The sequence below is a fragment of the Microcoleus sp. B3-D7 genome, assembly GCF_036705305.1.
GTDB lineage: Bacteria > Cyanobacteriota > Cyanobacteriia > Cyanobacteriales > Microcoleaceae > Microcoleus.
Genome location: NZ_JAUBUE010000006.1, coordinates 1 through 57,671, shown reverse-complemented (window position 1 = coordinate 57,671; position 57,671 = coordinate 1). Strand labels below are relative to the sequence as shown.

General features: G+C 45.4%; 45 protein-coding genes (1 of these 45 running past the window's edge). 23 read left to right on the top strand and 22 right to left on the bottom strand.

Annotated features, from left to right (window positions below):
* Positions 1 to 182, bottom strand: the 5' portion of a protein-coding gene (locus tag QUB25_RS06735) for a hypothetical protein (protein ID WP_333182473.1). It extends 556 nt beyond the left edge of the window; the window shows 182 of its 738 coding nt (coding positions 1-182); the start codon lies at positions 180 to 182; its stop codon lies beyond the left edge, outside the window.
* The gene (locus tag QUB25_RS06730; RefSeq protein WP_333182472.1) at positions 179 to 505 is read right to left on the bottom strand and encodes an MgPME-cyclase complex family protein; all 327 of its coding nucleotides are present in this window, start codon (positions 503 to 505) and stop codon (positions 179 to 181) included. The genes QUB25_RS06735 and QUB25_RS06730 overlap by 4 nt, the downstream gene beginning before the upstream one ends.
* Before the next feature lie 114 nt (positions 506 to 619).
* Here QUB25_RS06730 and QUB25_RS06725 point away from each other — a divergent pair, with 114 nt between their 5' ends.
* Both QUB25_RS06725 and QUB25_RS06720 read left to right on the top strand, forming a co-directional pair.
* A complete protein-coding gene (locus QUB25_RS06725; RefSeq protein ID WP_333182471.1) occupies positions 620 to 826 on the top strand; it encodes a hypothetical protein in 207 nt (68 codons plus the stop codon).
* Between the two features lie 384 nt (positions 827 to 1,210).
* Complete coding sequence (locus QUB25_RS06720; RefSeq protein ID WP_333182470.1) at positions 1,211 to 2,425, top strand: glycosyltransferase; 1,215 nt, start codon at positions 1,211 to 1,213, stop codon at positions 2,423 to 2,425.
* Positions 2,426 to 2,603: 178 nt separating this feature from the next.
* On the opposite strand, the gene QUB25_RS06715 is transcribed toward QUB25_RS06720, so the two are convergent.
* From QUB25_RS06715 to QUB25_RS06705, 3 genes are all read right to left on the bottom strand, one after another.
* Positions 2,604 to 3,512, bottom strand: a complete 909-nt coding sequence (locus tag QUB25_RS06715; protein WP_333182469.1) for a MoxR family ATPase — start codon at positions 3,510 to 3,512, stop codon at positions 2,604 to 2,606.
* 163 nt (positions 3,513 to 3,675) lie between these two features.
* Positions 3,676 to 4,893: a bifunctional riboflavin kinase/FAD synthetase gene (locus tag QUB25_RS06710; RefSeq protein ID WP_333182468.1), complete on the bottom strand. Its 1,218-nt coding sequence runs from the start codon at positions 4,891 to 4,893 to the stop codon at positions 3,676 to 3,678.
* A 235-nt stretch (positions 4,894 to 5,128) separates the two neighbouring features.
* Positions 5,129 to 6,031: an MBL fold metallo-hydrolase gene (locus QUB25_RS06705; RefSeq protein ID WP_333058823.1), complete on the bottom strand. Its 903-nt coding sequence runs from the start codon at positions 6,029 to 6,031 to the stop codon at positions 5,129 to 5,131.
* Between the two features lie 909 nt (positions 6,032 to 6,940).
* On the opposite strand from QUB25_RS06705, the gene QUB25_RS06700 reads away from it, so the two are divergent.
* Positions 6,941 to 7,873, top strand: a complete 933-nt coding sequence (locus QUB25_RS06700; RefSeq protein WP_333182467.1) for a hypothetical protein — start codon at positions 6,941 to 6,943, stop codon at positions 7,871 to 7,873.
* Here QUB25_RS06700 and QUB25_RS06695 read toward each other — a convergent pair.
* Entirely contained in the window at positions 7,841 to 8,455 is a 615-nt protein-coding gene (locus QUB25_RS06695) for a hypothetical protein (RefSeq protein WP_333042455.1), read from the bottom strand. The genes QUB25_RS06700 and QUB25_RS06695 overlap by 33 nt on opposite strands.
* A 529-nt stretch (positions 8,456 to 8,984) precedes the next feature.
* Between QUB25_RS06695 and QUB25_RS06690 the strand changes: the two genes are divergently transcribed.
* Complete coding sequence (locus tag QUB25_RS06690; RefSeq protein ID WP_333058820.1) at positions 8,985 to 9,890, top strand: alpha/beta hydrolase; 906 nt, start codon at positions 8,985 to 8,987, stop codon at positions 9,888 to 9,890.
* Positions 9,891 to 9,970: 80 nt separating this feature from the next.
* Here QUB25_RS06690 and QUB25_RS06685 read toward each other — a convergent pair whose 3' ends face one another.
* Positions 9,971 to 10,495 carry a DUF4330 domain-containing protein gene (locus QUB25_RS06685; RefSeq protein ID WP_333042459.1) on the bottom strand — a complete coding sequence of 175 codons (525 nt, stop codon included), beginning with the start codon at positions 10,493 to 10,495 and terminating at the stop codon, positions 9,971 to 9,973.
* Positions 10,496 to 10,865: 370 nt separating this feature from the next.
* Here QUB25_RS06685 and QUB25_RS06680 point away from each other — a divergent pair, with 370 nt between their 5' ends.
* Positions 10,866 to 11,717 carry a M48 family metallopeptidase gene (locus QUB25_RS06680; RefSeq protein ID WP_333058817.1) on the top strand — a complete coding sequence of 284 codons (852 nt, stop codon included), beginning with the start codon at positions 10,866 to 10,868 and terminating at the stop codon, positions 11,715 to 11,717.
* A gap of 177 nt (positions 11,718 to 11,894) precedes the next feature.
* Here QUB25_RS06680 and QUB25_RS06675 read toward each other — a convergent pair whose 3' ends face one another.
* The 5 genes from QUB25_RS06675 to rfbF all read right to left on the bottom strand — a co-directional run bounded on the left by QUB25_RS06675 (position 11,895) and on the right by rfbF (position 16,780).
* Entirely contained in the window at positions 11,895 to 12,665 is a 771-nt protein-coding gene (locus QUB25_RS06675; RefSeq protein ID WP_333182466.1) for a metallophosphoesterase family protein, read from the bottom strand.
* Between the two features lie 329 nt (positions 12,666 to 12,994).
* Entirely contained in the window at positions 12,995 to 13,741 is a 747-nt protein-coding gene (locus QUB25_RS06670; RefSeq protein WP_333058815.1) for a DUF1995 family protein, read from the bottom strand.
* Between the two features lie 176 nt (positions 13,742 to 13,917).
* Positions 13,918 to 14,649 (bottom strand): cyclase family protein, encoded by a 732-nt coding sequence (locus QUB25_RS06665; protein ID WP_333182465.1) that lies wholly within the window; start codon positions 14,647 to 14,649, stop codon positions 13,918 to 13,920.
* Positions 14,650 to 14,733: 84 nt separating this feature from the next.
* Positions 14,734 to 15,798 (bottom strand): acyl-CoA dehydrogenase family protein, encoded by a 1,065-nt coding sequence (locus tag QUB25_RS06660; RefSeq protein ID WP_333182464.1) that lies wholly within the window; start codon positions 15,796 to 15,798, stop codon positions 14,734 to 14,736.
* Positions 15,799 to 16,003: 205 nt separating this feature from the next.
* Positions 16,004 to 16,780: a glucose-1-phosphate cytidylyltransferase gene (gene rfbF, locus QUB25_RS06655; RefSeq protein ID WP_333073204.1), complete on the bottom strand. Its 777-nt coding sequence runs from the start codon at positions 16,778 to 16,780 to the stop codon at positions 16,004 to 16,006.
* A gap of 316 nt (positions 16,781 to 17,096) precedes the next feature.
* Here rfbF and QUB25_RS06650 point away from each other — a divergent pair, with 316 nt between their 5' ends.
* A complete protein-coding gene (locus tag QUB25_RS06650) occupies positions 17,097 to 17,636 on the top strand; it encodes an RNase A-like domain-containing protein (RefSeq protein ID WP_333182463.1) in 540 nt (179 codons plus the stop codon).
* Positions 17,633 to 17,932, top strand: coding sequence for a contact-dependent growth inhibition system immunity protein (locus QUB25_RS06645; protein ID WP_333182462.1), 300 nt, complete (start codon positions 17,633 to 17,635; stop codon positions 17,930 to 17,932). Before QUB25_RS06650 ends, QUB25_RS06645 begins: the two co-directional genes overlap by 4 nt.
* A 73-nt stretch (positions 17,933 to 18,005) precedes the next feature.
* On the opposite strand, the gene QUB25_RS06640 is transcribed toward QUB25_RS06645, so the two are convergent.
* The 3 genes from QUB25_RS06640 to QUB25_RS06630 form a co-directional block, all read right to left on the bottom strand.
* Positions 18,006 to 19,334, bottom strand: a complete 1,329-nt coding sequence (locus QUB25_RS06640) for a GH39 family glycosyl hydrolase (protein ID WP_333182461.1) — start codon at positions 19,332 to 19,334, stop codon at positions 18,006 to 18,008.
* A gap of 71 nt (positions 19,335 to 19,405) precedes the next feature.
* Positions 19,406 to 22,912 carry a glycosyltransferase gene (locus QUB25_RS06635; RefSeq protein WP_333182460.1) on the bottom strand — a complete coding sequence of 1,169 codons (3,507 nt, stop codon included), beginning with the start codon at positions 22,910 to 22,912 and terminating at the stop codon, positions 19,406 to 19,408.
* A gap of 143 nt (positions 22,913 to 23,055) precedes the next feature.
* The gene (locus QUB25_RS06630) at positions 23,056 to 25,623 is read right to left on the bottom strand and encodes a glycosyltransferase (RefSeq protein ID WP_333182459.1); all 2,568 of its coding nucleotides are present in this window, start codon (positions 25,621 to 25,623) and stop codon (positions 23,056 to 23,058) included.
* A gap of 160 nt (positions 25,624 to 25,783) precedes the next feature.
* Between QUB25_RS06630 and QUB25_RS06625 the strand changes: the two genes are divergently transcribed.
* From QUB25_RS06625 to QUB25_RS06610, 4 genes are all read left to right on the top strand, one after another.
* The gene (locus QUB25_RS06625) at positions 25,784 to 28,102 is read left to right on the top strand and encodes a tetratricopeptide repeat protein (RefSeq protein ID WP_333182458.1); all 2,319 of its coding nucleotides are present in this window, start codon (positions 25,784 to 25,786) and stop codon (positions 28,100 to 28,102) included.
* A gap of 181 nt (positions 28,103 to 28,283) precedes the next feature.
* Positions 28,284 to 29,576: an ATP-binding protein gene (locus QUB25_RS06620; RefSeq protein ID WP_333058801.1), complete on the top strand. Its 1,293-nt coding sequence runs from the start codon at positions 28,284 to 28,286 to the stop codon at positions 29,574 to 29,576.
* A 402-nt stretch (positions 29,577 to 29,978) separates the two neighbouring features.
* Positions 29,979 to 35,174 carry a PAS domain S-box protein gene (locus tag QUB25_RS06615; RefSeq protein WP_333182457.1) on the top strand — a complete coding sequence of 1,732 codons (5,196 nt, stop codon included), beginning with the start codon at positions 29,979 to 29,981 and terminating at the stop codon, positions 35,172 to 35,174.
* A gap of 524 nt (positions 35,175 to 35,698) precedes the next feature.
* Positions 35,699 to 37,084, top strand: a complete 1,386-nt coding sequence (locus QUB25_RS06610; RefSeq protein WP_333182456.1) for a lipid-A-disaccharide synthase-related protein — start codon at positions 35,699 to 35,701, stop codon at positions 37,082 to 37,084.
* Between the two features lie 136 nt (positions 37,085 to 37,220).
* Here the strand turns inward: QUB25_RS06610 and QUB25_RS06605 are convergent, their stop codons facing one another.
* Complete coding sequence (locus tag QUB25_RS06605; protein WP_333182455.1) at positions 37,221 to 38,012, bottom strand: 2-phosphosulfolactate phosphatase family protein; 792 nt, start codon at positions 38,010 to 38,012, stop codon at positions 37,221 to 37,223.
* 89 nt (positions 38,013 to 38,101) lie between these two features.
* Between QUB25_RS06605 and QUB25_RS06600 the strand changes: the two genes are divergently transcribed.
* Positions 38,102 to 38,995, top strand: coding sequence for an EI24 domain-containing protein (locus QUB25_RS06600; protein ID WP_333038212.1), 894 nt, complete (start codon positions 38,102 to 38,104; stop codon positions 38,993 to 38,995).
* Between the two features lie 3 nt (positions 38,996 to 38,998).
* On the opposite strand, the gene QUB25_RS06595 is transcribed toward QUB25_RS06600, so the two are convergent.
* On the bottom strand, positions 38,999 to 39,253 hold the full coding sequence (locus QUB25_RS06595) for a hypothetical protein (protein WP_333058797.1): 255 nt from the start codon (positions 39,251 to 39,253) through the stop codon (positions 38,999 to 39,001).
* 307 nt (positions 39,254 to 39,560) lie between these two features.
* On the opposite strand from QUB25_RS06595, the gene QUB25_RS06590 reads away from it, so the two are divergent.
* The 4 genes from QUB25_RS06590 (at position 39,561) to QUB25_RS06575 (ending at position 44,326) form a co-directional block, all read left to right on the top strand.
* Positions 39,561 to 41,066: an MBOAT family O-acyltransferase gene (locus QUB25_RS06590; RefSeq protein WP_333182454.1), complete on the top strand. Its 1,506-nt coding sequence runs from the start codon at positions 39,561 to 39,563 to the stop codon at positions 41,064 to 41,066.
* 70 nt (positions 41,067 to 41,136) lie between these two features.
* On the top strand, positions 41,137 to 42,030 hold the full coding sequence (locus QUB25_RS06585) for a hypothetical protein (protein ID WP_333182453.1): 894 nt from the start codon (positions 41,137 to 41,139) through the stop codon (positions 42,028 to 42,030).
* Positions 42,031 to 42,201: 171 nt separating this feature from the next.
* Positions 42,202 to 42,933 carry a DUF7873 family protein gene (locus QUB25_RS06580; RefSeq protein WP_190732936.1) on the top strand — a complete coding sequence of 244 codons (732 nt, stop codon included), beginning with the start codon at positions 42,202 to 42,204 and terminating at the stop codon, positions 42,931 to 42,933.
* A 445-nt stretch (positions 42,934 to 43,378) separates the two neighbouring features.
* A complete protein-coding gene (locus QUB25_RS06575; protein ID WP_333182452.1) occupies positions 43,379 to 44,326 on the top strand; it encodes a serine/threonine-protein kinase in 948 nt (315 codons plus the stop codon).
* Here QUB25_RS06575 and QUB25_RS06570 read toward each other — a convergent pair.
* The 3 genes from QUB25_RS06570 to QUB25_RS06560 form a co-directional block, all read right to left on the bottom strand.
* Positions 44,320 to 44,946, bottom strand: coding sequence for a J domain-containing protein (locus QUB25_RS06570; protein WP_333182451.1), 627 nt, complete (start codon positions 44,944 to 44,946; stop codon positions 44,320 to 44,322). The genes QUB25_RS06575 and QUB25_RS06570 overlap by 7 nt on opposite strands.
* A gap of 130 nt (positions 44,947 to 45,076) precedes the next feature.
* Positions 45,077 to 45,670 (bottom strand): ATP-dependent Clp protease proteolytic subunit, encoded by a 594-nt coding sequence (locus QUB25_RS06565; protein ID WP_190741966.1) that lies wholly within the window; start codon positions 45,668 to 45,670, stop codon positions 45,077 to 45,079.
* A gap of 161 nt (positions 45,671 to 45,831) precedes the next feature.
* Positions 45,832 to 46,491, bottom strand: coding sequence for an ATP-dependent Clp protease proteolytic subunit (locus tag QUB25_RS06560; protein WP_333038231.1), 660 nt, complete (start codon positions 46,489 to 46,491; stop codon positions 45,832 to 45,834).
* A 72-nt stretch (positions 46,492 to 46,563) separates the two neighbouring features.
* Here QUB25_RS06560 and QUB25_RS06555 point away from each other — a divergent pair, with 72 nt between their 5' ends.
* The 5 genes from QUB25_RS06555 (at position 46,564) to thrB (ending at position 50,738) form a co-directional block, all read left to right on the top strand.
* Positions 46,564 to 47,799, top strand: coding sequence for a VWA domain-containing protein (locus QUB25_RS06555; RefSeq protein WP_333182450.1), 1,236 nt, complete (start codon positions 46,564 to 46,566; stop codon positions 47,797 to 47,799).
* Positions 47,800 to 48,021: 222 nt separating this feature from the next.
* Positions 48,022 to 48,588, top strand: coding sequence for a Uma2 family endonuclease (locus QUB25_RS06550; protein WP_333182449.1), 567 nt, complete (start codon positions 48,022 to 48,024; stop codon positions 48,586 to 48,588).
* Positions 48,589 to 48,592: 4 nt separating this feature from the next.
* The gene (locus QUB25_RS06545) at positions 48,593 to 49,069 is read left to right on the top strand and encodes a tetratricopeptide repeat protein (protein ID WP_333182448.1); all 477 of its coding nucleotides are present in this window, start codon (positions 48,593 to 48,595) and stop codon (positions 49,067 to 49,069) included.
* 58 nt (positions 49,070 to 49,127) lie between these two features.
* Complete coding sequence (locus QUB25_RS06540) at positions 49,128 to 49,697, top strand: Uma2 family endonuclease (RefSeq protein ID WP_333084911.1); 570 nt, start codon at positions 49,128 to 49,130, stop codon at positions 49,695 to 49,697.
* Positions 49,698 to 49,784: 87 nt separating this feature from the next.
* Positions 49,785 to 50,738, top strand: a complete 954-nt coding sequence (gene thrB / locus QUB25_RS06535) for a homoserine kinase (protein WP_333182447.1) — start codon at positions 49,785 to 49,787, stop codon at positions 50,736 to 50,738.
* Between the two features lie 284 nt (positions 50,739 to 51,022).
* Here thrB and QUB25_RS06530 read toward each other — a convergent pair whose 3' ends face one another.
* Entirely contained in the window at positions 51,023 to 52,294 is a 1,272-nt protein-coding gene (locus tag QUB25_RS06530; protein ID WP_333182446.1) for an ATP-binding protein, read from the bottom strand.
* 466 nt (positions 52,295 to 52,760) lie between these two features.
* On the opposite strand from QUB25_RS06530, the gene QUB25_RS06525 reads away from it, so the two are divergent.
* Positions 52,761 to 55,457, top strand: coding sequence for an endonuclease MutS2 (locus tag QUB25_RS06525; protein ID WP_333182558.1), 2,697 nt, complete (start codon positions 52,761 to 52,763; stop codon positions 55,455 to 55,457).
* A gap of 260 nt (positions 55,458 to 55,717) precedes the next feature.
* Complete coding sequence (locus QUB25_RS06520; RefSeq protein WP_333182445.1) at positions 55,718 to 56,659, top strand: site-specific DNA-methyltransferase; 942 nt, start codon at positions 55,718 to 55,720, stop codon at positions 56,657 to 56,659.
* 483 nt (positions 56,660 to 57,142) lie between these two features.
* On the opposite strand, the gene QUB25_RS29740 is transcribed toward QUB25_RS06520, so the two are convergent.
* Positions 57,143 to 57,514 carry a transposase gene (locus QUB25_RS29740; protein ID WP_445251933.1) on the bottom strand — a complete coding sequence of 124 codons (372 nt, stop codon included), beginning with the start codon at positions 57,512 to 57,514 and terminating at the stop codon, positions 57,143 to 57,145.
* Between the last annotated feature and the right edge of the window lie 157 nt (positions 57,515 to 57,671).

The following is a 57,671-nucleotide window of genomic DNA, read 5'->3' as shown; positions in this document are numbered from 1 at the left end:
AGATATTCATCGGGCTGAGGCGGTTGGCAGCTCGATTGAGCTTTAACAGAACTAGATAAAATTGTCAATCCCAAAACTGCGATTGAAGTAGCAGAAAATAGGGGGAGAGACAAAATAAATTTGTACAATTTACCCCTAATTGTTGTTAGTTTTTTTGTCGGATATTTTGCTATTTTAGTCATGCTGTCTGTAGGGATGCGAGGGCATCGGGAATAGTTGCTGACGGTGCTTGAAATTCACCTGTCAGTACATATTCTAATCGCAGTTTCAACCAGGTGATGAAGACTGGATCGGTAGAAATAATAGCGGCGGCTGGCTGAGGGCATTTTGCTTTAACTTGTGCCATTGTCGGTGCTTCTAGGAAAGCGGGCTGTTTGACTAGCCAGAAGTCTATTTGTTTTTCTTGTTCGTTGTAGTTGCGAGTTCTTTCTTTAAACACTTCATCTAGGGCTTCTTCTTCTAGCAAAAAGCGTTGGCTGGCTAAAACGTAGTAGTAGGTTTGCATTTTTCTGGGTTGTTAGGGGTTGACGGTTAGCGGTTAATGCCGCCTGTACTGGCGAGTTTTGCTGGTCAGGGGCGGGTTTGCCGAGTTGCGGTCGTTGGAGAGTTCTAGACTCTTGTGCCGTTTACTTTACCTTATTTGCTGTCATCTTGGGTAGATGGAGAGCAAGTCGCCTCAGAAAAATCTTTGGTGGTGAGAGTTGGGGGAGTTGTGAGAGTTGCGAGAGTGGCTGGTTTTTTGGGGATTTGGGCGATTATTTTTCGGGCTGGTGATTTTCGGGAAAATTTAGGTGACAATAGGAAATTAGATGGAATTGCAGGTTGAATAATTACTAATTATTGAGGTAAACAGGGTGCTGTTAAACCGGATTGGGAGTGGTTTGCATATGAAAATACTTCAGACAGTTTTTGATTGGGAACCCTAAAAAAAGGCTTTGATGGTTATCAATGTGATCGCGGGAAAATCAAGGGTTTGTGACTACTACCTAAAAAAAGTCCTAACTATTGTATTAAAAATGTAAAATGTGTGGATTGATTTCCTCTCGCCGGAATAGCGATCGCCCCGCTGTCACTTCCGCCATCCCACCAAAAGCGATCGCCCTTCGCCCCTGCTCAAATAAGCTCAACAAATCAGCTAAATTTTTTGCCCACGTACTGCAACCAAAGGCTAAACTAATCTAAGTTTTACCGTAAAATTTTCTCCCCGTTCATGAATATCGCTTATTTAGTCAACCAATATCCCAAAGTCAGCCACAGCTTTGTCCGCAGAGAAGTCCTAGCGGTAGAAAATTGCGGCATGAAAGTCGCACGTTTTTCGATCCGATCCTGCGAGTCAGAACTCGTTGATGGGGCCGACAAACTAGAGCAAGAATTGACTAAAGTAATCTTAGGAGTTGGTGTACAGGGGTTAGCGTGGGGTTTGCTTCGCGTTGCCACCACTAGACCAATTCGATTCATCGAAGCTGTGCGGTTAATGTTTAAAGTTGGCTGGCACTCGGAACGGGGGATTTTGCTGCATCTAGCTTATTTAGCAGAAGCTTGCATTCTTTTAAATTGGTTTGCAGAGTCCGGTACAGCACACGTTCACGCTCACTTCGGGACAAATTCCACAACAGTCGCAATGCTGTGCCGCGTGCTTGGCGGCCCCACTTACAGTTTCACCGTTCACGGCCCTGAAGAATTCGATAAAGCGACACTTCTTTCCTTAGACGAAAAAATTAAGCGATCGACCTTTGTAGCAGCAGTTAGTTCCTTCGGTAAAAGTCAGCTTTTTCGGTGGTGCGATCGCACTTTTTGGTCAAAAATTCACGTCATACACTGCGGCGTAGATGCTGCATTTTTAGCTGCACCCTACGTCCCCATACCCGCAGCACCCCGCTTAGCTTGCGTTGGGCGGCTCAGCGAACAAAAAGGTCATTTGTTATTGCTAGAAGCTGCTCACTTGCTAGCTGTTCAAGGCTTAGAGTTTAAGTTGGTACTGGTAGGAGACGGGCCGCTGCGATCGGATATTGAAAAGCAGATTCTGCAACTCTGCCTGCAAAATCATATAGAAATTACCGGCTGGGCCAGTGGCGATCGAGTTCAGCAAGAGATTTTAGCTTCACGGGCAATGGTATTGCCGAGTTTTGCTGAAGGTTTGCCCGTCGTAATTATGGAAGCCCTCGCTCTCAATCGGCCTGTAATTAGCACTTATGTTGCTGGCATCCCGGAGTTGGTAGAACCCGGTGTTTGCGGTTGGTTAGTACCTCCCGGTTCCGCAGAAGCATTAGCGGTAGCGATGCGCGCGGTATTAGAAGCACCTTTAGAAAAGCTAGAACAAATGGGGAAAACAGGAGCAGAACGGGTGGCTCAACAACACAATGTAGATTTAGAGGCAAAAAAATTAGTGGCGCTGTTTGAGAATGGTGCAAAACCTATTTATTAACTGACATCTTGCACCATTATTAATAAGTCTTTCAAGGGCGGGCAGGATGCCCACCCCACAGGAAAATTAATTGTTTGTGGAACAGGTATCTTGCCTGTTCCTTTAATTAAGCTGTAATTCTTTGTGGAACAGGCAAGATGCCTGTTTCTTTAATTAGAGCAACCTATTTACAAACTTTTTAAGGAATAGGAACTGATCGCAACAACTTGTCAACAATTGTCTTAGCCCTCCTTCCCCCCGCCGGAATCAACCGATGAGAAAGTACGTGCGGCGCCAAATCCTTCACATCATCCGGGGTCGCAAAATCCCGCCCCGAAATAAACGCCAATGCCTGGGACGCCCGGTGCAAAGCCACCGCACCCCGGGGACTCACCCCCAAAGTAATCTCCTCATCCTCCCGCGTCGATCGCACCAAATCTACAATATACTGTTTCAAAGAGCCTTCCACCTTCACCGCAGCGCACAAACGGCGCAATTCCTGCACTTCTTCCAAAGAAATACAAGGCTGCAAATCTTCCACTGCAAAACTATCAGAAAGCCGTTCCAACATTTGCAACTCTTCCAACGCAGCGGGATAGCCCAAAGTCAGAGACAAAGTAAACCGATCCATCTGGGCTTCCGGTAGCGGAAAAGTGCCTTGATATTCGATCGGGTTCTGAGTCGCAATCACAAAAAACGGCGCCGGAACATTTCGAGAAACTCCATCTACTGTCACCTGCTTTTCTTCCATCACTTCCAGCAAAGCTGACTGAGTTCGCGGCGTCGCCCGATTGATTTCATCGGCAAGCAAAACATTAGCAAAAACTGGCCCGGGCAAAAACTCAAACTCTCCGCTGCGCGGATTCCAAATATTAGTACCCGTGATATCCGTCGGTAACAAATCGGGAGTGCACTGAATCCGCTGAAACTTCCCATCGATCGATCGCGCCAAAGACTTCGCCAGCAGTGTTTTTCCCACACCCGGCACGTCTTCCAGCAGCGCGTGGCCGCCCGAAAGCACCGCTACCAGAACCAAGCGAATAGCATCCGCTTTGCCGACCATAGTTTTGCTTAGATTTTGTTTGAGCCGCTCAATATGTTGTCTCATATCCCTGATTGCTAATTGCTAATTGCTAATTGTGGATCAAACATCAAATTGCCAAAATCTTGAGTCTTTGCCTTGCGGACTGCGGATTTGTACAACTAGAATTTAGTCTGACTCATCTTGCACCATTTTTTAAACCGATCGCCCGTTCTAGATCACATAATTATTAGACTTTAGCAGTTAAGAGGCTTCTAGCAATATCGCAATCTGCCTGAATTTGAGTTTTGAGAGCATCCAGAGAAGCGAATTTTTGTTCGGGTCGCAAAAACTCTACCAAACTCGCGCTCAAGGTTTGACCGTACAAATCCCCAGACCAATCTAACAGGTGAACTTCCACAGTGGGTTGCAGCCCGTCTACTGTCGGGCGGCAGCCAACATTCATCACCCCATTGACAAAAGATAAATTGGATGCTGTACCCGGAATTAGAGATTTGGGATTTTCCCGCTGATAGGAAGAACTTTCCTCTTTCATCTTTTCCCATCCATGCTTCAGCCAGACTCGCACCGCATACACGCCAAAACGTGGCAAAAATTTTTCCGGCGGCAGTTCGATATTAGCAGTAGGAAATCCGATCGTCCTGCCCAGCCGCTGTCCCCCAACCACAGTCCCAACTAAACTGTAGGGTCGCCCCAGCAACTGATTCGCTCTTGGGAGGTCGCCGGATGCCAGACCTTCGCGGATTGCAGAACTGCTGATCCGATCGCCCTCACCGCAATTGTGGAGGGGTACAAGAGCAACATCAATACCGTAACCCGAGGCGATCGACTGCAAATCCACAGCCGTCCCAGCGCGTCCCCGTCCAAACCGAAAATCCACCCCCACACTAATTCGACTCGCTTGCAGTTGTCGCACCAGAATTTCCTCGACAAACTCAGAAGCAGTCAAGGCCGCCAATTCTCGATCGAACGGCAGCAGCACAAGTTGCTCGACGCCCATTGCTGCGAGCAATTCTACCTTTTCTGCCAGAGGCGTCAGCAGTTTTTTCGGTTGACCCGTAAAAAATTCTTGCGGGTGGGGATCGAATGTCACCACAGTGCCGTAAAGCCGATCAACTCCATCAGAATCGCGACCCGAGAGGCTGTTCCCCTCTGCCTTCGTCTGGCCTATCAAACCATCATAATTACGGCCGCTGTCGGCTCCATCGGGTGGTGCTGCTGAGTCGTTGTAGCAGGTCGCCGGAGGTTCGCTTTCCCAATTTTGATCTGTGCCAGCGTTTGAACGCAAGTTTTCTGCCGACGCAAAAACCGTCGCAGAATTTGGCCCCGGCGATCGATTTAAAATTGGCTGCACGACTTGTTGATGCCCTAGGTGCAAACCATCAAAGTTTCCCAAGGCAACAGAAGTTGGAGTCAGAGCAGCGGTACAAGAAGAAGTTACCCACACGCTTAAAATTTTGACATACTTAGCCAGATTGCGATCGCCCGTCGATGTTAGATGTTAGATATTAGATTTTTGATTGACTCCACAGATGCAATCTGGGAGATTGAACTTTGGTCTAAACTTTTTGGTTTTCCACGAGAGGAGTCGGGGGCTTGTATCCGCCTTTGAGGTCAGCCCTAACTTAAATTTGAGATTTCCCACCTCAAGATTTCAGAACCATCGGGCAATCTCAAATCCATCAGACATGAACTTGAGGCGCTTGCACCGACGCTTCAGACAAATCGTTATCAGGAGGCAACAATTGTAACGACAAACCTTCCCGCGCCATCAAACTGTTCGGGAACCTTTGAGCCACTTGTTCTCCCACCCTGTCTAAAAACTCGTCATTGTGCAGGGGGTCGTGGTGAAAAATCACCAACTTTTTGACATTAGCAGCCTTTGCCACCTTCACCGCTTCCTGCCAAGTCGAATGTCCCCAGCCGACCTTGCTGCTCTTCTCCGCATAATACTCCTCATCGGTATAAGTAGCGTCGTAGATCAGCACCTCAGCATCCTGAGCCAAAGACAGCACATTTTCGTCTAAACGATCGGGAAAATGTTCGGTATCAGTCACGTAAGCAGCCGCATACCCCCGCCAGTTGACGCGGTAGCCTATAGCTTCCCCAGGATGGTTCAGCAAAGCAGTTTCCACCTTAATCTCTCCGATTTCCAGCGGTTTGCCCACTTCTATATCGTTAAATTTCAGGTCTGCCCCCATAATTTGCAGGGGTACCGGAAAATTGGGGTGCAGCATCTGGTCGTGCAGGCGCTGCTGGATAGTAGCCTTATTAGGAGCAATAGCGCCATAGATGTGAAAGCAGTTCCCAGGAATAAAAGCTGGGACAAAAAATGGGAATCCCTGAATGTGATCCCAGTGAGAGTGAGTAAAAAACATATGAGCTTTTACGGGCATCTGGGACAGGAGAGTTTGTCCCAAAACCCGCAATCCAGTACCACCATCGAAAATTAGGCGACTGTCACCCACTCGCATTTCTACACAGGGCGTGTTGCCCCCGTAACGTACTGTTTCTGCCCCGGGAGACGCTATGCTACCTCTAACGCCCCAGAAGTGAACCGTGAATTGGTTGTGCATACTAGACATGGGTTTTCTTGCAAGATTGTTCCGGCGAGTTATCGATAAGGTGTTTACATATTACTAAGGGCTTTACCATCAAACCCAAGCTCTTTGACGGTCGAGTTCCCCACTTGTTGGAAGTGCCAAGAGTCTCGCTCATCGCGAGAATGCAAAACTGTTGGGCTTGACAACTGAGCAATAAATTACAAGGTAGACTAATGAAGTCTCGATCGTAACTATTCTTTTCCTCTCTTCACTAGCCTAACCTCCGCAGACACACTTTGGGGCAGCAGTTCTGTCTGAGTTTGGTCAAAAGCCGCTGTTTTTCCAGCCTCCGCAATTGCCGAACACGATCTATCGGTTGTTTGCCTTGCTGCTTGACCGGTTTGAACCCGGATGATGGGCTTCCTCAACTCCCATTAATTCAAAAATCTTAGCAGTTTAGGAATGCTCCTGCTAATTATCCAACAATACTGTCTGTGTCTGGATTCTCGGCCCGCCCGGAGGCTGCGGTTCGTCCCGCTGGTCAAGCTGAGCCCAGCCTCATCTGACACCGGGGTAGCAGCGAGAGTCCGGGCCTGCGGGCAAAAGGCTAAATTTTCGTTGTGCATTTCTTGGCGGACGAATTGAATCACTCAAAATTCCCCTATTTTTGGAAATAAAAAAATTTCGATTTTTGGCCATCATGCCAACTCCGATCGCCATTCTGTCTCAAGAGTGATGCAGAAATATTCGCTGTTAACCTATCGTGATTTTCTCAACCATCTTCAATTGCTCTATTTTTGGTAAGGATTTCTAGGAATTCAGCGCATTTGCGGTACTCGCCACGGGGTTGAATTTCCGGTATCATAGAAGCTTAGAGTCTTATTTGCCAAGAATCTAAATCAGTGCTAAAAAAGCCTGGATAACTTTAAGTTATTTTTCAAAAAAGTCAGTATGAATCAAGTTAAAAAAACTACAACCAAGCTGAATAGATCGCCTGTAAAAGTGTCCGATCGCACTTTGGAACTCGGTAATCTCCCCTTGAGCGACCTGTCTTTAGAAATAACTGATGGTCAAGCTTTGAGAGAATTTAGTTCGGACGATCGCCCGCCGGGAACCGCAACAGCCACAGGCCGGACTGCCGCAACAAGACGCTGGAGGCTAGATGGCAAGAGCGAGTGGGCCCGATCGCCTGTGGTTTCTACTGCGTTTCTCAAGTGGCTGCTAGAGAGTTTGACTCGATCAAAAGGTTGGCTGGCAGTTGTCACCCTGGCAGCAGTTTGGGGGTGGTGGAACAGTGAATTACTGTTTTCCACGGGCCTGGGGATAGCAGCGATGATGCTGGTTTACCGAGGGCAGTCGTGGGACTGGCAATTGCTGCGGGCAAAAGGCGAGCAATTTTGGGAGGGCCCGAACCGTCGGTTCGTTTTAGCCGTCGGCACCGGCGGCATTGCTACCTTGGGCGCTTACATGAGTTTGGCAATTTGGGCGGACTCCGAGAGCCCCTGGATGGCTTTGAGCCTAATTTTGCAGAATTTGGGTACGATCGCGATTGCAGGGCTGTTGCTGCGGCAAGGGTTGAGTCTGGGGGCAGCAAAAGATGAAGTGGCGCTCGATCGCATCTTGGCGGATTTGACTGATGCTGACCCCGTGAAGCGTTTGATTGCAGTGCGACAAATGACCGATTTGGTTAATCAGGGTGGGTTTGGTCCTGTGAGCTCTGTCAAAAGTTCGATCGCCCGTTCCCGCGCTGCCGAGTGCTTTCGCCTGATGCTGAGTCGGGAACCAGAAGCTTTAGTCCGCAATGCCCTTCTCGAAGGTTTGCAGACTTGGGACGCTACTTATGGCATGGCTTTAAAATCCAAAAATCAAGTCATCGACTATTAGCTGACCGTCAAAAGCGTAAAAAGTAATTTTATGAATATTCGGAGCTTTTACGCGCAGGGGAGCCCTAGGGGCGATCGGAGAATTAGACCCCACCAGATTGGGCGCCGGCATTTCATCCTGAACAATTGGGTTGCCGTCAATGTCACAAGCAGATAAAACAGTTCGTCGCGAACTGGTGACAAGTCCTGACACCCAGCGAACTGGATACTTAAAAGTTACTTCTATCAGTCCGCTTTTGGGTGCCCCCATTAACACTGTTGCTCCAGAACCCGTGAAAAACGCTGGGTTTGAAGGTTGGATGGCGACTGCATTGCTAAAAGTCACCCCCCAATGTGCAAACTGGTGTTCTACTACTTCAAAGCATTTCAAGTCTTCTAAAGCTACGCGGACGATTGCAGGTACCGTGGCGCGCGATCGCACCTCTGACCCTGCGCCTGAGCGTTCTGGAGTGGCGACAACAGACTTTTTGCCGTTTAAATCCATGCTTCGACAGGCTGTGTCAAATTCTGCTAACCCGTCAGATTGAAGACTTTTCGCATCAACCATAAAACCCTCGCGATCCCGTTTTCTGAGCAGTTGCATTTTAGTAGACCTCCCTGAGATTAGTTGTTTCTTCTGTTTTGGAATTGATAACGGCGAGGCCCGTGATTGCCAAACCTGCAATTAGGAATTGAAACCCCATCGCCCGCCCTCCAACAAAGACTTTCGACCTCAAAAGCCACTGCTCCGCAAAATATCGTGATTAATGATTTGTGATTGGCGAGCGTCGGCAAACCTGCCGCCTGCCTGAAAGCGAGTTCTAATAGTCCTCCTTTCCGAGCGCCTGCTTTCGGGGTTGGCGAACAGACTCTATTTTGTTGAGGGGTCTTACCCATCATTTTGCTATTATCTCCGATCGGCGGTAGTTTGCAAGGGTAAGGATAACTACACAGCCGAATTGCCCAAATCGCAAAACTTACTTGCTGTCTGTAGTTTCACGCTTCACCTGTACTAAAATAGATTTAAATCATTACTCAATCTTTACAAAAACGCCACCAGCTTTGCAAGTTTTTTAAACAGAGACGGGGCGACGGAAAAGAATCTAAAATATAACAGCGATTGAGGTTAGTTTATGCTTGTACCCCTCGGCTTCGGTCAGCGATCAATAGTTACTTCTCTCGGCAGAATGGTCTACTACACTGCTGAAAAAATGCCTTGGATGGGGTTGCCGACCTCAACTTCGGAAAATAAGCCGAACTTAGTATTTTTTCACGGTTTTGGCGGCGGGTCGAGTGCCTACGAATGGTCGAAAGTTTATCCGGCTTTTGCGGCAGAATATCGAATTTTAGCACCTGATTTAATCGGTTGGGGGCGATCGGAACATCCGGCAAGAAATTATCAGGTTGAAGATTATATCACAACGTTGATCGAATTTCTAGAAAAAACTTGCGGCAGTCCGACAGAGGTGATTGCTTCTTCGCTGACAGGGGCGATCGCGATTCGAGCTGCGATCGCACGGCCGGATCTCTTCAAATCCCTAATTTTGACCATACCCAGCGGTTTGTCGGACTTCGGACAAGATTACGGCAGCAGTTTCTTCGCTAAGCTAGTCAACACGCCGATTTTAGACAAATTGCTCTACAGCACCGGCATCGCCACAGACGGCGGCATCCGTAGCTTCCTAGAACAACGACAATTTGCCGATTCGCGTCGCGTTTACCAAGAAATTGTTGATGCTTACCTCGAATCTGCTTTGGAACCAAATGCAGAATATGCAGCCCTGTCTTTTGTGCGGGGAGATTTGTGCTTTGATTTGTCGCTGTACATCACTCAGCTAACAACGCCGACAGCGATTATTTGGGGAGAAAAATCGCAGTTTACCGGGCCCGATATCGGCCAGCGGTTGGCAAATCTCAACCCCGAAGCAATCAAAGTTTTTCAACCTCTGGAAAACGTAGGTTTGACTCCGCAGTTAGAAATTCCCGCTGTCACGATTGGCTTAATTAGGCAATACTTAAAATTGCTTTCGGAAGGGTGAAGAAGGAAGAAGGAAGAAGGAATATGAATTCCCTCTTCCCCATTAGCAATGACTACTGACTACTGACTACTGACTACTAATTATTCTTTTACTCGCACGTCGATAACGCTGGCGTTGAAAATGTACTTGTTGCCTTCAAGCTCTAGCGTAGTGCCAATTTTGACTTTCGTATTACCTAAAACCGGGCCATTTTCAGTAAGTTGACCTTTTCCCTCTAGGGTAAACATCATATTTTTGCTAAAGGCTTCTTCTTCTCTGGGATCTGGGAGAGCTTTCAGAGTGCCGTTGGGCTGAGGAACTGCTAGGGTTCTGGTGAGGGTTTTGACAGATTTGATGGTAATCTGACCGGAGGGTTGATTGCGGATCACCACATTGATTTTATCACCTGGTTTGAACAAATCTTGAACGTTTGTTCCTTTGAGACCGATCGCAATTGCATCAATCTCTACAGGTTTGACACTGGTGCCGACTTGGGCGACGGAACCGCCAGAAGTGCCGGGAAAGAAAAAGATTCCGACTGCAACTAGCAGTACGATCAGAGCGGCAGCTACGTCTAGAATGCTGAGTTTGCCGAACAGTCGGCCTTGAGAATCCAAAATTTTCATAATCGCCTATTATACTGATAGCGACAGGAGTATGTTTACAGCTCAGGACTTACACAGACATCGATGAAAAACAGATGCTGCTATTGCTGAGCTACCGCTGGCAATGACATACTTTATTGATGCGTAAGTCCTGAAGCTAAAAGATATTACCACAACGATCGCCCAAAATCCGCATGATTGGGGCACTTAACCCAGAAGGCAGTTGACGGGGGTTGGTTAGCCTTGGCTCGATCGCCCAGAAGCTGGTGGCAACGTTAAAAATTGACAAAAAGCTAGAATAGCAACTAAGCAGCCTCAAATTACGTCTGCCTATTTAGTGACTTTTCGAGTTTTTCCTACAATTTTATCTAACTTCTGGCACCTATCACTCATGTTAAAAAGTTTTTGGTTGACTTGCCGGCGTACTTGTGGCCGGGGGATTTATCTGTTTATGTCCCTGATTGTGGCTGCGGGTATTGGGATGGTTTCCCCGGAACCAACTCAAGCATTTTCTTTGCCTGAACTGATTTTTCGAGGCATTCAAGTTATTCAATTGTCCAATATGTCCGATCGACAAGAGGTGGCTATTGGCCAACAAATTAATCAGCAGTTAACGAACAGCGAGTTTAAGATTGACCGCGATCGGGATACTACAGAATATATCAACCGCATAGGTCAGCGGCTCGCTCAAGAAAGCACTCGCCCCGATATTCCTTATACTTTTCAAGTGATTGACGACGACAATATTAATGCTTTTGCGACAATGGGCGGTTTTGTTTATGTGAATAAAGGTTTGATGGCAGCGGCGGACAATGAGGCAGAATTGGCAAGTGTGATCGCCCACGAAATCGCTCACATTAATGCTCGCCACGCGCTTAAACAAATGCGTCAAATGGCCATAGCTTCAGGCGTAGCTTCGGCGACAGGGCTCGATCGATCTCAGGCGGTTCAGATTGGGGTGGAACTGGCTTTGCGCCGTCCCCATAGCCGCCAAGCTGAGTATGAAGCCGATCAGTTGGGATTGCAAACTATGGGGCGAGCAGGCTACGCTCAATCTGGGATGGTTGATTTTATGAAAAAGTTGCTAAACAAGCCTTCTCCTCCTAGCATTTTGAGCACTCACCCGGCAACTGGCGATCGTATTGCTGCTATTTCGCAGGCTATAGATCCGGATCTTGCTAGCGGTGAAGGTTTGAATAATGAGGATTACAGGCTAGAAATCCGCAGGCTTTTAGGTTCGTAGTAAACGTAAATCAGTCAGGCACTCTCTTCTTTTCTCTTCTCTTTTCTTACTTCGCGAGCTTCGCCTCTTCGCGGTTCCTTAAAAAACAAATCCAGTTACTAGGGTAAGTCAGCAGCAAGTTAATTTCGATTTAATAGATCGAACTTAAACTGACGTACCCTACAACTAAAACTTGATTTAACACTGCTGTTGAACAACAGGATCGATCGCAGGTTCCGGGGGTGCAATCGGCTGCGGCTTCAATTGCCTGACAACTTCGTCAAACGGCAAAATTCGGACTTGATGGTTAAATACATTTACTTGATAAACTCTGCGGTAGCTGAGGTCAAATCCTGTCAGCCAGCCGCTTTTGGGATGATAAGCACCCGTGTCAATATCCAACCACCCTTCGCCCCTGACTAATTCGCCCGGTCTGACCCCATGAAAGGTAAAGGTAATCGTGTGACCCGTGATAATTAATTTATTGGGAAAATAGGGTTTCGACATGGTGTGAAATTCCCTGCGAATCCAACACAGTTGTTCGATGGACTGTTCATCGAGGGACAGATGGGGGTCAACGCCGGCGTGAACCAGCCAGATGTCCCCTAAGTCCAGGTGCGTGGGGAGCGATCGCAGCCACTCTAGGTGTTTGTACGGCATCATCCCTGTATCTCTGTAGCTCGCTACTGTCGCATCGCCGCCACTGTAGAGCCAAGATTGCCACGCTCGCATATCCATCGGCGTCCCCGACAAAGCCTCCAGCATCAGTTGTTCGTGGTTGCCCAACAGAGTTTGGTAGGGGCTTTGCTGCACAAAATCTAATACCTGAGCGCTTTTGGGGCCACGATCGATTAAATCTCCCAAAAAATAGACGCGATCGTTCGAGCTGGGGGCAAGTGCCTCTAGCAGGGTCATTAAGCCGTCATAATGCCCGTGTACGTCCCCGATAACAATGCGCCGGTGCTCCATTGTGTTTATCCGCTTCCCTGACTCAAAAGCCCCATCTCTAGCTTATAGCATCTGATTTTGCTGTTATTTGCCTCCACTCTTTTACGGTGGAGGGGTGTCACCCATTATACTGCTTTTTATAAAGATTCTGTAAAGCTCACCAGTAGCTGTTTGCGTACCTACTGATAGAAACACAGGCAACCTCTTAATTGTGCTTCTGCAACTGCTGTTACTGAGGCAAAGCTTTGAATTATTTGACGCTTTAGGGTGCATCAGCGATTAGCCGACGGATTAAGTCGAAAATAATCCTAGCTGACACACCCTAAAATACGATCGAGCCTTAACGATTGTCACTGAGTCAAAGCTTTGAGGAATGTCTGGAGTTCTGCCAAAAAACCTTTCTTTTTTACAGGTTTGGCAGGTGTGGTGGAGTCAGGATCTGCGCTTGGGAGAGAAGCGGCTAAAATCCGCTCTAAATCGTCTCCTACTGGTTTTTGGGCGGTTTCAGAAATTAGTTCGTATTCGTCGTTTGTTTCCAGCCACACTTGCCACGATTGGGGGTAGCAGCGGAATAAAGCAGCAGTGTCTAGGGGTCTGATATAGTAGCAGGATTCAATTTTGCTGAGGAATCGATCGCGTAATTGGCGGCCGGCATAGCCTATACCTATGGTGGCAACATCTTCCAGGCGGGGGTTGAGTAGAATTACTGGGCGACCGGCCGCAGCTATGTAAATTTTTTCGACTTGGGCAACTTCTACGGCTGCTGGATTGATCAAAAGGAAAAGTTGATCTTCCGGTGCTATTTTATCTTCAACAGGGGTGCGACTGCTACCCAAATCAGTGACTTTAAAGGGTGTTTCTCCCCAGTCACGGCGCGCGAGGGCTGCCGCACCGGTGTCGGGAAAAAAGACTTTTACTCCGGGGTAGATTTCCTCAAATTCTGGGAGGAATTGTAAGGTGATAGACTGTGCTTGCAGGGCGATTTCTGGAAATACTAATTCGACTTGCAGTAGATTTTTGCCGTCCGAGAGGGCAGCGGCGGTGGCAATGCGGGATTGGGCGATCGCCTCGTTGAGATCTTTGGGCAGTTCTGTCATTAATCTTATTGTTTTTACTCGACTTCTCTCAATCTAATTTTACCTGAGATATTGCACCATTCTCAATTACCTATTTAGGAACAGGCATCTTGCCTGTTCCACAAGAAAATTCACTCTTTGTCGAACAGGCATCTTGCCTCTTCTTGAGAATAGTACAAGATGTAAGTTTAACCGCACTAAGCGACAAAAGCTAACACCGACACAGGCGAGCCGGAACCTCCCAAAAGACGCAATATTCCGATAACTAAAGTGATGTCAGCCGCAGGTAACAAGTCGAGATTTGCTAGATTTTCCAGCACTATTCGCTGCTTTTCCAATACCAATTTATTCACCACAAAACTTTCATCTCGCCCAGTATCGACTCCGTGGGTGTCGGTTCCAATGCCCGCGATAGAGCGTTCTTCTAGCAAAAATTGAGTTGCTGCTTTGCCAAATCCGGGAAAGTGGCAAATTCCGCGATCGTCTCGGTTAAAAAATGCTCCCTGATTATCCCATTTTTCTTGCCAGCCAGTATACAATAAAACTAGATTTCCCGGTTCTATAAGTTTGTGCTGCCGTTCCCAAGTCAATATATCATCAATTGTTAAAGTGTAGTCGGGATTGGCAAGACTTTGCTCTCGGATGTCGATCGCAATTGCCGACACAACGAGCGACTGCGGGGAATAATTATCAATGCTGGCGCCTCCTGCATAAAAGCTGTTGGGTGCGTTGATGTGAGTGCCGCTGTGTTCTCCCATTGAGAATTTTCGCAGGAAATACCCGTCTGTTTCTATTTGAGCTACTGGGGCAATTTCTGTGGCTGGATCTCCTGGCCAAATGGGAATATTTGGATGAATTGCATGGGTTAAGTCTATAATTTTGCTGTAGGCGATCGTTTTTAAGTTATTTGAGCTGAAGTTGTTTGTCATCAGGTTAAATATATCTATTATTTATTAAACACAGTTGAGTTTTTGACCTTTTGCAAGCTCAATATAAAATATAAAATCTAAAATCTAAAATTCGATTAGTCGATCGAGGGTTGCTTCCATCACATCCTTTGTTTGGCCGGAAACAGTATACACCAAAGCTTCTCGATAAACTCTACCGGCTGGGTGTAGCACACCGTTAGCAGCACCGCTAGAAACTGCAACCGCAGCGTGCCCGCAACGCACCGCTAAATCAATGGCTTGAGCTCGCAGCGCTAATTGTTCTGCTTTCGAGCTATGTTGAGATTGTTGGAAATTCTGTTTTAGCCGATCAAGCTTTTGCTCTAATTTTTCGGAAGCCGCCGCTATCAAAGGTGAATTCTTAACAGCAGCCGTTGTTACAATTACATCCAATCCCGCTCGAATACAGCCCAAAGTACCCGGAACAAAATTCAGTATATTTTTGCTGTCGTTTTCCGAAATCCAGCCGACAGGTTTAACTGAAATTATTTCCGATTCATGTAGCAACCAATTATCGAGAGTGGCTGTCACAGTATTAGTCGAAGTCATGGCGATTAACTGCATGATTTCGCTAAAAGCTATTTTCCCCGATTCGCATTCAATATTGGCAAAAGGCACTAAACCGAAAACAGAGCGTTCGTCAGAAAGTACCGCCGCTACAATAAACTTTTGAAACAAGCCAAAACCTGTTACCCAAGGAACTTTTCCTGACAGTAAATAGCCCGATTTTGTGGGAGTTGCGGTGACGGCAGGATTGCCCGATCGCCTCAAATGCGAAAACCCAATACCCAAACGTAGCTCTTTTTGGGCGATCGCGGGCAAGTATCTACTTTTTAGCATTTCATTGTCGCTGTTGGCAATCATCGCAGTTGCGCTGTGGTGCTGAGTTTGCAGGAAAGACAAAGCGCCGGAATATCGAGCCGTCAATTCCTGATATTTGTAAAAAATCTCCGGTGCAACTTCGACACCGCCCCATTGTTGGGGAACTCGCAATGCTAAGAGCGATCGATCTTCCAATCCCGCAACTGCTGTTTTTAGCGCTTCCGAGTCGCTGTCGATAATTTCCGCGTGGGGTGCAACGCACTTTTGTAGGTAAGTTTCTGTGCTGTTGAGAATTTCTTGCCAATCCATTTTTTATAATTATTTTATAGTGAGTTTTACCTTATTTGGAAAAGTTTCACTTTCCACGGATAGGGCTCTATAAAAACCCAGTTACTACGATTTTTGCGACAACTCACGAAAAATCTACGAAGCAACCGGATTTATGAGGTAATTTTATAGTAATTTTTAGTTAAACTTCTGTGGGGCGGAAATTAAATCTCGCCCCCAAACTAATTTATTTCCACACTTTCCAAGGAGCCTTCCCTTCATCCCAAAGTTCGTTTAAATACTTGTACTCTCGAAAAGTATCCATCGCAAAGAAGAAGCCCTCATGACGGTAAGCCATCAACTGTCCGTCTGCCGCCAAACGCTGCATCGGCTCTTGTTCTAAAATACAATCATCTCCCCCCAAATACTCAAATACCCGGCGGTTAAATATCATATATCCAACACTTATCCAGCCGTCGATTTGAGGTTTTTCAGTAAATTGAACTACGCGGCTATCGCTGTCTACCTCCAAAATTCCAAAGCGAGAAATCGGGCGAAATGTAGTGACAGTTGCCAGCTTCCCGTGAGATTTGTGAAAATCCATCAAGGCTTCAATATCGACATCAGCTACTCCATCGCCGTATGTCACCATGAAATTCTCGCGATCGATATATTTTTCTATCCGTTTTACCCGCCCTCCTGTCATACTTGCGGCGCCAGTTTCAGCTAGTGTCACTTTAAAATCTTGTTCGAGATGTTCCTCGTGATAAGTGATGGTATGTTGGCGTCCCAGACAGATAGTAAAGTCATTGTTCATGGCTTCATAATTTAGGAAATATTCTTTAATCATGTTGCCGCGATAGCCCAAGCACACAATAAAGTTTTGGAAACCGTAGTGTGCATAGATCTTCATGATGTGCCAAATAATTGGATGCCCCCCCACCTCAACTAAGGGTTTGGGACGAAATTCTGTTTCTTCTCTGAGACGAGTACCGAGACCGCCAGCTAGGATAACTACTTGCATTTTGTCACATTTTTAAAGATGATAAATTAATTTATCATCAATCATCAGGGATTTTGTCAAAGAATTATTAACATTTTCTCATAGTGAGTGAAGCTTTGTAAACCGCAGAAATCACGAACTCTTATAAATAATTCTAGGGTGCGCGCGACCGCACCGTGTATTTGAATGCTGCGCGCAATTTCTAACGAACAGTAGGGTGGGTACTGCGGACAGTATATTTGAATACAGCGCAATTTCTAACTTAGGAATGGTAGATTAGGAAATAGACAAAAAAAGCCAACACCTATACTAAATAGAAGGAAGAGATTCAACAGAAATGAAAAATCAACTCGATAGCCTAAAAAAGTTTTTAGGTATCCTGGGTGCGATCGCCTCAATAATTATATTATTCCAATCGGCTATACCTGGTGTTTACGCCACGGTTGTTCCACCGAAAATCTCAACCATACCACAAACCACCCTAGCTTTTGTTCCCAACATACCGGGCGGCGGATTAGACTTTCACGAATCAGCAGGAGGACACACTTTAGAGAGACACGTTGGTAAAACAGAAGCACAACTAGCACAGCGACTCGCCAGCGAAACGAGAATTTCTGCTGCATCTTCTTTTACTGACCGTTCCGTCGCTGAAGCGGCTATTGGAGAAGCAATGAACAGAAATCAAAGTGCGATCGACTCCTGGGTGAAAAGTCGAGGCAATCGTTATACGATCGACTACAACGCCAACAGAATAATTGGCATTACTCTACGTCGCCGCGCATCCAAAGCCAGTTCGGCATCTCGCCTGAGAATCGTCCTCCAGCGCAGCGCCAAATTACCTCCCGGATACTTTATCCTCACAGCTTATCCCCAATGATCAATCAATTTCCTCATTTAACGCAATTTTTCAGTTCCTACTTTCACCAAGACTGGCCATTAGAAGCTGACACTCCCAGAGATGTAGTGAACAACTACCGCAGCAGCGAACCGCCCGCAAGTGTTGAAGCTGCATCGCAAGAGCTCAGCCAACTGCTAGAAATGCCGATCGCCCCAGCCGATTTAGAAGCATTCATCCTCGATGAATTAGGGTGTTACTACGACCCACAATCCGAAAATCAAACAGTCCGAGAGTGGTTGGAATCGGTGCAAAAATCTTTGAATAATCCTAGATAAAACCTATATATTTGTAGGGACACGGCACAGCCGTGTCCCTACAAATTGTTCACAATTTAATAGGATAGGTAGCTCACTTGCTAACCGTCAATAAGTAGCCTTCGTGGACGTTGAAATTAGGGATAACATAAGCCAAGCTGCCGCTACCCACCGAAAAATTTTCTTCTTTAACTGTGACAAGCTGTGGCACGGCTCCTTCTTGATTGTTGGGAATCTTTTCTAACTTTATAGTTATTTTCTGACCCCTTTGAATACCTAGCTGATCCAAATTGCCGAGGGTTAATGTTACCGTTGTTGCTGAGGAAAAATTGGGGTCGAAATAACCTAAAAGTATCTGTGCTTTACCTTCAGGATTTGACTTGCTGGCTAAAGCGACAAGGCGATTGTTATTTGACCAACTCCGCACCCGCGAATTAACTCCGTCAGCATAAGCTTTGTAAGTCCACCAAGCGGCTCTCGGCTCAAAAGTATTAGGAGTGACCATCCCACTTAGCGTATTGTTGAAGCAATTGCTAACTTTATTTGGTCCTTTAGTATCCCAACAAGCTCTGCAAGCACCGTCAGCTTTTGCATACTCTAAGTTATACAAATAACCTAAGATTTCCCCCGGCTGGTACTGCGCTAAGTTCCCGACAATTTCGTTGACGTAAATTTTTTGCAAGTTCAGTTCCTTGTAAGAGGGGCTTTGCTGAAAATTGCGTTTAGCATCAATAACGTGATCGTCAACAAATAAGATCATGGTATCGTTGAGTTCGTGCCAAGCTAGGAAATTTACTTCCAGTTTGTTCGCTTTGCAGTAATCCAAAAAAGCGGCGAGATATCCTTTGTTGTAGTTGGTAATGCTCGGTCCGCCAATCATTGCTGACGGTCCCAATTCTTCTCGCAAAATTTTGTAAGCTCTTTTGTAGGTTTCAAAGAATTGTTCTCTGCTTCCATTCCAAAACGGATTTTTTAAATCGGGTTCATTCCATACATCCCAAATAATTTTCTTGCCTTTATTTTGCTGCGCTAACTGTCGGATGAATGCTTCCCACGCAGGGTAGTTTTGATAGGGCCAGCCATTGGGATTGCTACCGTAGCCCCACAAGTCGCTAACGAGTAACTGAAACTCGGCTCCGCTGGCGATTACTCGATCGTAAATATCGAGTCTCCCGGCCCGCCAAAGTTTGGGCTGCAAGGGTTTGATCGAGCTATCCGGCGGTTTGGCAGTGTCGATTCCGTGCAGGATGCCACTCATGGAAATTGTACCGGTGGCTGGCTGTCCAAAATCTACTGTAACGTTCGATCGCAGTTGGGCGATCGCTCTTGGCTGTCCCAAATAGGCTATCAACAGAACCGTGACAATAGCTAAACCAATTGGCAGCAGTTTATTAATACGTGGGAACTTGAATGTAAATTGCATATTTTTCTTTGGTTGATGTTTGGTGAAATGGGCATCTTGCCCGTTCCTAAGAATGCTGCAAGAGGTCATTTTTAACGAACAGATGACAACACTTCAAAACCCTGTATTGATTCTATCACTTGTTGCCAGGAGCGGGAGTTAATCAGCTCGTTGGTATCGAACGGAACTCCTTTTTCCGCAGCTAAAATACCAAAATTTTTCACCCAATCAAAGATAGTTTCTGTGGTAAAATAAGGTGTGCAAGCCCAAGCAGATTGCAAATTATTCACCATCTCGGACATATCTCCGTTATAGTAAGCATCCCCAGCTTTCAACACTAAATAATAGTATTTCAGCAGGCTCTCCACTTGCTGTAGCTGCTTTTTGAGTTTCGGACTAATAGAGAAGCTGTCGCTCTCACCGTCACTTACAAATGCCTGTTCAATTATTTCTCCATATTCCCGAAGCATCCGTTCTTCTTTGAATAGTTCTTGGGCTCGCGCTTTGCACGCTTGTCCTGCAAGTCTGCGCGATTCGGGATTTTCTGCCCATATTTCCACCGTTTCTACTAACTCTTTTACTGTTCCTTCTGGGTCGATTGTAGGATCGGGGAGCAACTTTCCCGTATCTCCCAATTCTTCTGGAATCCCGCTGACTGCTGTGGCAATTACGGGCAATCCTTTCGCCATTGCTTCCATAATTGCGAGCGGCATTCCTTCTGCTTGGGAAGATAAAATAAAGATGTCGCTGGCGTCGAGCCAATCGGCAATATCCCAGCGCTGTCCTAAGAATTTAACCTGTTTTTCTACTCCCAATTTGCTCACAGTTGCTCTTAATTCAGGTTCCAGATTGTCGTGAATAGTAGACCCAGGCCCGGCCCAAACAAAGTAAATTTGGGACCAAATTGGACAATTTTTCAATTGGGCGATCGCCTGCAATTGATACTGATATCCTTTAATTGGACTCAATCTCGCCGCCGTAAAACAAACGACAGCATTTTCGGGGATTCCTTGTTCTTGACGCAGGCGTTGGCGAGTTGACAGATTCGGCGGTTCAAAATAACTGTTCGGTCTCCCATAATAAATAACTTTGCCTCGTTTTAGAGGCACTTTAAAAATTCTTTTGAACAAGTTTAAATTTTCCTGGCACACTGCTACTACTGCTTTGGCTAAATCGTACTGATAGGAGACAGCCTCAAAATAGGGAATTTGATCGCCCCGATCGAAAGTTTCATAATTGCGACCGATATAACCGAGAGTAACTATGTACGGTATATTCTGCTTAATAGCAACTTGTTTCGCCGCAAAATTTGCCATCGGCGAGCCGTCGCTAAATATAATTAAATCCGGTTGAGCCTGCGCGTAAATTTTTTCAGCATCGCCTAAATTGTAAGCAACTTGCAAAAACTCTTTTATTGTGTCAAAATCCAGCCAAATATGTTCTATACCTAACTGTTTTTGTTCGCCAATTAAAGGGTGAGAAGCTTTAGTTTGAACGCTAATAACTTGGTATCCTTCGGCTACTAATTTACACATCAGCGAGTGGTTGAACTGAGCTAAACCTCCCACTCCGTGATCTTCGGCGTACAGTAGTATGCGGGGTTTTGGCGCTTTGCTAATCGAAATATGCGCAGGTTGAAATTGAGGAGTATTGTTAGCAGCAACCACTACGATATCTTGCCATTCTTTTAAATTTGTTAAGGCATAAGTATCAAATTCGATACCGTATTCTTGCGAAACTTGCGTAAAAGTTTCTAACCATTTAAATACTGTTTCCGTACCTGTAAAAGGAGTGTAATGAAGAGATTTCTCCAAACACTCGACCATCTCTGCCAAAGATCCATCACGGTACATCCGCCACGCTACCCATACTGAACACCTGTAACGTTCCGCGCGTTTCAAGTCGCGGATGTACTGAGGTAAGTCTAGCCGCTCGAAAAATTGCTCCATCACAATTTCCATATTTTTCATTACTTTGGAGCCGCTGGATATGAGATTACTGTCGTGGTGGCGATAGCAGGTTAATATCTCTTTTAACCAAACTAGATTGCAGCCTTTTAAAGCTAAACGTAAGACAAAATCTAAATCTTCAGCTAGCGAAAAGCGAGGATCAAAACCCCCCAAGCGTTCCCACCACTCTCGGCGCAGCATCAGGGCGCTGGAACGCACTGATTTGTATAAAACTAAGCTTTGTAAATCTAATTGGGGTGCTTCTTCCCAAGGCTTTACTCCATAGATGCCTTCGTCCTTTTTGTCAACTATCAGCCAACCTGTCTGCACCAAATCTAATGTGGGGTCAGCGTCAAAGCAAGCAATTTGTTTTTCGAGTTTTTCTGGGAGGAAGAAGTCGTCGCTGTCGAGAAAAGCTAAAAATTCGCCTTTGGCTAGTTCGCAGCCCCGATTACGAGCTATTGCTGCCCCTTGATTTTCTTGATAAACGTACTGAATTAAATCGTAGTAAGGCTCTAAGATTTGGCGAGTGTTGTCGGTCGAGCCGTCATCTACGACAATAATTTCCCAGTCTTGGTAAGTTTGGTCTATCACACTTTCTACTGCTCTAAGTATATAGCAATCGCAGTTAAATGTCGGGATAATTACGCTGACTCGTACTGCTTTTTTGGGAATTATATTAGACATTAAGTCTTGCCATTCTGGTAAGTTTCTTAATAATTGCATAGTTAGGGGAAATCCGTAAGCTTTAGCAATAGCACCCAGACGATTTATCCAATCTCTTACGGTTTTTTTAGCAGAGTAAGGAGTATAAGCGAAAGATTTTTGGTAATACTCAACCGCTGACGCCGGATAGCCGGTATAGTACAAGTGCCATGCCATCCATGTCAGTGCTTCGTAGAAAGCAGGATTTTCTAAGTCGCGGATGTGCTGTGGCAGATCGGGTTTATTGAATAAGTTTTGTTTTAATTTAATAAACAGATTTGCTTGTTCGATGGATTTTTTTATTGACACATTTTTGTCATGCTGGCGATAACATACGGCCACCTGGGGTAGCCAAGCAGATTCGCAGCCTAACAATGCTAAACGCAATACTAAATCGGCATCATCTACAGAATCAAACTCTGAGTTAAATCCCCCTACATTTTCTAACCACTTTCGCGAAAACATCATGGCGCTAGGAAGTACGGGCATCTGTACTATCCATGTTTTTAAGTTTAATGTGGGGAAATGTTCCCAACATTTGATATCCGAAATTGTCTCTCCTTGCTCGTTCACTAAACGCCAGCCACTATTGACAATTCCTAGTGAGGGCTGAGCGTCAAATAACGCAACTTGTCCAGCTAACTTATCGGACAAGAAAAAGTCATCTTGATCTAAAAAAGCAATTAATTCACCTCGGGATTCCTGAATTCCTCGGTTGCGGGCGGCAGCTACTCCTTGGTTTTCCTGATAAACATAGCGAATTTTTTCAACATAAGGCTGCAATACTTGGCGGGTGTCGTCGGTTGAGCCGTCGTCTACGACGATAATTTCCCAGTTTTTATAGGTTTGGCTGATGACGCTTTCTACCGCTTGCGCGATGTAGCGATCGGCATTATATGCTGGAATAATTACACTTACTCGCGGTGTCGGATTTGCCATTGACATGAGTTTTATCGGTGATAAGGAAGGAAGAAGGAAGTTCGGCAACGGGTTCTCTAACGGATGTAACGGAGGTGAGGCAGAAGGCAGAATAAAAATGCTATTTTACTGCTGGTAGCCATCCCAACTTTAAATTGTACTCGGCTATTTTAGCCTGCATAAAATACAGAATTAAGACCCTGGACGCCCTCGACCAATTGTTGCCATTCTGCTGATTTAGTGAGAGAATATGTATCTAAATGATGCCCTTTAGCTGAGGAAAAATTACAAAAAAATTCTATCCAGTTTAACAGCGTTTCTGTACTCAAAAAAGGCGTACACTGCAAAGATTCTTGAAGCCACTTCTGCATCCCGATGAGATCTTCTTGACAGTAAGCGTGCCACGCCTGCCACACTAAAAAGCTGTAGCGCACCCGGCTTTCTACCTTCGCCATCCACTCCTGCACCTGTTTTTGAGTAACAAATTGATCTTTTTCGGGTTCGGAAAGTAAAGCTTTTTCGATCGCCTCAACAGACTCTGCGAGCATCCGCTCCTCTTTGAACATTTTCTCGGCCCGCTGCTTGCAAGCTTGACCGATTTGGCGGCGCAATTCTGGATTCAACGCCCAAGCTTCTACAGTTTCCGCCAATTCCCTCGCTGTGCCTTCGGGATCGGTATTCGGATCGGGCAACAACTTCCCAGTATCGCCGAGTCCTTCTGGAATCCCGCCCGCTGCCGAAGCAACTACGGGCAATCCTTTAGCCATCGCTTCCATGACTGCAAAAGAAGGTGCTGCATCGCCGAGAGATGTCAAAATGAATATGTCGCTAGCATCCAGTAAATCTAGGATATCCCACCGCTGTCCGATCAACTTCACGCGATCGCTCACTCCTAACTCTCTAACAGCTTCCCTCAATTCTCTTTCTAGATCCCTATAGCTTCCCTCGCCATTTCCCGCCCAGACAAAATAAAGTTTAGACCACACCGGAGACTGCTTCAACTGTTTGATTGCTTCGAGCTGATATCGATGCCCTTTAACGGGTGCCAATCGAGCAGATGTGAAACAGACAATCGCATCTTCAGGAATTTCTAACTCTTGCCGCAGGCGTTGGCGAGCCGAAGGATTAGGAGGTGCAAAATATTTGGGAGAGCGCCCCAAGTAAATCACTTGTCCTCGCTCTTTTGGCAACTTGAAATGTTGACACAATAAATTCAAATGTTCGTAAGCCAAAACAATCACGGCTCTAGCTTGCAGGCACTGATACAGCACTCCCTCTCGATAAGGCACTACATCCCCGTAGGCAAAATTTGCGTGATCTGGCATGACTAACCCGATTAGCATCATGTATGGTATTCCCATCTGAATAACTACCTGTTTAACTGCAAAATTGGAATAGGGCCAGCCATCGCTAAAAATAATCAGATCGGGTTTATTAGTAGAAAAAATCTCTTGTCCATCCTCAGTATTTCTTAATACCCGCGCTAAATCTCTATGGCTGCTAAAATCCAGCCACAAGTGCTCTATACCTAACTCTCGTTCTCGCTCAACCAAGGGGCTAGAATGTTTGGTTTGCACGCAAGTGACTCGATAGCCTAATAGGGCTAACTGACAGAGAATGGCATGGTTGTACTGCGCTAATCCTCCCACGCCCGGATCGTCGGCGTTGTAGAGTAGAATGTGCGTTTCCCTAGGGGATAGCTTCGCTTCACGTGCTTTTGGAGGTGTAGAAATAGAACTCTGTTGGGATTCGGAGTGATGGGTCATAACCATCAAAATTATATCTTGCCATTCTCCTAACTGAATCAGTGAATAAGCATCAAAATTGTCACCGTATTCTTCAGAAAGGCTCTGAAAAGTTTCCAGCCAATTCAAGACTGTTTCCGTGGGCGAAAAAGGGGTATATTGCAATGACTTTTCCAAACACTTGGCCATCTCTGCTAGATGACCGCCGCGATACATCCGCCATGCCATCCACACCAAGCATTGATATCGTTCCTGGTTTTTTAACTGGCGGATTGACTGAGGCACATCAAGTCTAGCAAAGAATTTTTCCATCAGAATTTCTGTATTCTTCATTAGCGGAAAACCGCTTGACATGAGATTGGTATCGTGCTGGCGATAACAGGTAAGAATTTCTTCTAACCAAATAGCTTTGCACCCCTTTAAACCTAAACGCAAGGCAAAGTCTAAATCTTCCGTCGGCGGAAGCCCAGAATCGAAACCCCCCAAGTATGCCCACCACTTACGCCGCAGCAGCATCGCGCTTGGACGCACACATTTATATAAAATAAAGCTTTCTAAATCTAATTTGGGCGCTTGCTGCCAAGGCTTGACAGCAGAAATCTCTCGCCCGGTTCCATCGACCATTAGCCAACCTGTTTGCACCATATCTAATGTGGGGTCAGCGTCAAAGCAAGCTACCTGTTTCTCTAGCTTGGATGGTAGGAAATAGTCATCAGCATCTAGAAAAGCTAAAAACTCGCCTTTGGCTAGCTGGCAAGCATGATTTCGAGCTATTGCTGCTCCTTGATTTTCCTGATATATGTAGCGAATTCTGTCAAAATAAGGCTGCAATACTTGCTGCGTGCGATCTGTCGAACCATCGTCTACAACTATAATCTCCAAATTAGTAAAACTTTGACCTAGGGCGCTTTCAACCGCTTGCACGATGTAGCGATCGCCATTATATACAGGTATAATTACGCTGATTAGCGGTGTTGGATTGACTGTTGACATTATTTAGCTCGCTGTTAACCTATTACTGTCTAGTTTATATTAATCTGGCGGAAATTCAGAACTCTTCTCAGCTCGCTAGCTCTACTTACAGAAACTTGAAGTTTGGGAAATTGTAGCATATAATCTTACAGGGAATGATTAGTCAAAAGGAAAATAAAAAATGAATTCGGAAACAGCGCAGGTGAATTTTCAGCAACAGGCAGAGCTTTATTTAGCTACAGGCAACTTCGATCGGGCGATCGCACTTTGCCAACAAGTTTTGGCATCTGAACCCAACTCTGCAGAGACTTGCAAGACCTTGGGAAAGGCGCTGCAAGCTCAGGGTAAACTAGAAGACGCAAGGTATTGGTATAAAGTTGCGATCGCCCTGCAACCGGATTTTGCCGAAGCTTTTGCTAACCTCGGGACTCTCTGCGCTACATTGGAACAGTGGCAAGAGGCGATCGCCTGTTACCAAAAAGCCATCTCCCTCCAACCGCACTTTGCAGGATTTTATCGAAATTTGAGCCGGATATTTACCCAAGTCGGTCAGGCTGAGGAAGCAGCAGACTGTTGGTATCAAGCACTCATCTTAGAGCCAATAGAAATAGCGGAAGAATATTTAGATTTGGGTAATACATTGTTTGCCCAAAATAAGCCCGAAAAAGCGCTAGTTTGTTACCACCGCACCATTTTTTTAAACCCGAGTTGTTGCGAAGCTTACTGCAAAATAGCAGAAGCTGCTAGCGAGCTGAAACAGTGGGACGAAGCTATTGTTCACTACCGCAAAGCTATTCAACTCCAGCCGGACATTTCGGAGTTTCATTACAAATTAGGCAATGTTTTGCAAGCCAAGGAACTCTGGCGCGAAGCGGAGGCTGCCTACAGACAAAGTATTGATTTAAATCCCAATTCTTTTTGGTCATACTACAACTTAGGCAGCGTTATGCTCAAGTTAGAAAAATGGCAAGAAGCCGCGAGATGTTATCGCACAAGTGTTGAAATAAATCCGAATTTTTCTGGCTCTTACTACAGCATTGGTGCAGCTTGCGATCGATTAGAACTATGGTCAGAATCCGTCGCAGCTTACCAGCGCGCTACTGAATTAGATCAGAATTTTTTCTCGGCTTTTCATCAGCTAGGGGATGCTCTTGTTAAACTAGAAAAATGGTCGGAAGCTGAGGCTGCATACCAACGGGCGATCGCACTTAATTCAGATTTATTTTGGTCTTATTATAACTTAGCTTTGACTTTAGTTAAACTTCAGAAATTTTCCCCAGCAACATTCGCTTATCGGCGGGCGATCGCACTCAATCCAGAATTCTCTTGGACTTACCACAATTTAGGAGAAGTGCTGTTGAAAACTCAACAGTGGAAAGCCGCAGCTACCGCTTACCAACGTGCTATTGAACTTAATCCCCGTATTTCTTGGTCTTATTACAATTTAGGCGATGCTTTGAGTGAAAGTCACGAATGGAACGATGCTGTTTCCGCCTACCTTTGTGCGCTTAAAATCGAGCCGTCTCTACCGGAAATTTACATGAAGTTAGGTAAGGCTCTCATTAAAAGAACTCTGGTTGATTCAGATGTAGCAACTAGCTACTATCACCACCAAATGCAGCCGCTGCACGCTCCTGAATTTTACTGCGAAATCGCCCAAAACTTTGCTGAGAGCGATCGGCGTAACGAAGCCATAATGTTGTACTTGATGGCATTAGAAATTAGACCCAAAGATCCAGAAATCTCCCAAAAATTAGAGGAGATTTTAGAAAAACAGCGTCAAACAGGGGAATCTACTCTATTATTAGAGTTAGAAGCTAAGGATATTCGCGATCGTTACATTGCCCGAGTCGCCAAAGGCAAGACTTTTGCAGAAGTCGGTGGCTTGTGGGGAACTGTCAGCGAAAAAGTATCTGTAGCTAGCAAATACGGTGCAGTTTCTCTGACAATGATTGATGCCATGCCGGCATCCATGCACTGGTGGCAAGATTTTCACGATCGCATGACAAGTTTAAATATTGCTAATTATCACTGTATCAATCAAGATATCACTCAGATTCAGCTTGCCGACATTGGCGAGCCTTACGATGTAGTTCACTGTGCAGGAGTGTTGTACCATCACCCGCATCCCTTGCAGATTTTAGTTGCCTTGCGTCAGATAACTCGCGAGCATTTAGTTTTCACTTCAGCTATTACTCAAGAAGTAATAGAAAATGAGTTGGGACGCTATGAAATTCCAGCTTCGGGAGTAATGTTTATTCCCGCTTTGGACGACGCAGAACGAGCTATTTTAACAGCATACTGGCAGCAATACCTCAACAACAACCCACTTATAGGGATAACTGAAAAAGCAGTTTTTGACATCAACGACTTTGCGCCGTGGTGGTGGCTACCTACAGCTACTGCTTTAGAATCTATGTGCGAAGTTGCGGGATTTAAAGTTTTAGACAAAGGACTGACTTGGGACAATAATGCTTTGACTCTGCTGCTGGGGATTTGAGGATTGGTAAACGAACAATAACAGGACTTGCTTGTACACAAACGGCTAAACACCCGGTTTATGAGCGGGTTGCTCGTTTTTTTTCCCATATTCCTACTAAAAACCGGGTGTTTTCCGTAAGTCCTAAATAAAATAGCTGCAAACATTTTTTGTGAAGAAAATAGTAACTGGGAAATAATCAATGAACAATCAGCAACCAGGGACGCCGTTAGGAAACATTTTAGTAGTAGACGATACACCAGAAAACCTGCGTCTGTTGTCTACGATGTTGACTCAGAGGGGGTACACCCCTCGCTGCGTGATTAACGGAAAAATGGCTTTGAGAGCCTGCAATTCTAATCCACCAGATTTGATTTTGCTCGACATAATGATGCCGGAAATGAACGGCTACGAGGTGTGTCAGCACTTGAAATTAGAAGCAAAAACTCGCGAAATCCCGGTAATTTTTATCAGCGCTAAAGATGAAGTATTTGACAAAGTAAACGCATTTGCTGTGGGAGCTGTTGACTATATCAGCAAGCCATTTCAGTTTGAAGAAGTGCTCGCCCGCATCGAAAGTCACCTCAGCCTGCGGAATTTACAAAAGCAGCTAAAAGAACAAAATATGCTGCTGCAAGAAGAAATCACGAGCCGCTTAGCCGTCGAAAAAACTCTTCAGGAAAAAAACCAAATTTTGCAACAAGAAATCAGCACCCGCCGCGCTGTTGAAAAAGCTCTGCAAGAGCAAAATTTGGTACTCCAACAAGAGATATCCCACCGCCAGCGCGCCGAATCTGCTCTATTAAAATCTAACCAAGAATTGGCGCGTTCAAATGCAGAACTAGAACAATTTGCTTATGTGGCTTCTCATGACTTGCAAGCGCCTTTAGCAACCATTGCCAGTTACGCTCAACTTTTAGAAAAACGCTACAAAGACCAACTTGACAGCCAAGGTAGTAAGTTTATCGGCAATATCGTTCAGGGCTGTACCAGAATGCAAACTTTAATTGACGATTTACTCGAATATTCCCGCGTGGGCCGGAGTCGGAAACCTTTTCAACTGACAGATTGCAATCACGCAGTCGAGCAAGCACTGGCGAACCTGCAAGGGGCGATCCGCGAGAATAAAGCCGTTGTCACTTACAGCGAATTACCAGCGGTAATGGGGGATATTTCTCAACTCGTACAGCTATTTCAAAATTTAGTCAGCAATGCGATTAAATATCGCCACGATGCACCGCCTGTGGTTCATATTACCGCTTGTAAACAGGAGGAAAACTGGTTAATTTCTGTCTCAGATAATGGAATAGGGATTGCTCCCCAGCATCAAAAACGTATCTTTCAAATTTTCCAGCGCTTGCACACTCAAAGAGAATATTCGGGGACAGGTATTGGTTTAGCAATTTGTCAAAAAATTGTGGAACTTCACGGCGGATGTATCTGGGTGGAATCGGAACCGGAGCAAGGTTCAACTTTTTACTTTACTCTCGCTTAATTGAGAGATCCTGTCGTCAAAAGGTATAAGCTATAAGGTAGGCAAACTGAATTAATTTCTATATTTTAATTCATAAATATAAAATACGCTCCACAAGTTAACCCCATTTTATATGGCAAATATAATAAGTAAATAATGGGCCATTATTGTGACTCTTTAGCTTGGCATCTAGGCTACATTTGGATTATTTATTAACTGGTATAAATTGCAATTTAGAATAAAAAAGCTTTCCCGTTGACAGTCTAGTTAGTGCGTGATAGAATAATAATTAGACACAATTTTTGTAGCGCTTGCTCACCCGCAATATTACGGTCGATATATGTGTATGGGCAATTGAATAATTGCCCTGAAAATAAAAGCTAAAATTCAAGTTAGTTTAAGATTTTTTGATTAACAAATATTATGAAAGCAGTTTTTAACTTAGCTTTGCCTCCTATCTGCTTTAAAGTTCTGTTAGTAGAAGACAACCCTCAGGAAGCTGAGCTGATTGAAGATTTACTGTCAGAAATAGGTGGCTCGCAGCGTATAGTGCTGACGAAAGTAGAGCGTCTCAGCGAAGCGCAGCAGCGATTGAATCAAGAAACTTTTGACATAATTTTATTAGACCTTTCACTGCCAGATAGTCTGGGAATCGAGACGGTGGCTCGGGTACAAGAGTACGGGGTAAATGTGCCGATCGTAGTTTTGACCGCCCAAAACGACGAAGAACTTGCCCTGCGGTTGATTTCGGTCGGCGTACAGGATTATTTGGTAAAAAGAAAAATCGACAGCGAACTGTTAATTAGATCGCTCCGTTACGCCATAGAACGCCAGAACAGTCAAGATGCTTTGCGAAAAAGTGAAGAAAAATATCGCTCGGTGGTGGAAAATTCCCTGATCGGCATTGCAATCATCGCTCCAATTATTGACAGCGAAATTCCTTTAAATTGCCACTGGATAGAAGTTAACGATGCCCTGTGCAATTTGCTGGGCTATGAGCGCTACGAACTCGTGCAAAAGAATTGGCTAGAGTTGACTCATTCAGAGGATTTGGAGGGTAATTGTGAAAAATTTTCTCAGATGTTAGCAGGTAGGCTCGACGGTTACATCTTAGACAAAAGGTGGCTCAGAAAAAATGGCGAAATAGTTCACACGCGAGTTTCCCTTCGTTGCCTCCGCCGCCTGGACGGGTCTATAGACCGGATAATCGAAGTAGTGTTGGACGTGAGCGATCGCTACCGCTACGAAGCAAAACTGAAAGCGTCAGAAGAATTTTTAAACCACACCATAAATGCTACGCCAGACCCAATTTTTGTCAAAGACGAGCAACACCGCTGGATGATATTAAATGATGCTTTTTGTCAGTTGGTTGGGAAATCGCGGCAAGAACTGATCGGCAAATCAGATTATGACTTTTTCCCCCAATCGGAAGCTGCTGTTTTTTGGACTAAAGATGAAGAAGTATTGACAACGGGGATTTGCTTGGAAACCGAAGAAAAATTCACAGACTCGGCAGGGAGAGAACACATAATTTCTACCAAAAAAAGCGTCTTCCAAATAGCAGACGGCAGTAAAGTAATAGTGGGTACAATTAGAGATTTTACAGAATACAGACAGCAACAAAAAGCACTGGAACAAAGCGAAGCTCGCTTTCAAAAATTGGTAGCTAACCTGCCGGGAATAATTTATCAATTACGAATGTCAGCAACGGGAAAATTGTCTTTCCCCTACATCTCTTCAGGCAGCCGCCAACTCTACGAATTAGAGGCAGAAGCAATAGAGCAAAATGCGGAACTGATTTCCAAGGGAATTCACCCAGACGATCTCTTAGATTTAAAAACCTCGATCGCCATTTCAGCCACAACGCTGGAACCTTGGCAGCAGCAGTGGCGACAGACTTTGCCATCTGGAAAAGTTAAGTGGTTGCAAGGAGCGGCGAGACCGGAAAGGCTCAATAATGAGAGCAAATCTGGCAGCGAAGGCGATATTCTCTGGGATGGTTTAGTGATGGATATCACTGAATTAAAGCAGGCACAAACAGAGCGCGATCGTTTTTTTACCATCTCCTTAGACTTGCTTTGTATTGTAGGTTTTGACGGTCATTTTAAACGTTTAAACCCAGCTTGGTCAACAGCTTTAGGCTACAGTATTAGTGAATTGTTTGCCAAGCCAATGATCGAATTTGTTCATCCAGACGATCGAAAAGCTACCGCAGCCGAAGGAGCAAAGCTAATAGCGGGTACGTCCAGTATCTCCTTTGAAAACCGCTACATCTGCAAAGACGGTTCTTACAAATGCTTCCTGTGGACCGCATCGCCATTTAGTGAAGAAGGTTTAATCTACTCAGTCGGTCACGACATTACCTCTCGTAAACAAGCAGAGTCCCAACTCCAGCGACAAGCAGTAGCAATGGCCGCGGCTTATGACGGCATCGCCATTTTTAATAATAATAAAGAATGTATTTATTCAAACGACGCTTATCTCAAAATGTACGGATTGGCTAGCAGTAGCGAACTGTATGGGAAAAAATGGAAAATGCTCTACAGCAAAGCCGAAAATTTATTTTTTGAACTACAAATAATGCCGATGCTCTTGCAAAAAGGGTACTGCAATATAGAAGCGAGCGGTCAGCGCCGTGACGGTACTAAGTTCCCTCAAGAATTGTCGCTGACAATGCTTGTAGGTGGCGAAATTATTTCTATAGTCCGCGATATAACTAATAGAAAACAGGTAGAATCAGCCCTGCGATCGAGCCAGCGGCGGTACCAAACTTTAGCAGAAGCATCGCCAGTTTGCATATTCCATACCGACACCTTGGGAAATTGCCTTTATGTGAATCAACGGTGGAGCGAAATTACGGGATTAAATGCAGAATTAGCAGTAGAAATTGGCTGGATGAATGCCATACATCCCGACGATGTTGCTCGGGTAAAAAATGAATGGCATCGAGCAATTATTGAGAAAATTCCTTTTAAATCAGAATACCGCTTTCAGCGTCCAGATGGTCGGGTAATCTGGGTGATCGGTCAGGCAATTGCAGAAATCGGAGACAAGCAGGAAATTAAAGGCTATATCGGCACTATTACTGATATTAGCGATCGCAAACAAGCAGAACTAAATTTGCTGCGAGTTACTCAAGCGGTGGAAAGCACCAGCGATGCGATCGGCATTGCTGACTTGACAGGGCGATCGCTCTACCACAATCAAGCCTTTGTTCAACAGTACGGCTACACAGCAGAAGAACTAAACACAGCAGGCGGATTAACAGCAATTTACTCCCAAACTAAAGTGCTGCTAGAAATGTTTAAAACGATCCGTAAAGGCAAATCTTGGCAAGGCGAACTCAAAATCAACACTAAAAACAACGAACTGGTAACAACTTTATTTCGCGCCGACGGCATTAAAGATGAAACTGGTCATTTAATCGGGTTAGTGGGAGTAATTACCGACATCACCGAACGTAAACAAGCGGAGATGGCACTGGAGCAGCAATTAAGGCGAGAACGGCTGGTAGTGGCCATGCTCGATCGCATTCGCTCCTCCCTAAATTTAGAAGAAGTCCTGACAACTGCTGTCGAACAAGTGCGGCAATTTTTGCAAACAGACCGCACAGTTATTTACCGTTTTAATCCCGACTGGAGCGGCTTTGTTGTTGTGGAATCTGTGGCAAAAGATAGAATTTCGCTGCTAAATTTTAACAATATTGATGGCTGTTTTAGAGAAAAATTTGTTGATATTTATCAGCAAGGCGGTATTAGATCTATGGAAGATATTTACCGGGAAAATTTGACGGAATGCCACATGAAATTTCTCGAAGGATTTGAAGTAAAAGCTAACTTAATAGTGCCGATTTTAAAAGCACGAGAAAGCATTTCACCGACCCAACCGACTGCAGACAATCAGCTCTGGGGACTGCTGATCGCCCAGGATTGCACCGGCCCCCGTCCCTGGGATTCCTCAGAAATAGAATCCCTCCGGCAATTGTGCGTGCAATTGGCGATCGCGATCCAGCAATCGACGCTATTTCAACAAGCACAAACGGAAATTGTCGATCGCAAACTGGCAGAATCTGCCCTCCAACAAGCTGCATTAGCAGCAGAAAGTGCCAACCGCGCCAAAAGCGAATTTCTTGCCAATATGAGCCACGAACTACGCACGCCTTTAAACGGCGTTTTAGGTTACGCTCAAATCCTCAAAACCGACAAAGACTTAAACTCAGATCACCAAGAAAGTCTCAGCAATATTCAACAGTGCGGTCAACACCTGCTGATGTTAATCGACGATGTTTTAGATCTTTCCAAAATTGAAGCTAGAAAAATGGAGCTCTACCCGGAAGAGTTAAACTTTCTAAATTTCACGAAAAACATTGCTGATCTCTTTCAGATGCGGGCCTCTCAAAAAGAAATTTTATTCCATTACGAACAAGTCTCTCCCCTACCTAGCTGCGTTCGTGTCGATCCAAAAAGATTGCGCCAAATTCTCATAAATTTACTCAGCAATGCCGTGAAATTTACTAACAGTGGCGGTGTGACTTTCAAAGTCGGCTATGTCGGCACAGGGGCCTGGAGTCGAGGCCAAGGAGAAAATTATGAGTTCTCGACTTTGAGTTCGGAACTGAAACAAAATTATATGCGCTTCGCCCACAATCCGATCGCAGCCAAACACGCTTTAAAAATCCGCTTTCAAGTCGAGGATACCGGCACTGGAATAGAGCGAAGCAAGTTAGAAGAAATATTTTTGCCTTTCCACCAAGTAGGAGGCAATACGTTTGTTGAAGGTACAGGTCTTGGACTCTCAATTAGCCAGAAATTAGCGAAACTAATGGGTACCGAAATTCGCGTCCACAGCACTTTGGGAAAAGGCAGCACTTTTTGGGTAGATTTAGAATTGCCCGCAGCTAAACGGTACTTAGAGGTATCTCCTTTGCAGGAAAAACGCTGGCTTGTGGGTTTTATTGGCAACAAGCGCAAAGTGCTAATCGTGGATGACAATCAACTGGATCGCGATTTGTTGTGCAGGCTGCTGCGGCGTTTGGGATTTGAGGTTGCAGAGGCGCAAAACGGGCAAGACTGCCTAGGCAAAACAGTTGAATTTCAACCGGATGTGATTTTAATGGACTTGCGGATGCCTGTAATGGATGGCTTAGAAACTGCAAGAAAACTGCGGCAGTTGCCGGAAGTAAAAGATGTTGTGTTAATCGCTATGTCAGCTAGCGTTTTCGAGGCTACGCAGCAAGAGAGCATCCTCGCAGGGTACGATGCTTTTCTTCCCAAACCAATCGAAGCAAATCACTTTTTGGAACAGTTGCGCGTGCATTTGGGACTAGAATGGATTTATGGGGAATCTTCGGAAAACAACAAACGCAAAACTCCCAGTTTGTCACCAGCCTCTGATTTTCCTGCTTATTCTTCTTTGTTACCTGCGGCTTCTGAGTCAGTAGCAAAACTTTTGAAACTCGCAGCTATGGGCGACATTGAAGAAATTTTTGAGGAGAGTGCTAACCTGGAGAGTTTAGAACCTAATTTAGTGCCGTTTGTCTCGAAGCTGCGCCAACTTGCTAAGGGATTTCAGCTCAAACAAATTCGGAATACTTTAAAGCAATATATAGAGGGAAAATAGTATGACTCTCATGGTTGAGACCTTGGCTGAATACAGATAATTTAGATGTGCAGCAACTTACCGCCGCGTTATTCAGCCGGATATCTGGCAATTGTAGATCGCGCAATTGTCGGGATTATCTCACTTTTACAGCCAAGCTAGAAGAAATTGGAGTTTTGAGGCCCGAGGCAGGAGGCAGAAGGAAAAAGGCAGAAGCAAGGAGCCAGAAGAAGTGTTTTTACAAATATGAGATGCTCCCCAATTGTCAGTGCAGGCGGCTGTAACTCCCAACATTAAACAAGTTATTTTGCCACTTCAGAAGTTGTATCCCCGAGTCCGAGCAACTGCTGTTAAATGCCCGCTATCTTTGGGTAAAGCAGAGATTTTGAGCAGCCCCGGAGCGCGTTAGATCCTACCGTGTTTTGTACTATTTCAAACAAGATTTTTCTGGTAAACTAAAGTGGAAAGTTGCTTTCCATCCCTAGACTGAAGTCCCAGGGTTTGCCGGCTATTTTTTGACAATAGAGTTTTTGAGAGAGTTGGGATTGAAATTACTTTGCCTCAGTAACGGCCACGGAGAAGACGCGATCGCCCTTCGCATCTTGCAGGAACTGCAACAGCACCCGCATCCGCCAGAATTAGCCGTGTTTCCGCTAGTGGGTGAAGGGCAAGCTTTCGCTCAACTAGAAAACGCCCGCATCATCGGCCCGGTGCAGCGGATGCCTTCGGGCGGCTTTATTTACATGGACGGGAGGGAATTTTTGCGCGATGTCAAAGGCGGCCTGCTTCAGTTGACCATCGCTCAGTTTAAAGCCATCCGCGCTTGGGTGCGGACCCAACAACAGTCTGGGAATCAAGACGGCGTTATTTTAGCCTGCGGTGATATTGTACCGCTGCTGTTTGCTTGGCTCAGCGGCGCGCCCTATGCCTTTGTCGGTACTGCTAAGTCCGAGTATTATTTGCGGGACGAGGACGGGCCTCTGGGTCGCAAATCCAGGGTCTTTGGTGGGTGGAGTTGGTCGCGATCGGTTTATTTGCCTTGGGAGCGCTGGTTGATGACTCGATCGCGCTGTAGAGCCGTTTTTGCCAGGGACGCGCTGACCGCCGAGACTTTACAAAAGCTGGGAATTCCCGCTTACAATCTCGGAAATCCGATGATGGACGGACTCGAACCGGAAAACCCAGTCGGTTTTTACGGCCCTGATGCAGAGTTTCGGGAAATTGAGCGATCGCTCATCATTACCTTACTCCCCGGTTCTAGAGCGCCGGAAGCCTATGCTAATTGGCTGCTAATAGTAGAGGCTGTAGCCGGAATTTTGTCGCTGTTTGCCGATCGCAAATTGTTATTTTTCGGAGCCATTTCTCCAGAGTTAAACTTAGAAGCTTTGCGACCTAGTTTAGAATTTTTCGGCTGGCGACAAAACGGCGAAATTAGAACGCAGCGGCGTGAAGGAAGTATTTTGCGACCTCCTGTTTCTAGCGCTCAAGAAATTCAGCAAGAATCTCCTAATTTACTATTGCCCCTGACATTTGTGCAGAGAAACGCCACGATGATTTTGACTCAGCAAAGTTTTAACGATTGTTTGTACGAAGCAGATTTAGCAATAGCAATGGCAGGAACGGCTACAGAACAATTTGTAGGTTTAGGAAAACCGGCGATCGCCATTCCCGGAAGCGGCCCGCAATTTACTTTCGCTTTTGCAGAAGCTCAAAGTCGCCTGTTAGGCCCGTCATTAATTTTAGTCAAACATCCCGCTGAAGTTGCCGGCGCCGTGCAGTCTTTGCTCCGCGACCCCGATAGGTTGCAGCTAATCGCTGAAAATGGCTGGCGGCGCATGGGAGAACCCGGTGCAGCAGCCAGAATTGCCGAGTGTTTAATTCAGCGCTTCGGCGGTCAAGACAGCAATTCTCAATTGCCTGCAATAGACTAGGGACAAAACATTGTTTTGTCCCTACCAAGTATGTTTAATTCTACTTGCTTTAAAAAAATATTGTTCATTAACTACCTACTAATTTTCGTAGGGTGCGCCTAGGCGCACCTTACTAATACTGCATTTGCAGAAAATTTCAATTCGCCGTTTTTTCGGATGATGGAACCCAGAAATTAGCTTGAGGGATTTTAAAATCCGACTTAACCAACACTCCCGGTTCTCGCTGCACAGGCAGCACATCTAAAGTATCCGTTTGCGCGCAATATTTTAAATCTTCAATAACACCTAAACCGAGAAGGCGCTGACCGTGGCTGGCCCTTTCCAACAATTCGTGTAACCGATCTTGCCAGTGCAAATAAAGAGCAATAGCCCCAAATACTTCATCATTACCAGCAAAATCGCTCGCAGGAATACCGCTTTCTGCTAGGAGACTTTGGGCGATCGCACCAGCACAAACCGTATCTTCCAACGAATAACTCCCTTCCCAACCAGAACCCACAATCCAAATAGTTTCCGGCTGTTTATTTAACAAAAACTGCACCACAGATTTGCGGTTAATCAAAGCCGCCGTTAACACAGTTGCAGCCGCTTGCACTCGTTGCAGAGCCCGAGTACCGTTAGTTGTGCTGATAAAAATTCGCTTCCCAGTCACCTTTTCTGGCGTGCAGTCCAGTGGAGAATTCCCCATGTCAAATCCGTCAACTTTGCCGCCGCCGCGCTCTCCAGCGCGAATCCGCTTATCTGCAGGCCAGTTTTCGCTCTCGGCCATTAGCTTCTCTAAGTCGCTGAAAACCTGGACAGCTTCCGCCCCATTATTCAGGGCCGTTGCCATTGTCGTAGTCGCCCGCAGCACATCAACTGCGATCGCGCAAGCCGGCATTTTGTCGGCTGGCGTAAGTTCCGGGGTATGGTAAATAAAAAGCTTCACTGTTGGGCTACCTGCGATAAATCCTCATCAGCAATAATAATGGAAAGTGGATAATAGAAAATAGAGTCGAGTCCTCAAAAGCAGAAAATATGTCAAAACAGCTAAATTCAAACCCCGCCCACGCCGCCATTACCGCACCAATTCGACTCCTGGCAGGTTTCACCTATCCTTTGCGAGCTTTCACGCTGATTTTGCAAACTCCCAAGCTGTGGACTTATGTATTAGTTCCCGTGGTGCTAAATTTTATAATTGGTATTGCTCTTTATTTAAGCTTGCTATTTCCCAGTTTGGCAGGGATAGACGTTTTAGTTGCCGATTTATCCGTCCGATTTAATGCTCTAATTGCTAGTTTTCCCACTTGGCTGAGCTTTCTCGGCGGGTTAACAGTCGCTTTTGGCTGGCTGCTGCGCGTAATCCTAGTGTCAGGACTTTTGCTGATAATTGGATTTTTGTTAGTGCAGTTTGGCGTGATTTTAGGTTCGCCCTGGTACGGCAAACTTTCCGAACAATTGGAACTCCTGCGGAACGGTCAATTGCCCGCAGAAGCACCAATGAGTTTGGCGAGTAGTTTTGGGGATATTCAAAGGGCGATCGCCTTTGAACTGCGAAAACTACAAATTTTGTTTAGCCTCGGCATACCGCTGCTGCTGCTGCATTTTATCCCTGGCATCGGCTCTATTCTTAGCAGCTTGGGTGGCGTAGCTTTGGGCGCGACTATTGTCTGTTTGGACTTTTTAGATGCACCTTTGGAGAGGCGGAGGCGACCTTTTCAGGAGAAGTTGGAGATCATTTGGGCTAGTTTGCCGGCCAGCGGGAGTTTTGGTTTGGTTTGTTTGGGTTTGGTGAGCATTCCGCTGTTGAATCTGTTGGCGATTCCGCTGTGCGTGACGGCGGGAACTTTGTTTTTTTGCGATCGCATTTGGCCGGCCCGCTTTGCCCCAGAAGAAACAAAGAGCGATCGAGAAACTAACATTACAACTTAAAAACTAGGGAGATGCTTCTTCCTTCGGCTGACTCTGGGAGTTAAGACCCAAAAACGGGCTTAAAAACAGCCAGCTAATGAAGAAAAATGATGCTGTAAATAGCTGGACAATATCGATCGCCGACAAATATCCGTCAGATAATAGTGCAATAGTTCTATCTGTCAGCCCGAATATCCAAGAGAGAATCCCAAACAGCCAAATGCCTTTTTGGAGCATGGGCAAAAATGCTGAAACTTCGGAGTTTTGCTGCTTGTTCATTGATTTAGCCCTTGTTTGCGAAAAGTCTGATTAACCGGGGCACCCCAAGGGCTTAAGGATTTTTGGTGTCTCCTCGGATTCCCTTTGTTATCTATATGTTAAGAAATGTTTCCCGATATGACAACGCGCCCTGGGAGGGATTTCCGCATCTATCTCAAGAGGTAGTCGCAGCGCTAACAAACAGTGATATTTGCTACACTTTGGTAGGATGCGCGCTCGCGCTCGGGTTCTGGGTCACTCTTGCCATTAGTCCCAGGCGCTTGATATAGTGGGTCACAGGCTACGTAAAAGAGCGAAATCATAAATTATGTTATTTAACAGTATTGAATTTTTAGTATTTTTTGCGATTGTTTTCGCCATATATTATTTCCCTCCGTTGCAAAAAGTGCAGGTTCCCATCCTGATCATTGCCAGCTTTATTTTTTACAGTTGGAGCGCCCCCGCACTATTGCTGATCCTGCTACTCTCCATTATTATCAACGCTACAGTCAGCTTTCAAGTTGCCCGAAATTCTGACAAGAAACAGCGATTTTTTTGGGCTTTATCGGGAGTCGTTCTCAATGTATTAATTTTGAGCTTGTTTAAATACGCCGGTTTGCTAACTAACTTTGTTGGCGAGGTTTTTAATATTGCTCGCTCCGAAGGCAGCATTGCTTATTTATTCTTAAAATTGCCTCTGCCTATCGGCATTTCTTTCTACACATTTGAAGGCATAAGTTTAATCGTAGACGTACTGACTCAAAAAAATAAAAGCGAAACCGCAGCCAACACTTACGTCTCGCCCAACTTTAGCCAACACCTGCTAAATACTTCATTTTTTATTGGCTTTTTTCCCAATTTGCTGTCAGGCCCGATTTTAAAATCTCAGACATTTTATCCCCAGATTGCTCCTAAATATTTTAAAGATATTCCTTGGAATTTCATTTTTCGCTCGCTCGTTGTCGGCTACTTCCTAAAAATGGTCATCGCCGACAACTTAAAAGACTATACCTTCTGGATTAGCTTTCCCTACTACCGAGGATTTGGAACTATTACCAACCTGACACTGCTGTTTGGCTACTCAATACAAATTTTCGCCGATTTTGCCGGTTACTCCTTAATTGCGATCGGTTTTGCGGGTGCTTTGGGTTACAAAATTCCCGACAATTTCGACTTTCCCTACATCTCGCGTTCCCTCTCCGAATTCTGGAGAAGGTGGCACATTTCCCTCTCAACTTGGCTCCGAGATTACCTATACTTTCCCCTCGGCGGAAACCGCAAAGGAAAAATCAGAACTTATGTTAACTTAATGATAGTAATGACTTTAGGAGGATTATGGCATGGGGCTGCTTGGAGTTATGCAGTTTGGGGAATTTATCACGGATTAGGTTTAGCAGTAGAACGCTTTTTTGGGTTCGACAAATCCAAAAACAAATTACAAGAATCAAATCAAGTAAAAACCAAACCCATCTGGCAGCAATTATTATTGGACAGCCTTAGCGTTTTAGGAATTTTCTCTTTTGTTTCCGTGGGATGGCTGCTTTTCAAACTGCCTCGATTTGAAGAAGCGGTTGACTTCGCAGTTACTTTAGTTCGCAACTATAAAGTCAAGCCCGGTTGGAGTCACATTATTCCGACGCTAATTTTTTCGCTACCAGTAGTGATTTATCACATTCCCCATTTTCCCACTTGGCAAAATCGGATGAAACAGAATTCAAATAAAAACGGTCAAAAAGTCTGGAGCCTTTATCAAGATTTAGCTTTAGGAATTATGCTAGCAATGATATTCCTCAACAGTGGCAGCTCGAAACAATTTATTTATTTCCAATTCTAGAAGGTGTTCTATGTTTGTCAAATTCCCGTTGCGACCGATTTTACGGCCGATACTAATTTTTCTGTTTATAATGAGCTTTTATCAAGTGCTCGTCACCGGCGGAGTTTTGCCTGCTTCCGACGGAGTTAGCCTGCTTCAAAATAATATTGTTAAAACTCAAAGGTATGTATATCAGGATAATTCCGCTCTAAAAATGGTAATGGTAGGTAGTTCTCTAGCTGCCAACCTTAATATTAAAGACATTGGAGAGGGTGTAAAGAGCATAGCTTTGGGGGGAGGAGCGAGCCAAACAGGTTTAGAAATAGTTAAAAGAAGTAAAAGCAAGCCTCCTATTGTTTTGGTAGAAATTAACGATACAATTGTTCGCAAAATAGATACAGAATTAATGGATTCTTTGTATCATCCTCTTTTTTATTGGTTACGCCAGTATCTACCGATGATGAGAGAGGAATACCGTCCGATTAGCATTTTTGTGGATTTTTTTAAAAGTCGATCGAAGCCGAATCACAAAGTGACGCGAGAGGCTCTAGACAGATTAGAAGGTCGATATCTTACTCCCGACTTATCGCAAAAAACTATCCAAACGATAGTTGATATTCAAAGTCAACCTTTGTCTGAAAAAGATGCAGAAGCTATAAAAAAAGAAGCTGAGTTTATTAAAAGTCAAATCGCAGAAATCCAAAAAAATAGCGGGGCGAAAGTAGTTTTATTTGACATACCGCAAGAGTCACGAGTTAACGCTGCAATCAGGAGAAAACAAGTCCAAGAATTGGCTAAAAAGCTGTTTCCATCCGATCGTTTTGAGTGGCTGCCACCCCCGAAAGAGCGAGAATGGCGTACCAATGACGGCGTTCACTTGATCCGCAGCGACGCTAGAGATTTTGCCGAGTTTTTGAGGGATAAATTGCTGGGCACGGTAGTGGCGGGATCTCTTGGCACCGCGCCTAGAAAAGAAAGCTTGTAATTTATTATGAAGTGTGTCATACTACATAATGAGCAAGTTTGGTTAAAGAACGATCGTGAGGTTTGTACTGAGGAGGGAGAGTTATCAAAGCTCTAAAAGCCACAGGACAAACAATTTGATGATCAGTATCAACCCGGCTTGATATGAGTTCAGCGTCAATAAAATCGAACAATGGCACGCTTAAATCAGATTATTGCGATCGAAAAAGGCATCAAAAGCCGCTCGGTTCAAGAACTGGCAGAAGCTCAAAAAGCTCTCCAGAAGCCCGCTGTGCTTTCTGGAATCTCCCGCACTTACCGTCCCAAAGACGAAGAAGGCGAACAACTGCCGCCAGAGTCCAAAAAAGTAGAAGTCAAAGCCGAAGAGATTATCCGCAAAACGACTGAAGTTTTGACCAAACTCTTCGACGTAACCGCCACTAAAGATTGGACAAATTGTAGCGCCCGCGCGGACGTAACTGTAGACGGAAATGTGCTTTTGAGCCAAGTTCCCGTCAGCTATTTGCTATTTATTGAAAAGCAGTTAGCAGATTTGCAAGCATTTATCAAAAAACTTCCTGTCTTAGATGCTTCCGAGACTTGGAACTTCGATGCTTCGGCAGACTGTTGGGCCACAGAACCGGTGCAAACTCTCAAGACTTTTAAAACTCCGCGCAATCACGTTAAAGCTGAAGCTACCGAACACCATCCGGCTCAAGTCGATGTTTATTACGAAGATATTACTATCGGCTATTGGCGGACTGTCAAGTTTTCTGGAGCTTTGCCAGCGCGGCGGATCAATGAGTTGCTGCAAAGGGTGGAAATATTGCAGCAAGCTGTTATGTTCGCCCGCGAAGAAGCTAACAATTCTGAAGTGGAGGAACAGAGAGTGGGAGAGCGAATTTTTCAGTTTATTTTTCGCTAAGTGCTGGTTTTTTTGATAGTTATGGTTTAAGGTATAAACAGAGTACAAGTTCAAACTCAAACTTCAACTTAAACCGTACAAATGTGATAGTGCAGGTTCGACTCCTGTCCCTTCTACCCAAAATAGGGGGGTAGCCCAATTGGCAGAGGCAGCATTGCGTACAAATTCAACAGCAAGTTATTACTCTAAACTCAGCATTCACCGCCGATCGCTAAAACGAATGTCAGGAAAAAATAACATCATCGAGGTTGCTGGCTCATATCCAGCCCCCTCTACCAAACGCAGGGGGGTAGCTCAATCGGTAGAGCGCGATGCTATTAATCTTAAATCCTTGACTTAAATGTGATAGCGTGCCCAAATGGGCGGTAAATATAAACCCAGTAGTAAGGTCAGAACTGCTGGGTTTTATGCTAATAATTGAATCAATTTGTTAAATCCGTCTGTCGTGGACGTATCAAGGCCGATGATTTACTGCATCAATCCTCAATGCGAACAACGCGAAAATCCTGCTGCTGCTCAAAATTGTCAGGCTTGCGGCACAGATTTGTTAATTGGCGATCGCTATCGTATCCTTAAATCAGTGCGATCGCCCAATCCCGCACGCTCCACAGACATCTTTGAAGTCGAAGATTTGGGAACCGGGGAAAACGAATGGGGAACTGTCAAAATTTTAAAAGTCTTGAAACACACCCACAACCCCGATTTAGTTCGCTTGTTCAAGCAAGAAGCGCGAGTTTTGATTTGGCTGGCCGGAAAGGGCTCCGTTCCCCAAGTCGAACCTGACGGTTATTTCCAAATTAAACTCCCTCATAATTTCCAAAAACTGTCTTGTTTGGTGATGGAAAAAATTACCGGAGAAAACTTGGCAGAATTATTAACTAAAAAACAGTACGTTTCTCAAAATCTCGCTCTTGATTGGCTGCAACAAATGCTTCATATTTTGCAGGAAATCCACAAATACCATTTAGTGCATCGGGATATTAAGCCATCCAACCTGATGGTTGAAGCCACTGGGAAATTGAGATTAATTGACTTCGGCGCCGCCACAGAAGCAGATATAGATACCGCACCCATAGGTTCTGCTGGATACGCCGCACCGGAACAAATTCTAGGTAAAGCAGGCGTGCGATCGGACTTTTTTGCCCTAGGGCGTACTTTTGTACATTTATTAACAGGCATACAGCCAAGTCACTTTCCCGTTAATGAAAAAACTGGTAAAATTAATTGGAGGAACCAGGCTGTAGATATTGACCCGTTACTCCTAGACTCGATCGACGAATTGATCGAACCGCTACCGGAAAACCGACCTGAAAATACCCAAGTTATTTTAGAAAAATTAAAAATTCACGACGCAGACCCCCTGCAAAAGGGGGACGCAACATCGCTTCAATAAATCTCTTCCAACCGGCGAAAATCCCGCTCAACTTCCGCCCACAAAGCCCGATTGTGAGGGTCCGTTTTCACAGCCTTTTTCAAATAAATTCTCGCCTTATCAACCTGCTTTTCTCCGATCAAATGCCGCCCCCAGCGCTGATAGGCGATCGCCTGCCATTGACGCACCTCCAAATCTTCCGGAACCCGCTGGGCCAAACCCTCAATCAAGGCGATCGCCCGCGGGAACCTCTGATATTTCAGCAACTGCTGCAACTCAACATAAGCATCTTGCTTTAACTTTTGTTCCACCGCCGACAGATCCGCATTAGATTGAACCGCGGCCTCTTTTCGAGTCACTTTAACTGCCTGCGGTTGAGCTTTCACCCCCCGATCCGGCGGTGTCGAAGTAGGCGGCACAGTTGAATTGGCAACTTTCGCCCCCGCAACATGGTGGGGGGCAACATTAACCAAGAACTTATAAGCCTCAGTAATAGCAATAAACTTATTCTTAGCCTGTTCGTTTCCCGGATTCACATCGGGGTGATACTGTCTGGCTAACTGCCGATAAGAGGCCTTAACTTGCGATAAACTCGCACCAGACCTGAGTCCTAACTGTCGGTAATAATCTGCAATATCCATCTAGCATGAATGAGCGTTGATAATACCATTAAATATGGCAGAATCCTTAAATGTAAAGATTCTGCCACAATTTACTGCGAACTAGATTGTAGTGCGAGGGTTGCCCGCACTACTGAAGCGAACAAACAACTTACGGACGCTCTTCGATCACTCTGTCAATCAAGCCGTATTCCTTGGCTTCCTCAGCGGACATGAAATAGTCGCGATCCATGTCCTTCTCGATTTTCTCGATCGGCTTGCCAGTATTTTTAGCATAGATATTATTGAGTTCGTGGCGCAGCCGCAGAATCTCTTTCGCCTCAATCTGAATATCCGTTGCTTGTCCCCGCGTGCCCCCAGAAGGCTGGTGAATCATGATTCGCGAGTGAGGCAAAGCTAACCGTTTCCCCTTCGCACCGGCAGCTAACAGGAAAGAACCCATCGAAGCAGCCAAGCCCACACAAATCGTCACCACGTCCGATTTAATGTGCTGCATGGTATCAAAAATAGCCATGCCTGCCGACACCATTCCGCCTGGGGAATTGATGTACAAAATAATATCCTTACCTGAATCTTCCGAATCAAGATAGAGCATCACAGCGATGATTTGATTAGCAATTTCATCGTCAACGTCCCTGCCCAAGAAAATAATTCGTTCCCGGTAGAGGCGATCGTAGATATTAATCCACTGAGTATCATAACCACCCGGCATTTTGTAGGGAACTTTTGGCACACCTATAGGCATAATTCGGAACTCCGTTTAGTTGGTAATTGGTGAGCGGGCTATTGGTTGTGGTTTATTAGTTATTTGTTACTTGTTATTTAAGGTTTTTTAGTTTTTGGCTATAATGACCACTAAACCATAACCAATAACTAATAACTAATAACTAATAAGCAATAACCGAATTAGATAACTCCTGCAGGCAGCGGTTTCGGCAATTCTTCCGAACTTTCAAGAACGCGATCGATCAAACCGTATTCTTTAGCTTCCTGGGGTGTCATGTACAGCAACCGATCCATATCTTTAGTAATCTTTTCGATCGGTTGGCCAGTACAGCTTGCAAAAATCTCAAGCATCGTCGCTTTATTTGCCAGCACTTCCTTAGCCCGAATTTGAATGTCGCTTGCTTGACCCCGCGTGTAAGCCTTGGGTTGGTGCAACACAATCGAAGCGTGTGGCAAACTTGCCCGAAAGCCTTTTGTACCAGCCGCTAACAGCATCGCAGACATCCCCATTGCCGAACCGAGGCAAATAGTGTGCACGGGCGGCTTAATGTACCTGATCGTATCGCAGATAGCGAAGGCTTCTGTTTCAAAGCCGACGGGTTCGCCACTGTAACCAGAAGTGCCGGTCGAGTTGATGTAGATTTTGATCGGCTTATCCGGGTCTTCGTACTGCAAGAACAACAGTTCAGCGATAATTAGTTCTGTTACCGCAGGCACCAGAGGCATCCCCAGATAAACGATCCGCTCCTTCAGCAACAGGGATGGCAAATCGGGAGGTGGCGTCCGAGAGTTCCCTTCCCCGTAGTATGGCGATTGCACAGCTTTAATTGGTGTGTTCATATAACCGAAATGTTGCCTGAACTGATGGAGCTATTCTTAAAGAAATACTAACGCAATCTTTAGGTATCCCGCATGAAAGTTAGTTTGCTCCCGGTTTTAAACGACCCTAACCTTGACGCTGCTGCGCCCTCAACGCAGCGCCAGCTAGCGATTTCGGTGTCTGCGACGGCAAGCTCGATCGACTCCAGCGTACCCTTAAACCTGTGCCTGATTCTCGACCACAGCGGTTCGATGGGTGGACGCCCTTTGGAAACCGTCAAACAAGCCGCCGGACGGTTGCTAGACAGGTTGAAGCCTGGGGATCGCTTTTGCGCGGTTGCTTTCGACCACAAAGCCAAAGTCCTCGTCCCCAATCAAATTGTAGGAGATCCCAGCAGCATTAAACGGCAAATTGAGCAATTGCGCTCGGCCGGTGGCACAGCAATTGATGAGGGCATTAAGTTAGGTATTGAAGAGTTGGGCAAAGGCAAAAAAGAAGCTATATCTCAGGCGTTTCTGCTGACTGACGGCGAAAACGAACACGGCGACGACAGCCGCTGTTTGAAGTTGGCTAAATTGGCTGCCGACTACAACATGACTTTAAATTCTCTGGGATTTGGCGATAACTGGAACCAGGATATTTTGGAAAAGATTGCTGACGCGGGCGGCGGTGCTCTGGCTCACATTCAGCGTCCCGAAGATGCGGTTGACGAGTTTGGCAAACTATTTACTCGCATCCAAGGTGTAGGTTTGACTAATGCTTATTTGCTATTTTCCCTAATGCCAAAAGTGCGGTTAGCCGAACTCAAACCGATCGCCCAAGTTTCCCCGGATACGATCGAATTACCGGTACAGCAAGAGGGCGATCGTTTTATGGTACGCCTGGGAGATTTAATGAAGGATATAGAGCGAGTAGTTTTGGCTAATATTTATATTGGACAGTTGCCCGAAGGTATACAGGCGATCGGGCAATTGCAAATTCGCTACGACGATCCGACTGTCGGTCAAAGTTTGCTTTCCGATCCTGTTGCAGTTTCTGCTAATGTCCAGAAAGTTTATCAGCCGGCTCTTAACCCGACTGTACAGCAGCACATTTTAGCTTTGGCTAAATACCGCCAAACTCAACTCGCAGAAACTAGATTGCAACAGGGCGATCGCGCCGGCGCGGCAACGATGCTGCAAACGGCCGCTAAAACTGCTTTGCAAATGGGCGATAAAAGTGCCGCAACTGTGCTGCAAACCTCTGCTACTCGCTTGCAATCTGGTGAACAATTGAGTGAAGCCGATCGCAAGAAAACTCGGATTGCTTCTAAAACTATTTTGAAGTAATCGCGCGATTTGAAATTTTAAATAATTTTAAATTGGGCGATCGGACAATTCGGCGATGCGAAATCGCCTCTACAAAAACGAAACCCGCCCCTAGGCGGGTTTCAATATTCTGAGTCTCGCCTGCAAAAAGCGAAAGTCAGTGTATGCCGATTGTTTCAAGCTGTGGATCGTGTAGAAGCGCCATCGTTTAGAATGTTTCTATCACCTATCAAGAGTGCTTGTATGAACCAGACAATATCTGATAAAGTACGCTGGACTACCGCCGATTTAGAACTATTGCCCGATAACGGCGATCGTTACGAAATTATTGATGGGGAGTTATTTGTGACTACAGCACCGCATTGGGGTCATCAACAGGCTATAGGCAACCTCTACCAAGAACTTAATACTTGGTCGCGAGAGACTAATTTAGGACGAGCAGGAATCAATCCGGGTATCATCTTCACGGATGCTGATAACGTTATTCCTGATGTAGTTTGGGCGAGCAATGAACGCTTGGCTATCTTGCTAGACGAAGCCGGCCATTTAACCGCCGCACCCGAGTTAATTGTTGAAGTATTGTCCCCCGGTGCAGACAATGAAAGACGGGATAGAGATTTGAAACTCCGACTCTATTCGGTACGAGGAGTACAGGAATACTGGATTGTGAATTGGCGGTTGCAGCAAATAGAAGTTTATCGCAGGGAACAAGCAAGTTTAAGGCTCATTGCTACGCTGTTGAGCGCTGATGAATTGACCTCGCCTTTGTTACCTGGTTTTAGTTGCTCTGTCGCTCGAATTTTTGCTTAGATTTATGAAACACTTTTACCGGACGATCGCCCTTTTGGGATTTGTTACCGTTTTGGGCGGCATATCCCCTGCCATTTGTACCCAACCCTCACCAATACTCATCGTTCAAAATACTGCTGAAGACTTATTTAACAGCGCTTTAGCCAAATCAGAAGCAGGAGATATTCAAGGGGCGATCGCTGATTACACCGAAGCTATTCGCCTCAACCCCAACTACGCCAAAGCCTACAACAAACGCGGCATCATCCACGGCCGCAATCTCAAAGACTATCCAGCAGCTAAAGCAGATTTCGATCGCGCAATTGAAATTAACCCCAACTACGGCGATGCCTACTACAACCGCGCCAGAGCCCGCGAATTCTTAGAAGACAAACCGGGGGCGATCGCCGATTATCAAAAAGCAGCCGAACTCTATCAAAAAGATGGCAATACCAACGATTATCAAGATGCCATCAAGCACCTTGAAATGCTGCAAGAATAAATGGCTTTTGAAAACATATTATAATTATAATATGGTTAGTCTTTTACAAATAGCAATTATGATTGCCAACAAAAGTCACAAGTACGCATCCCCAGAAGACTATTTAGAAGGCGAAAAAATCAGCCCCATCAAGCACGAATACAGACAAGGCGAAATTTATGCAATGGCAGGAGCAAGTGATGCCCATGAAACTATTTGCATCAACTTAGTAAACTTGCTCACAACTCATATTAGAGGCAGAGGCTGTCGCATCTATGGGGGAAACATGAAAGCCAGAATTGAGCAAGCAGACGTGTTTTACTATCCAGATATCATGGTGACTTGCGATGAAAGAGATAGAAGCCTGGAATATTTCAAACGCTACCCGCGCCTAATCGTAGAAGTTTTATCTACAACAACAGCAGCATTCGATCGCGGAAATAAATTTGCCGACTACCGCACCTTAGAAACTTTACAAGAATACGTACTGATTAACCAAGAAAGAATCAGTGTAGAATCTTACCAGCGCAATGCAGAAGGGCGCTGGGAACTTTACCCTTACGCGGAGGGCGAAGAAGTTCGCTTGGCTAGCGTAGACTTTCAATGCCCGATCGCACAAATTTACGAAGATGTTCTAGGAATCAGTTAAAATAGTCGATCGCACAAACACCAAAAATTCATCTGTGTTCATCTGTGTCCATCTGCGGTTAAACACTCCAAATTAACTATTCAAAAAATGCCCGAAACTTCCACTGTCACCGTCACCGTACCCGCCACAACCGCCAACCTGGGCCCCGGATTCGACTGCATCGGTGCCGCTTTAAGCCTCTACAACCGCTTTCAATTCTCCCGACTCGAAGCCTCAGCAACCGAGAAAGTAAAAATTACTGTTACGGGCCAAGAAGCTGCCAAAGTCAAGACAGACGACAGCAATCTCGCTTATCAAGCTTTTCTCAAGTTATACGATCGCCTCAACCAATCGCCGCCCCCTGTAGCCATAAATATAGATATGCAAGTGCCGCTGGCTAGAGGTTTGGGAAGTTCCGCCACAGCTATTGTCGGTGGGTTAGTCGGTGCAAATGAGTTAGCCGGTGCGCCTTTGAGTCAGGTGGAAGTGATGCAATTGGCGATCGAACTTGAAGGCCATCCCGACAACGTTGTCCCCGCTTTACTCGGAGGTTGTCGCCTCGCTGCTAGCAATCCACCCCCCCAACCCCCCTTGACTAAGGGGGGTGCTTGGGAGATTTGCGATATTCCCTGGCATCCAAATATTGTGGCCGTGGTAGCCATCCCCGATTTTGAACTGTCTACAGCCGAAGCCCGCAAAGTTTTGCCAGCAGATTACAGTAAGGCTGACGCGATTTTTAATGCTGCACACCTCGGTTTCCTAGTGCGGGCTTTGGAAACTGGGAATGAAAACTGGCTGCGCTGCGCCCTCCAAGACAAAATTCACCAGCCTTACCGGCAATCTCTGATTAAGGGATATGAAGCGGTGCAACAAGCCGCCGTGAATGCAGGGGCTTGTGGAATGGTAATTAGCGGTGCCGGACCGACGCTTTTGGCTTTAACGGATGCTACTAATGCTGATGCGGTTGTGAGGGAAATGGCAACTGCTTGGATGGAATTTGAGGTAAAGGCAGATGTAAGGGCGATCGGTCTCGATACTCAAGGCGCGCAAGTCTCCCTTTAGTTATTCCACTCCTAGACACACAACATCTAGATAACCGTGTTTTGTAGGGGCAATCTCCGGTGATTGCCCCTCTCCATGGAATTATTCATATTTCTATTCTCTTCCTCTCTCCTCCAAATCTCTTGAATATCAACTCAAGTCTCTTTTCGATAACTTCTGCCAAGCCCTCTACAAAATTTTACCTTTAAAAAAAATGCAGTCATTGTAGGGGCGGATTCACCATCATCTCAGGCTAAAACAAACAATCTCAAAAACCCGCCCCCACCAACGGTAAATACTGTTAATTAACTGTGACGCAGCGGAATTTCTATCTGAATTTTAGTGCCTTTACCCGGTTCGGAAAAACACTTGAACTCTCCTTTATGCTGCTCTACAATTATCCGATAGCTGAGAGCAAGTCCCGATGATATGGGTTGTTCCGCAGGTTTTGCTCCCAAAAATGGCTCAGAAATTTGGGCTGTGGTATCTTTGCTATGTGCGATGTCGTTATCAGCAATCTCAATAGAAATTCGTTGAGCATCGACCACCTGAGTGGTAATCAAAATGACAGGCTTAAATTTGATGGATTCCAACTCCTCTAACTCTTGAGCCGACTCTTCCAAAGCATCGATCGCATGATTGATGATATTCAGAAAAGCTTGATTGAGCAGCCCTGCGTAACATTCAATCTGTGGCAAATTGCCGAATTGTTTCATCACCTTGATGTCTCGCCTCCCCTCGCGAGCCGGCAAGCGGTGCTGCAACAACAACAGAGTATTTTCTAAACCGTCGGAAACATCGAATAACTGCCAGCCCGATCGATCGCTGCGGGAAAAATCCTGTAGCGACAAAATTATTTGGCGGATGCGATCGCTCCCGGTACGCATGGAACTCACAATTTTTAATAAATCGTCGAGTACGAATTCCACATCCATCTCTTGTTGTTTTTGCATGATTTCCGCTCCTGGAGCGACTAGCTCTTTTTGATACAATCGCAGCAGGTCAATTAAATCGGTAGCGTAGCTTTGGACGTGAGTTAGATTGCTGTAAATAAAAGTAATTGGGTTGTTAATTTCGTGGGCGATACCTGATACCAATTCGCCCAAACTAGACATTTTTTCATTTTGCAGCATTCGATCGCGCGACAGTTGCAATTCTTGCTGGGTGAGAGCCAACTGCGCCCTCAACTCGCGCGATCGCTTAGACGCGCGCACCCGCGCCAATAATTCCTGCTTAACTATCGGTTTAAACAGAAAATCGTCAAAGGGCACATCCAATTCTTGAACTTCATCAAATTGCTCCGGTGTTGTCAGCAGAATAAAATAGGTTGCCGCCAATTCTCGTGAAGCGAAGCTATCCCGTAGGGAATCGGCTTTCACCAGTCGGCACACCTCCAAAAAGTTGATTTGAGGCGAAGTGCCGTCGCAAATTATCGCATCGGGGGACAATTCCCTCGCCAAGTCTAAACCCTCTTGATCGTCGGAAACGACTCTCACCTGATGTCCCTCTTGGCCGAGTAACTCTTGCACCACTTGAAAACTCACAGTATCCGCGACGATCGCCAGAATCTTTGCCATACTTCTACCAACTCCACAAATTACTTTTTAGGATACAACCGCCAGAATTGCGCTGACAGATTTAAAATTCCAAAATAGTTCAATTACATCAAAAAACAACCGATGCCCGCTCCCTCAAAACCAAAAATAGCCCATACCATTTTAGATTTTATATTTTAGAGTAAAAAATTGGGAATGACTTACTGTATAATAATAGTTGGGAGCTTGCCTACAGTTGCATATTTTTTGGGGACTGGTATCACTAGAAGGTATAATTTTAGACGGGCAATGCAAAAATGCAAATTTTCTCCTTCGTAATTAATGGTACATCAGAGCTTTCTGCCGAAAGACTGCTGAGGGCGATCGCAGATACTTTCTCAAGTTGCGCCAGGAAACAATAAAAAACTTTAAAATCAATTAATAGTATCGTCAAATTCACCTTCTCGGTCAGCGCCTGAGAATGCCAATTACCAACACCACCTCAACTTTGATTCAAGCCGAAACACTAGAACTATTAGAATGGCCGCGCCTGTGTCAGCACTTGGCTACCTTCGCGGCCACCAAACTCGGCGTCGCCGCCGCCCTCGACCTCGAAATCCCGGCAACTCAAGCTCAAACAGCAGAACTCCTAGCCCAAACTCAGGAAGCTTATCAGTTAGAGAGCCGCGCTGGCGGTGCTTTGAGTTTTGAAGGAATCCAAGACATCGGCACTTCGCTGCAGCGAGCCGAACTGCAAGGTTTGCTCAGCGGCGAAGAATTGCTGGCCATTGCTACTACCCTCGCCGGAGCAAGGCAATTGCGCCGGATAATTGACTCTCAGGCAGATGTGCCGACGCTCAAAGAACTGGCATCCCAATTGCGGACTTATCCCGAACTAGAGCAAGAAATCCACCGCTGTATAGACGATCGCGCTCAAGTAGCAGACAGAGCCACTCCTAAATTAGCAGGAATTAGAGTTCAAATGCGACAGTTGCGCGATCGCATTTATCAAATATTGCAGGGGATTTTGCAGCGCCAATCCAACGCCGTACAAGAACAGCTAATTACCCAAAGAAGCGGCCGCTTTGTCATTCCCGTCAAAGCTCCCCAAAAAGATGCCATACCGGGCATCGTTCACGACTCCTCGGCCAGCGGCGCGACACTGTACGTAGAACCCCACAGCACAGTCAATCTTAACAACCAAATGCGGCAGTTGCTCAGGCAAGAACAAGCCGAAGAAGAAGCAGTCCGCCGCGCCCTCACGGAGCAAGTCGCAGCAGTAAAACCCGATTTAGACAGATTGGTGGTGGTAGTTACAACTTTAGATTTAGCGGTCGCTAAAGCGCGTTATAGTTTTTGGTTGCAAGCAAATCCGCCGAAATTTATCGAATTGGGAGAACCCGAATTAGCACCAAAAAATCCCGAAACAGAAGATGAGGAAAAAGAAGATGAGGAAAACTCAGAAAACAGTCAATTATTAATTCGCAACCTGCGATCGCAAATTACCCTGCGCCAGTTGCGCCATCCTTTATTAGTTTGGCAGCAACATCACGAGCAAGGCTTTCCAGTCGTGCCGGTCGATTTAACGATCGCGCCGCACATCCGCGTCGTCGCCATCACAGGCCCCAACACTGGCGGCAAAACTGTCACTCTCAAAACCTTGGGCTTGGCAGCTTTAATGGCGAAAGCCGGAATGTTTGTTGCCGCCCGCGAACCCGTAGAATTGCCTTGGTTCGACAATATTTTGGCCGATATTGGTGACGAACAATCTTTGCAGCAAAGTTTGTCTACTTTCTCCGGTCATATCCGCCGCATCAGCCGCATTTTAGAAGTTTTACACAATAAATCGCAGGCGGAAGGGGAAGAAAATTCAACAAACCTTCCAATTACTAATTCCCAACAGCAAGACCAAGAAGTCACAGATACACACAACACTGTTTCTGCTCTCCCAATTCTCAAACCTAAATTACAAATTCCTCAACCCCAAACCCCAATTACCAATTCCCAATTACCAATTCCCAAATCTTTAGTTTTGTTAGACGAAGTAGGAGCGGGGACAGACCCCTCAGAAGGCAGTGCATTGGCGATCGCCCTGTTGAAATACCTCGCCCAACATTCCCTATTAACAGTTGCAACTACCCACTTTGGCGAACTCAAAGCCCTCAAATATCAAGACTCCCGCTTTGAAAATGCCTCAGTAGAATTTGACGACAATTCCATGCAGCCAACCTATCGCTTGCTGTGGGGAATTCCCGGACGTTCCAACGCCCTCACCATTGCCCAAAGACTCGGTTTGCTAGCATCCATAGTCGAAGAAGCTCAAACCTATGTCGGGGGAGCCTCTCAAGATGTTAATCAAGTGATTGCTGGACTCGAAGCACAGCGCCGGAAACAGGAAACCAAGGCCAGAGAAGCAACTCAACTGCTACACCAAACCGAAAAACTGCACAGAGAAGTTTCTCAAAAAGCAGCCGCTTTGCAAGAGCGGGAGCGAGAACTAAAAATAGCTCAGGAAGTGGCAGTAAATGAGGCGATAGGCTCGGCAAAATCAGAAATTGCTCAAATCATTCGTCGCTTGCAGTCGGGCAACCAGACGGCTCAAAATGCCCAACAAGCGACAGAAACCTTAAATCAAATTTCTGAAAAACACCTGCCCTCTCGACAGCAACCGGCTAAACCCAAACCGAGTTTTATGCCGAAAGTGGGCGATCGCATCCGCATTCCCAGCTTGGGCCAAACCGCCGAAGTCCTCAGCGGCCCCGACGCTAACGAAGAGTTGAGCGTTAGGTTTGGGATTATGAAAATGACTGTCAAACTAGGAGAAATTGAATCCCTCGACGGTCAAAAACCGGAAACGAAAGCTCAATTAGCCAAGGCGGCCGCCCAAGCACAAGCACTCGCTACGGCTAAAGCTAAGCAAGCAGCGGCGGAACCTGCAAAACCCAATCCCGAAATCGCCATCCGCACTGCTAATAATTCGATCGACCTACGGGGTGCGAGAGTCTCAGACGCAGAAATCGAAATAGACAGAGCTCTTTCCAAAGCCGTGGAATACGGAGTGCTGTGGATAATTCACGGCAAAGGTACGGGACAGTTGCGGCGCGGCGTTCACGAGTTCCTCGCGAATCACCCGCAGGTTTCCCGCTTTGAGCTCGCCAGTCAAAAAGAAGGAGGTGCAGGTGTGACGGTGGTTTATTTGAAATAGTCAGGAGTTACGCATTTCCGGTTGACTCGTAATTATAGCAATCCTAAATCATTTGTAATTTTCTTACTCCCGAACCGCGGGTTCGGGGAGGGTTGGGGTGGGGTAAAAAATTTACGACTCCTTTAGGATTGCTATATATATTTGTCGGCAGCAAAACAAGTTGCAACGAACAGATCGTAGTGATACAACCGGAATGGATACTATACTGCAAATGTGGCATAATTAAGAGTTGATTTCCCACTTTATTAACTGCCTGATTAATGAAAAAAACTCCCTCAAATGAAGTTTTGGTTGGCGACTGTCGTGAAGTGATGAAGACCTTGCCAGAAAATTATATTTCTGCCTGTATCACTGACCCACCTTATAATTATGAATTTATTGGTCATAGATGGGATGACTCAGAAATTCAAAGGCGTATGGAAAGAGTCAATGGCAAGGGAAATAAAACCCTGGTTAAAAACATTCCCTATGGCAGTGGTTTAGCAGGTGGAGTCAGAAACGAAAAATGGTATCAAAGGAATCGTAACAACACTCTGGATTATGAAAAGTGGTGCTTTGAGTGGGGTGAGCAGCTTTTTCGTATCTGCAAACCGGGTGCGACAGTTTTAGTTTTCAACAGCACACGAACGGTTGCTCACGTACAAGTTGCACTTGAAACTGCTGGTTTCTATGCGAGAGATATTCTTGTTTATAAAAGATCGAGTGGTATCCCTAAAGGTGTCAATATTAAACAACAGTTAGAGAAGAAAGGATATGAAAATTCTGAAAAATGGGATGGTTGGCACAGTTGTCTGAGGAATGAATGGGAAGCAATCTGCGTACTTCAAAAACCACTGGTCAATAATTACTTGGAAACTCTACAGGAGTATGGTACTGGTCTATTTTATACTAAAGATCAGTTCGGTGGTTTTCAGTCAAATATTTTAGAAGGTATACAGCGTGAGAAAACCGAGGAGTTCAACGTCCATTGCACAGTTAAACCAATCGCTCTCATGAGAAAGCTGGTCGAAATATTTGTACCGCGTTTGGAAAATTCTATTCTAATCGATCCTTTCGCAGGATCGGGAACCACATTGCTGGCGGCGCAAGAATTTGGCATTAGGTATGTTGGCATTGAAATAGTACCTGACTACATAGAGATTATCAACAAGCGCCTTGATAGTTTCAACGGTATACAGGGAATTCTCCCACTTTTTCAATAAGAAATGACTTTAAATCAAACCCGCTTATTGTTTTTATGAACTCAAACGAATCCTCCCCAGTGTAAATTTTCCAAGTCCCTACTTGGCACGCTGTAATAGCTGCAGGCAAATTATCTTGTCTGAGAATTAAAAATACGGGCTCGTAATTATAAGTACGAAGTAGTTGGCCATAAGATTTGAACTTTTTCAGTGTTCCAGAGTCTCCTGAGCCAATACGATATTTTGTATCTATTGCGTACCCATCAACAATCAGATCGCACGGCTCATCGCTTCCAACTTTAAAGGCGGGCTGAAAACTACGGCAATATGTTTTACACGTTTCAGTAACTAACAATTGCCAACACATACCTAATACCAATTTCCTAAAGTTCTGCTACAGATAAGGCATCTAAAATGAATTGCCATCCCGTCAAAGAAGCAATGACTTCATTCGTCAACTTGTTTAACTCTTTTTGCACCGCTGCTCTCAACTCCTCTATGTGTTCAAATCTCAACCATTTTAATTGTTCTTTTACATACCCCCACAGTCATTAAGATTGGATTTACTTCGGGACTGTAGGCTGGCTGAAATAGCAAAATAACATTCTCGGGTATGCTCAGATTTAAGGAGTTATGAAACCCTCCATTATCTACTTGTATGATATGTAAATCCCGAGGATACTTATTGGCAAATAGCTCCAAGAATTTCTCGAAGCACGTTGTATCCAGATGCGTAAACTCGTAAAAAAAACCCTCTCCTGTTAGTGGCTCCACTGCCCCGTACAGCCATAAATAAGTAAAATCCCATTGCACTTTTCCTGGCGGTTTTATTCCGCGACCTGTTAATTTTCTTCTCCTAATTGTAGGCAAGCCCATCCGGCTTTCATTTTCACTCCAATATCGCACTTTTTTCCACTGCTTTAAAAAGCTCTCACTCTGACTCAGGCTGTCTTTGATTAAGGATGACAGTTTTTTTTAAATTCCTCTGGTGCTCCTGGTTTTTGCTTTTCACTTACTGGGCGCGGCACTTTTA

Bases quoted from the DNA above. Each gene is read 5' to 3' on its own strand.
- thrB (WP_333182447.1), top strand. From the start codon at position 49,785: ATGCCCGAAACTTCCACTGTCACCGTCACCGTACCCGCCACAACCGCC.
- QUB25_RS06600 (WP_333038212.1), top strand. From the start codon at position 38,102: ATGTCAAAACAGCTAAATTCAAACCCCGCCCACGCCGCCATTACCGCA.
- QUB25_RS06705 (WP_333058823.1), bottom strand. From the start codon at position 6,031: ATGTCTAGTATGCACAACCAATTCACGGTTCACTTCTGGGGCGTTAGA.
- QUB25_RS06520 (WP_333182445.1), top strand. From the start codon at position 55,718: ATGAAAAAAACTCCCTCAAATGAAGTTTTGGTTGGCGACTGTCGTGAA.
- QUB25_RS06540 (WP_333084911.1), top strand. From the start codon at position 49,128: ATGATTGCCAACAAAAGTCACAAGTACGCATCCCCAGAAGACTATTTA.
- QUB25_RS06560 (WP_333038231.1), bottom strand. From the start codon at position 46,491: ATGAACACACCAATTAAAGCTGTGCAATCGCCATACTACGGGGAAGGG.
- QUB25_RS06695 (WP_333042455.1), bottom strand. From the start codon at position 8,455: ATGCAACTGCTCAGAAAACGGGATCGCGAGGGTTTTATGGTTGATGCG.
- QUB25_RS06570 (WP_333182451.1), bottom strand. From the start codon at position 44,946: ATGGATATTGCAGATTATTACCGACAGTTAGGACTCAGGTCTGGTGCG.
- QUB25_RS06545 (WP_333182448.1), top strand. From the start codon at position 48,593: ATGAAACACTTTTACCGGACGATCGCCCTTTTGGGATTTGTTACCGTT.
- QUB25_RS06730 (WP_333182472.1), bottom strand. From the start codon at position 505: ATGCAAACCTACTACTACGTTTTAGCCAGCCAACGCTTTTTGCTAGAA.
- QUB25_RS06595 (WP_333058797.1), bottom strand. From the start codon at position 39,253: ATGAACAAGCAGCAAAACTCCGAAGTTTCAGCATTTTTGCCCATGCTC.
- QUB25_RS06590 (WP_333182454.1), top strand. From the start codon at position 39,561: ATGTTATTTAACAGTATTGAATTTTTAGTATTTTTTGCGATTGTTTTC.
- QUB25_RS06650 (WP_333182463.1), top strand. From the start codon at position 17,097: ATGAAAAATCAACTCGATAGCCTAAAAAAGTTTTTAGGTATCCTGGGT.
- QUB25_RS06635 (WP_333182460.1), bottom strand. From the start codon at position 22,912: ATGTCAATGGCAAATCCGACACCGCGAGTAAGTGTAATTATTCCAGCA.
- QUB25_RS06530 (WP_333182446.1), bottom strand. From the start codon at position 52,294: ATGGCAAAGATTCTGGCGATCGTCGCGGATACTGTGAGTTTTCAAGTG.
- QUB25_RS06645 (WP_333182462.1), top strand. From the start codon at position 17,633: ATGATCAATCAATTTCCTCATTTAACGCAATTTTTCAGTTCCTACTTT.
- QUB25_RS06690 (WP_333058820.1), top strand. From the start codon at position 8,985: ATGCTTGTACCCCTCGGCTTCGGTCAGCGATCAATAGTTACTTCTCTC.
- QUB25_RS06615 (WP_333182457.1), top strand. From the start codon at position 29,979: ATGAAAGCAGTTTTTAACTTAGCTTTGCCTCCTATCTGCTTTAAAGTT.
- QUB25_RS06660 (WP_333182464.1), bottom strand. From the start codon at position 15,798: ATGGATTGGCAAGAAATTCTCAACAGCACAGAAACTTACCTACAAAAG.
- rfbF (WP_333073204.1), bottom strand. From the start codon at position 16,780: ATGCAAGTAGTTATCCTAGCTGGCGGTCTCGGTACTCGTCTCAGAGAA.
- QUB25_RS06680 (WP_333058817.1), top strand. From the start codon at position 10,866: ATGTTAAAAAGTTTTTGGTTGACTTGCCGGCGTACTTGTGGCCGGGGG.
- QUB25_RS06665 (WP_333182465.1), bottom strand. From the start codon at position 14,649: ATGACAAACAACTTCAGCTCAAATAACTTAAAAACGATCGCCTACAGC.
- QUB25_RS06720 (WP_333182470.1), top strand. From the start codon at position 1,211: ATGAATATCGCTTATTTAGTCAACCAATATCCCAAAGTCAGCCACAGC.
- QUB25_RS06685 (WP_333042459.1), bottom strand. From the start codon at position 10,495: ATGAAAATTTTGGATTCTCAAGGCCGACTGTTCGGCAAACTCAGCATT.
- QUB25_RS06670 (WP_333058815.1), bottom strand. From the start codon at position 13,741: ATGACAGAACTGCCCAAAGATCTCAACGAGGCGATCGCCCAATCCCGC.
- QUB25_RS06585 (WP_333182453.1), top strand. From the start codon at position 41,137: ATGAGCTTTTATCAAGTGCTCGTCACCGGCGGAGTTTTGCCTGCTTCC.
- QUB25_RS06640 (WP_333182461.1), bottom strand. From the start codon at position 19,334: ATGCAATTTACATTCAAGTTCCCACGTATTAATAAACTGCTGCCAATT.
- QUB25_RS06700 (WP_333182467.1), top strand. From the start codon at position 6,941: ATGAATCAAGTTAAAAAAACTACAACCAAGCTGAATAGATCGCCTGTA.
- QUB25_RS06550 (WP_333182449.1), top strand. From the start codon at position 48,022: ATGAACCAGACAATATCTGATAAAGTACGCTGGACTACCGCCGATTTA.
- QUB25_RS29740 (WP_445251933.1), bottom strand. From the start codon at position 57,514: ATGGGCTTGCCTACAATTAGGAGAAGAAAATTAACAGGTCGCGGAATA.
- QUB25_RS06620 (WP_333058801.1), top strand. From the start codon at position 28,284: ATGAACAATCAGCAACCAGGGACGCCGTTAGGAAACATTTTAGTAGTA.
- QUB25_RS06625 (WP_333182458.1), top strand. From the start codon at position 25,784: ATGAATTCGGAAACAGCGCAGGTGAATTTTCAGCAACAGGCAGAGCTT.
- QUB25_RS06630 (WP_333182459.1), bottom strand. From the start codon at position 25,623: ATGTCAACAGTCAATCCAACACCGCTAATCAGCGTAATTATACCTGTA.
- QUB25_RS06580 (WP_190732936.1), top strand. From the start codon at position 42,202: ATGGCACGCTTAAATCAGATTATTGCGATCGAAAAAGGCATCAAAAGC.
- QUB25_RS06565 (WP_190741966.1), bottom strand. From the start codon at position 45,670: ATGCCTATAGGTGTGCCAAAAGTTCCCTACAAAATGCCGGGTGGTTAT.
- QUB25_RS06715 (WP_333182469.1), bottom strand. From the start codon at position 3,512: ATGAGACAACATATTGAGCGGCTCAAACAAAATCTAAGCAAAACTATG.
- QUB25_RS06555 (WP_333182450.1), top strand. From the start codon at position 46,564: ATGAAAGTTAGTTTGCTCCCGGTTTTAAACGACCCTAACCTTGACGCT.
- QUB25_RS06675 (WP_333182466.1), bottom strand. From the start codon at position 12,665: ATGGAGCACCGGCGCATTGTTATCGGGGACGTACACGGGCATTATGAC.